We start from the raw sequence: 56,746 nt of genomic DNA, 5'->3' as shown, positions 1-56,746 counted from the left end.
TGGAGATGGCCGGCGCGCAGGGGTTCCGCTCGGTCAGCATGCGGGCCCTCGCCGCCGAACTCGGCGTGACCGTCAGGGCCTTGTACAACTACGTCGAGGATCGCCAGGACGTCGTCGACCTCGCCCTCGGCCTCATGCTGGACTCCTGGAACCCGCCTCCGCTCTCCCCCGCGGCCTGGGAGGAGTCCGTCGCCGGCTACGCGCGGTCGCTGCGCGAGGTGTACCGGCGCTGGCCGCGCGCCCTGCTGGTCTCCCTCGACGAGGACGCGCCCCCCTCGTCGGTGCACCCCAACCGGCTGCGCAACCTGGACCGCTTCCTCCAGCTCCTGGACGGGCTCGGCCTCGACCTGCCGGCCGCGCTGGAGGTGCACCGCCACCTCTCCCTGCTCGTGCTCTCCTTCGTCCTGCTGGTCGACCACCCGGCCGCGCACACCACGACGAGCGCGAGCACGCTCGTCCCCGACGCCTGGCTGACGGCCCATGCCGACCTCGACGTCCCGACCCTGCGCCGGGCCGCCGCGCTCCCCGTGCCCCCGCCGGACGCCCAGTTCGACCAGCTCGTCTCCGCCGTCGTCGCCCAGATCCGCGGTCGACTGGACACCGTCTAGGGGCTTTTGCCCCGCTCGACGGGCACCAGCGGCTGGTCGACGGTGTCATCCCCTTGGTCCGTACCGCCCGTGGGCTGGAAGACTGCGTCGGTCATCAGCAGCACAGGGTGCGAAGAAGGGGATCAGGATGAGCACGTACGGCCGCAGGATGCAGCGCACGGTCACGGCGACGGTGCTCGCGGCGGCCCTCGCCGTGACCACGGCGGCCTGCGGGGACGACTCCGGCGACGGGCCCGGCGGCACGTCCGGGGGCGAGAAGGCCGACATCGGGCTGTCGACCGCGCTCGGCGGCGTCCCCCTGGACCAGGCCGGCGAGACGCTCACGTACTGGAACGTCCCCGAGGCGCGCCGCCTCGTCGAACAGGACCGGAAGCTGTACGAGCCGCTGGCCGGGTTCGGCATATCCGAGGTGGTGGAGGCGGGCTACAAGGGCGAGGCGGCGCGCGAGGCGGTCGGGTTCGACGAGACGACGGTGGACACCTCCGTGCTCGTCGGATCGGACGCCACCCGGCTGACCGGCCGTTTCGACGTCGCCGCCGTGACCGGGGCGATGAAGGAACGCGGCTGGACCGAGACGAAGGTCGACGGCGCACCGCTGCTCAGCGCCGAGGGCGCGCGGGTCACCGTGTCCGCCGACGTCCGCTCCTCCTCGGGCAAGGACGAGGGGCCGCTCCTGCCGCTGTCCGCGCCCAAGGACTCCGTGGCGACCGACCCGGCGCACCGGGCGGCGGTCGACTGCCTCGGCGACGACGCCTACCTCGCGACGTTCTACGGCAAGGACCGGCCGCGCCAGCTGCCGGGGCTCACGCTCTTCGCCATCGGTGCCCGCGCCGCGGAGGACGGCACGTCCAAGGAGCGTCTGTGCGCCGTCACCCAGTCCGCGGATGCGGCCAGCGCCGTGGCGGACGCCCTGCGTCCCAAGACGGCGGCGGGGGAACGGTTCGCCGGGGCGCGCGTCGACGTCGGTGAGGGCGCCGCCCCCGTGGTGCGGATGGAGTGGGCGAACACCGCCGAGGTCGGCCTGCGGCCCGGGGACCAGAACAGGACGGGACAGCTGCCGCAACTCCTGTGGGGACGCCGCTGATTCAGCGGCGGCGCGGGGCGGCGACCTGGGGGACGGGACACCCGGACCAGCGCCGTCGCCCACGCCGGCGGCGGAAGCAGTGGACCTTGACTTCCACGATGAGGAAACTAGTATCCACTCACACCGCTCGCTGCACGTCCCACGCGCCTCCCGCCGAAGGAAGTGACCGCCCGTGTCCGCATCAGCGCCGTCCCCGCTCGCCGTCGTCGACGCCGCCCCGCTGGACCGTCAGGAGGAGGTGCTGAGCGAGGCCGCGCTCGCGTTCGTCGCCGAGCTGCACCGGCGGTTCACGCCGCGCCGGGACGAGTTGCTCGCCCGGCGCGCCGAGCGCCGGGCCGAGATCGCCCGGACCGCCACGCTCGACTTCCTGCCCCAGACCGCGGCGATCCGCGCGGACGACTCCTGGCGGGTAGCGCCCGCGCCCGCGGCGCTGGAGGACCGCCGCGTGGAGATCACCGGCCCCACGGACCGGAAGATGACCGTCAACGCCCTGAACTCGGGCGCCCGGGTGTGGCTCGCGGACTTCGAGGACGCCTCCGCGCCCACCTGGGAGAACGTGGTCCTCGGACAGCTCAACATCATGGACGCGTACGCCCGCCGGATCGACTTCACGGACGACCGCTCCGGCAAGTCGTACGCCCTGAAGCCCGCCGAGGAGCTGGCGACGGTCGTGATGCGACCGCGCGGCTGGCATCTGAGCGAGCGCCATCTGCGCGCCGCCGACGGCAGCGCGGTGCCCGGTGCCCTCGTCGACTTCGGCCTGTACTTCCTCCACAACGCCGAGCGCCTGATCGCCCTCGGCAAGGGCCCGTACTTCTACCTGCCGAAGACGGAGTCGCATCTGGAGGCCCGGCTGTGGAACGACGTCTTCGTCTTCGCCCAGGAGTACGTCGGCATCCCGCAGGGCACCGTCCGGGCCACCGTCCTCATCGAGACGATCACCGCCGCGTACGAGATGGACGAGATCCTCTACGAGCTGCGCGACCACGCGTCCGGGCTCAACGCCGGCCGCTGGGACTACCTCTTCTCCCTCGTGAAGAACTTCCGTGACGGCGGCCCCAAGTTCGTGCTGCCCGACCGCAACGCGGTGACGATGACGGCGCCCTTCATGCGCGCGTACACCGAACTGCTCGTCCGCACCTGCCACCGCCGCGGCGCCCACGCCATCGGCGGCATGGCGGCCTTCATCCCCTCCCGGCGCGACCCGGAGGTCAACGAGGTCGCCTTCGAGAAGGTGAAGGCGGACAAGGACCGCGAGGCGGCGGACGGCTTCGACGGCTCCTGGGTCGCCCACCCCGACCTGGTGCCGATCGCCATGGCCTCCTTCGATGCCGTCCTCGGCACCCGGCCGCACCAGAAGGACCGGCTGCGCGAGGACGTGTCGGTCGCGGCGGGCGACCTCATCGCCGTCGACTCGCTGGCCGCCCGCCCGACGTACGAGGGGCTGCGCAACGCCGTCCAGGTCGGCATCCGCTACATCGAGGCGTGGCTACGGGGCCTGGGTGCCGTCGCCATCTTCAACCTGATGGAGGACGCGGCCACGGCCGAGATCTCCCGCTCGCAGATCTGGCAGTGGATCAACGCGGGCGTGGTCTTCGAGAACGGCGAGCGCGCCACCCGCGAGCTGGCCCGCCAGGTCGCCGCCGAAGAACTCGCCGCGCTCCGAACCGAGTTGGGCGAAGAGGCGTTCGCCGCCGGTCGCTGGCAGCAGGCGCACGACCTGTTGTTGCAGGTGGCGCTGGACGAGAGGTACGAGGACTTCCTGACCCTGCCCGCGTACGAGCAACTCACCGGCTGACGACCCGGCAGGGGCGACGGCCCGTCGCCCCTGCCGGGGGCGGCGGGCTGTCATCATGAGGCGCATGGAGTCGAAGGCGGGAGCGTCGGCGGCCGTCGTCGGCGGCAGCATCGGCGGTTGTGCCGCGGCGCTGGCGCTGCACCGGGCGGGGTACGGATCCGTCACCGTCCACGAGCGCACCAACGGCGACCTCGCGGACCGCGGCGTCGGCATCGGCGTCCACGACGCCCGGTACGCGGAGTTGGAGGCGGCGGGCTTCCTGGACGCCTCGATGGCGTGCGTGCCGCTCGTCGAACGCCAGTGGTACGTCCGCGACGGCACGGCCCCGGGCCTGGGGCGACGGATCAGGACCGACGCCTTCCCCTTCCGCACGTACGCCTGGGGGCCGCTGTGGCGGGAGTTACGGGCCCGCGTCCCTGATGCGGTCGCCTTCCACCAGGGCAGCACCGTCCTGAGCGTCGAGGACTCCCCCGCCGGCGCCGAGGTCCGCACCGCGGCCGGCACCGTCCGGCACGACCTGGTGATCGGCGCCGACGGCTACCGTTCGACGGTGCGGGGCGCGGTGTGCCCGCAGGCGCGCCCCGGCTACGCCGGATATCTGGCCTGGCGCGGAGCGTACCCGGAGGAGCGGCTGCCCGACGGGGAGCGCTGGCAGCGGGACGCGGCGGCGTACGTGGTGTTCCCCGGCGGGCACGTGGTGGTCTACCGGATCCCCGACGGCGCGGGCGGCCACCGGGTCAACTGGGTGCTGTACACCGCACCGCCGCCCGGTCTCGACCTCCCGCTCGCCACACCGACCAGCCTGCCGCCCGGCACCCTCAGCACCGCCCTGCGCACCCGTCTCGCCGAACTGACGCACGATCACCTTCCGCCGTTCTGGGGTCGGTTGATCGATGTGACCGCGCCGGACGAACTCTTCGTCCAGCCGATGTACGACGTCACGGCCGAGCCGGGCGTCGTCGGCCGTCTGGCGCTGCTGGGCGACGCCGCCACCATCGCCCGACCGCACACCGGGGCCGGCGCGGTCAAGGCGCTCCAGGACGCGGCGCTGCTGGAGGCCGCGCTGCGCGGTGCGTCCGACCCCGCAGCCGCCCTCGCCCGCTACGACGCCTCCCGGGCCGCCCTGGGCCGCACGATGGTCGACCTGGGGCGCCGGCTCGGCGACGCCCTGGTGACCTCGGCCCCCGACTGGCCCTCCCTCGACGGGCCCGCCCTGGCGCAGTGGTGGCACCGGGCGGACTCCGCGGGCGCCTTCGGCGGGCGTCGGCTGCCGGACTGACGGCCGTCGCGAACCCGCGGTGGCGGTGCCTCCGTGCGCCGGGCGGTCACCCGGACGGTCCGGGTCGTCACTCTCGCGCCACGCGGGGGGTGCGGGGACGGGGCGGCGCGAAAACGCTGAGGAGCGACAGCCGTTTCCCACCCCGAGAATCGAGAAACGATCATGGCTGCGTCCCCCTCCCCCGCCGCTTCCCCGCCCCTGGCGCCGCGCCGCTCCCGCCGCCGTGGCATATCCCGGGCGGGCGCCGTCGCGCTGGCACTGTCCACCACGGTGCTGACCGCCGCACCGGCGCTCGCGAGCACCGCCGCCGTCGGCGCCGACAAGGGCGGCGGGAAGGGCGGCGGGAAGGGCGGCGGGAAGGGCGACAAGCCGACGGTCGTCCTGGTGCACGGGGCGTTCGCGGACGCGTCCGGCTGGAACGCGGTCGCCGAACGGCTGCTGAACGACGGGTACGAGGTGCTGGCGCCGGCGAACCCGCTGCGCAGCCTGACCTCGGACGCCGCGTACGTCGCGAGCGTCCTCAAGAGCGTGGACGGCCCGATCGTGCTCGCGGGCCACTCCTACGGCGGCGCGGTGATCGGCAGCGCGGCGGCGGGGAACCCGAACGTCAGGGCGCTGGTGTACGTCTCGGCGTTCATGCCGGACAAGGGCGAGACGCTGGGGGCGCTCTCGACGAAGTTCCAGGGCAGCGAGTTGCAGCCGGCGCTGAACCCGGTCCCGTTCTCGGACGGGAAGACCGAGGGCTCGGACCTGTACATCAAGACGGACACGTTCCACGACGTCTTCGCGGCGGACCTGCCGCGCTCGCAGACGCGGCTGATGGCGGTCGAGCAACGGCCCATCGCGGCGGCCTGCTTCGAGGAGGCCGCGCCCGGGGCGGCGTGGCGGACGGTCCCGTCGTGGTTCGTGGTCTCCCAGCACGACAAGGCGATCGCTCCCGACCTGGAACGCTTCCAGGCCGAGCGGGCGAAGTCGACGACGGTCGAGGTCGACTCGTCGCACGTGTCGATGATGTCGCACCCGGAGGTCGTCGCCGAGCAGATCCGCGCGGCGGCCAAGGCCACCTCGACCGGCTCGCCGAAGAGCGCGGCGCTGGCCGGGACGGGCTCGGGCGCGCTGGCGCTCGTCGGCGTCGGCGGACTGGCCGGCGCGGTGGTGCTCACCGGCGGCGTCCTGCTGACGGCGACCCACCGGCAGCGCTCCGCACGCCGGTAGGCCGTGGGCCCCTTCGCGGGTGGTGGCCCGTCAGCGGGTCACCACCGTGCGCTGGGCGGAGAAGTCGCCCCACTTGCCGTCGGGCAGCTTCGCCCGGAGCTTGACGCTGTAGCGGGTGCCGGGCGGGTCGCTGATCGTCATGGTGTACGAGGCGCGCCCCGCGGGCGGTTCGGCGCCCCACACGATCGTGGTGGCCATCTTGCCGTTGAGGTACAGCTCGTGGGACTTGACGGCCCCGTCCGCCTTCGGCGGCAGCCAGTTCAGCTCGATGTTCCCCTTGGTGGCGGTGGCCACCAGGTCGGTGGGGGCGGTGTTCGGGCCGGCGCCGGGCGCGGCCGGGGTCGTCAGGTCGACGGCGTTGCTGTCGGGCGAGGAGTTCTCCGCCGCGTCCCGGGCGCGGACGGTGAAGGTGTAGACCGTGCCGGGCCGCAGGTGGGGGATGCGGGCGGTGGTCTCGGTGCCGGCGACGCTGTGGATGCGGGTGTCCTCCTGGTACACGTCGTACGAGGTCACCCCGGCGTCGTCGGTGGCGGGCCGCCAGGTGAGGGTGACCGCGCGCTCCCCGTCGACGGTGCCGCGCAGCCCGGCCGGCGTGGTGGGGGCCTTCTTGTCCTCGGGCTTGGCGGCGGGCGTGGTGACGGAGACGGCGGTGCTGGGCTGGGAGACGTTGCCGGCGGCGTCGCGGGCGCGGACGGTGAAGCCGTACGCGGTGCCGGGCTTCAGCCCCTCCACGTCGACCATCGTCGTGCTGCCGGGCAGGGACTTGACCTTGCGGTCCTGCTGATGGACCTCGTAGCCGGTGACGGCCGCGTCGTCGGTGGCCGGCTTCCACATCACGTGGACGGAGGTGGCGCTGCCGGCCTGTGCGGTGACGCCGGCGGGCGTGGTGGGGGGTTCGGTGTCCTTCTTCCCCTTCCCGTCGTCGCCGCCGCAGGCGGTGAGGGTCACGGGGAGGAGGACCGCCGCGCAGGCCAGCGCGACGAGGGTGGGGGGACGGTGCACGATCAAGCCTCCGTTGAGGGGGAAACGGCGACGGTGGGGGGAGGTGACGCAGTAATGGTCCAGACCAATACGCGTCCAATATGGCTGTCGAAGGGCTTCCGCGACAAGCCCCCTGGACGAATCGCGGCCAGCCTCACACCCCGGCGAAACGATCAATCATCCATCGCACACCTGGAAGAACCGCAGTTGCTCGACGGGAGGTTGAGCCGGTGCGGAGCAACACCGCCCGAGCCGCGCCCCTGCCTGCACCACCGGTCGCGGGCGGCGATCGATGAGTTCCAGCCGCGCCGACGGTCCCCTTTCCCATGGACGACCAGCAGGACACTCACGGAGCGAACGACATGACCGACCCCGACGACGCGCCCCCGCCCGACTTCCGCCCCACGGCCGAGGCCGTCGCCCGGCTGCTCCCCGGCGTGACGGACGAACAGCTGGCGGCGCCCACCCCCTGCCCCGACTACGCGGTGCGCGAGCTGCTGGGGCACCTGGTCATGCTGACCGTCGCCTTCCGGGACGCCGCGCGCAAGGAACTCGGCGCGACGACGGACACCGATCCCAACAGCGCCCGGCCCCTCCTCGACCCCGACTGGCGGGCCGTGCTGCCGCGCCGGCTCGACGAGCTCGCCGAGGCGTGGTCGCAGCCGGCGGCGTGGGAGGGCACGACCCGGGCCGGCGGCGTCACCCTGCCCGCGCCCGTCGCCGGCACGGTGGCCCTGAACGAACTCGTCGTCCATGGCTGGGACCTCGCCCGCGCCACCGGTCAGTCGTACGACCCGCCCGAGGACGCGCTGCGCGTGTCGTACGGACTACTGGCGGCCACCGGTGCGGACGATCCGATGCGGGGCGTCATCTTCGGCCCGATCGTGCCCGTCCCCACCGGAGCTCCCCTGCTGGACCGGGTCGTCGGCCTCAGCGGCCGTCAGCCGGGCTGGCCCCGCTGAGCAGCCGGGCCGCCCGCTCCCGCAGGCGCTCGTCGACCGCGACCAGCTGCCGCTCCCGGCGGGTGGCCCATATCCGCAGGTCCCGCTCGGCCAGCGCGGCGAGCCGGGCGGTGTCCTCGGCCGTCCGCGCCCCGCGCCCCAGGACCTCCAGGGCATCCAGCGCCGTCGCCGCGTCCACGCCCTTCTCGACGCAGGTCAGCGTCAGCGCGGCGGCGTCCGCCGGAGCGGCGCCGATCGCGTGCAGCGCGAGGACCGCGGCGGGGACGTACCGCAGCTCGGTGAGACAGGACGTCAGGGCCGGGACCAACGGGCCGGCCGCCGCGCCCATGTCGGCCGCGGCCCGGGCACAGCGGCGTACGGACGCGACCATGAACTCCCGGTCCCGGGCCTCCGAGAGGACCCCGCCCAGGATGGTCAGCGGCTCCTGCGGCTGGCCCGTCAGCCGCCACAGGGCGAGCGCCACCGCGGCGTCCACGTCCAGCTCGTGCGCGACGCGGTGCGTGCCGGCGGGGGTCAGGGCGGACCGGAGGTACGGCACGAGGGCGGCGCCCGCACCGCCCAAGCGGCCCGCTGTCTCGATGACGGCCAGCTCGCGCGGCTCGGCGCCGACGGCCAGCGCGTCCCGGAGCGCGGCGATCAGCAGCGCGCTCTCACCGGTGAGCCCGTACAGCGCCTCGGCCGCCGCGTACCGGTCGTCCACCGGCCCTGCGGTGGCAGCGGCGCGCAGCAACTCGGCCGTCTCCACGCGCCGTTCGGGCGGACAGACCGCGGCGAGCGCACCGGCGAACAGCGCCGGCGACCGGCCGAAGAGGACCGTCAGCTCCGGCAGCGCCGCGGACGCCTGCGGGCCCCAGGCCGTCAGCAGCGAGGTGAGCCTGCGCCGCGGGTCCTCGCCCCGGACCGCGCCGGACGCCTCCACCGCCTCCGCGCTCGCGGTCAGCTCGATGCGGATCGCGTTCAGCAACTCGGGGGCGTACGGCAGGGGTACGACCCGGGCGATCGCGCCGACGGCCCCGGACCGGGCGCCCAGGTCCCGCGCGAGGAGCCGGGCGGCCTGCTCGGGCGCGAGCCGGGCCAGGACCTCAAGCGCCCGGTCCGCCAACTCGCCCCCGCCGTCGGCCAGCACGCCCAGCGCGGGCGCGCCCGCGGCGGCGTGGGCGCCCATCTTCTCCAGGACGGGCAGCACGGAAGCGGTGTGCGGGAAGGAGGGGTCCGTGAGCAGGGGGACCACCACCGGCGCGAGCCGCGGGGGCGCGCCGCGGGAGATCAGGCACGCGTGCTCGGCGGCCCACAGCGCCTCAGCCCGCGCCTCGGGGTCGGACAGTGCGAGCGCGGCCTCCACCAGGGCGTACGCAGCCTCCCGGTCGGCGGCCGAGTCCCGCAGCAGCAGCGCGTCGACGACGTGGTGGAGCGGTTCGCTGCGGTCCTCGTCGAAGCGGCCGGAGACCAGCGGATCGGCGGGCAGCAGCGACAGCAGGGTCTCCTGGTGCACCGCGTCGAACGGCAGCCCCGCGTCCACGCACGCCATCACGGCCACCAGCCGCACCTCGCCCGGGACGTCGGCCGCGAGCGCGCCGCGCGCCAGCGTCGTCGCGTCGGCCGGGTCCACGTGTGCCAGGGCCGCCAGCACCTCGGCGCGCACCCCCGCCGCCTTCTCCTGCGCCCACCGCTCGTGCAGCACCGCCAGCACCGAGGCGTCCCCCGTCCGCCCCGCGGCCCACACCGCGGCCCGGCGCTCCTCCTCGTCCGCCGCCCCGCACAGCGGCAGCACCAGCGGCAACTGCGCCGCGACGGCGCCCCGGCACGCCCCGGGCTGCGGCACGCCGCACTCGTCGGCGCTCTCGGCTATGGCGCCGAGCAGGACGAGCAGATCGGCGGTGCACACCCCGCCGGCGGCGAGCCGGGCGAGGAACGGCACGGCGGCTGCGGTCGCCTCGTACACCGTCCCCTGGTGGACGATGCTCCCCCACAACTCGCCGAGCGCCTCGGACGCCTCGTCCTCGTCCCCCACGAGCCCGCGCAGCATCGCGGGCACGTCGCCCGCTTCCCCGTAGGCGTGCTCCAGATCCCCCCAGCACACGCCGTCCAGCTCCGCGAGAACCCCGTCATGATCCATACGTGGAGCATGCCACGGGGGTCTGACACCGACCCCCGCGGACCGTCCCCGACGCAGGGTCCGAACGGCCCTCCTAGGATGGCCCGATGCCGCAGCACGACGATCTCAAGCCGTACTGGAACACCAACGTCGCCCGGCACCCCGGCATCCTCCGCGCGGTCCCCGCGGGCTGCGACGAAGCGCTGGACGTCGGCTGCGGGGACGGGCTGCTGGCGCGGAAGCTGACCGCGCGGTCCCGTCGGGTCACCGGGATCGACGCGTCACCGCCCATGGTCGACCGCGCCCGCGAACTCTGGCCGGGCCGTGCGGACCTGACCTTCCTCGCGGGTGACGTCCTCACCGCGGACCTGCCCGTCGGCGGGTACGACTTCGTCTGCTCGGTGTCCACGGTCCACCACATGGACTTCACCGCGGCGCTGGTGCGCCTGCGCGAACTCCTGGGGCCCGGCGGCACGTTGGTGGTGGTCGGCCTGGCCCGGGAGACGAGCCCGACGGAGTGGGCGGCGTTCCTCGCCGCCGCGCCCGTGGTCAGGGTCACCAAGGTGGTGCGCCGCGCCGGCGGTCCGCAGGGCATGCCGGCGACCGATCCGCAGATGGGCTACGGGCAGGTGCGGGCGGAAGCGCGGCGGCTGCTGCCCGGGGTGCGCTACCGCCGGCACGTGCTCCGCCGCTACTCGCTGACGTGGACGAAGCCGGTGTGACGACCGCTTCCGCCTCGACCGGCGTCGGCGGGCCCGTCCTGCGCGGCGGGCCGTCGGCCCCAGTGGTTGAAGGCGAGGTTCAGCACGATCGCCACGATGCAGCCGGTCGAGATGCCGGAGTCCAGGACGACCAACAGGTCCTCGGGGAAGGCGTGGTAGAAGTCGGGCGCGGCGATCGGGATCGTGCCGATGCCCACCGCCGCGGCCACGATCAGCGCGTTCTCGCCCTTCTCCAGCGCCGCCAACGCCAGGGTCTGGATGCCGCTCGCGGCGACCGTGCCGAACAGCGCGACGCCCGCGCCGCCGAGGACCGGCAGCGGCACGAGGGCGATGACGGAGGCGGCGACGGGGAAGAGGCCGAGCAGGACGAGGATGCCGCCGGCCGCGGCGACCACGAAGCGGCTGCGGACCTTCGTCATCGCCACCAGCCCGACGTTCTGGGCGAAGGCGCTCGCCATGAAGCCGTTGAAGAGGGGGCTCAGGGCGCTGCCGAGGGTGTCGGCGCGCAGCCCGCCCTCGATGGTGCGCTCGTCGGCCGGCTTGTCGACGATCCTGCCGAGGGCGAGCATGTCGGCCGTGGACTCGGTCATGCAGACCAGCATCACGATGCACATGGAGAGGATCGCGGCGATCTCGAACTGGGGCGCGCCGAAGTGGAAGGGCGTGGGGAAGCCGACGACGTCCGCGTCCGCGACGGCGTCGAAGCCGGTCATGCCGAGGGGGACGGCGACGAGGGTGCCGACGACCAGCCCGAGCAGGATGGCTATCTGTTGGAGGAAGCCGCGCAGCAGTTTGCGCAGCGCCAGCACGACGGCGAGCGTCAGGGCGGCCAGGCCGACGTTGCGCATCGAGCCGTAGTCGTCGGCGGCGGCGTCCCCGCCCTGCGCCCAGCGGAAGGCGACGGGCAGCAGGGAGAGCCCGATCAGGGTGATGACGGTGCCGGTGACGACGGGCGGGAGGAAGCGCACCAGCTTGCAGAAGTACGGGGTGAGCAGGAAGCCGACGAGTCCGGCGACGAGGACCGCGCCGAAGATGACGGCGATGCCTTCGGTGCCGCGGTCCTTGCCGATGGCGATCATCGGGGTGACCCCGGCGAAGGAGACGCCGTTGACGAACGGCAGCCGGGCGCCGATCTTCCAGACGCCGAGGGTCTGGAGGAGGGTGGCGATGCCGGCGGTGAACAGGCTCGCGCCCATGAGGAAGGCGGTGTCGTGGGCGCTGAGGCCGACGGCGGGGCCCACGATCATGGGCGGGGCTACCACGCCCGCGTACATCGCGGCGACGTGCTGGAGTCCGCTGGTGAAGAGCTTGGCGGGCGGGAGGGTCCGGTCGACGGGATGCTTGCCCGACCCGTCGACGGCGGAGGCTGCGGAGGTGCTGGGCTCTGGGGGGTCGCTGGTGTCGCTGTGCGGCGTGGGGTTGGCGGCCACGGCGGTTCCTCCGGTCGGTTGCACGTCGGCACGGACGTGGGTGTCAGGGAGGTGGTGCGAAGTGGAGCGACACTGGTGCGGCAGTGCGGTGGTGGTGGGGAGCGGTCCTCCTGAGGGGTGAGGTCGTACGCGACGCGGGGAGTCCGTCGCCGCTGCCGGAAGAGGCGCACCGCACCCGTGGCACCGACGGCCGGGGTGCGCCTCCTCACGGCAGTGGCCGCCGCGGTCCCGGGACCGGTCCCGCGACGCCGTCCGAGGGCCGTCCCCCTCGGTGGGCCTCCCCCGCCCCGATCGGTGTCAGCGGCGGGCGATCTCGGCGAGGCGCCGTGCCTCGGCCCGCGCGGTGCGCGCGACGGCGTCCTCGTCGACGGCGGTGAGCCGCCCGTCCTCGACGACGACGGCGCCGCCGACGAGCGAGAGGGTGACGGGCGCGGGTGCGCCGAGGACCAGTGCGGCCACCGGGTCGGCGATGGTGGAGTGGGCCAGGGTGTCCATCCGCCACAGCACCAGGTCGGCGAGCTTGCCGACCTCCAGGGATCCGAGCTGCGTCTGGCGGCCGAGCACGCGGGCGCCGCCGTACGTGCCGAGCCGTAGCGCCTGACGGGCGGTCAGGGCGGCCTCGCGGTGCGCGCCGAGCCGGTTGACCAGCAGGGCGTTGCGCAGTTCGGTGTGCAGTTCGCCGGACTCGTTGGAGGCGGTGCCGTCCACGCCGAGACCGACCGGGACGCCGGCGGCCAGCAGGTCGGGGACGCGCGCGATGCCGGCGCCGAGCCGGGCGTTGGAGGAGGGGCAGTGGGCGACGCCGGTCCCGGTGCGGGCGAAGGCGGCGATGTCCGCGTCGTTCATGTGGACGCAGTGGGCCATCCACACGTCGTCGCCGAGCCAGCCGGTGGAAGCGAAGTAGTCGGTGGGCCCGAGGCCGAAGCGCTCCTTGCAGAACTGCTCCTCCTCCACCGTCTCCGAGCCGTGGGTGTGCAGCCGCACGCCCTTGCGGCGGGCGAGTTCGGCGCCCTGCCGCAGCAGTTCGGTGGAGACGGAGAAGGGCGAGCAGGGCGCCACCGCGATCTGGGTCATGGCCGCGAAGGACGCGTCGTGGTGGGCGTCGACGGCCGCTTCGGTGGCGGCGAGGGCGGCGTCGAGCGCTTCGACGGCGAAGTCCGGGGGCAGTCCGCCGGCGGACTGCCCCCGGTCCATGGACCCGCGGGCCAGGGTGAAGCGGACGCCGGTCTCCCGGGCCGCGCCCACGATCGCCCCGGTCAGGTCGCCGCAGCCCCTGGGGTACACGTAGTGGTGGTCCACGGCGGTGGTGACGCCGCCGCGCGCCATCATCGCGAGGGAGCCCTGTGCGGCGGCGCGCACCATCGGCTCGTCGATCCGGGCCCAGACGGGGTAGAGCGCCACCAGCCAGTCGAAGAGGTGGTGGTCGGTGGCGAGGCCTCGGGTGAGCCACTGGTAGAAGTGGTGGTGGGTGTTGACCAGGCCGGGGGTGGCGAGGTGGCCGGTGGCGTCGATCCGTCGGACGACGTCGGCGAGCCCTTCCAGCGCCGGGCCCGCGCCGACGGATTCGATCCGGTCGCCGGCGACGACGAGGTGCCCCGAGGCGTGTTCGGTGTCGTGGGCGTCCACCGTCGCGATGGCGCAGTTCTCGATGACGGTGCGCGAAGGCGCCATGGTTCCTCGATTCTCGACGGATCCCTGCGTTCTGCTGCTCGGCGTTCGTGCTGGTGCCGGCCCGTTCAGAGGTTGGTGAGGTCGACCGGGATCTCCGGCTGCGCCCCGTCCCGCAGGACGGTGGCCTCGATCAGGCCGTAGGGCCGGTCGGCCGCGAAGTACACTTCGTTGTCGTTCTTGAGCCCGAAGGGTTCGAGGTCCACCAGGAAGTGGTGGTTGTTCGGCAGCGAGAAGCGGATCTCGTCGATCTCGCTGCGGCCGTCGATCACCCGGGACCCCATCTGGTAGAGGGTCTGTTGGAGGGAGAGCGAGTACGTCTCGGCGAAGGCGTGCAGCAGGTGGGTGCGCACCTGCTCGTAGGACCGCTCCCAGTCCGGCGCGGGCTGCTCGTCGTCGGTCCAGTTGAAGCGCCAGCGGGCCCGGACGTCGGTCGCCAGTATCCGGTCGTACGCCTCCTTCAAGGTGGTGTACCCGTCCTTCACGTACCCCCAGAACTCGGAGTCCGTCGAGTTCAGCACGGTGAGGTCCTTGAGCCCGGAGATCACCTGCCAGCGCTCGCCGTCGTGGCTGACCTGGCTGAGCCGGGTCTCCCCGCCCTTGCGGACGAAGGAGTGCTTCGCCGTGGCGGCGGCGCCGCTGCGCCGGGAGTCCGTCGCGGCGCTGCTCTCGATGCGCTCCCAGGCGTACTCCTCGATCCTGATGCGGGCGCGGTGGATGGCCGGCTGCGAGGTCACGAAGTGCCGGGCGAGGTGGATGCCGAACTGCTCGGCGGAGTCGACGCCGTGTTCCTTGGCGAAGGCGAACACCGTGTTCTTGGTGGTGTCGGTCGGCAGGACGTTGGCGTTGGAGCCGGAGTAGTGGACTTCGTCCAGGTCGCCGCTGAGCGAGACGGAGACGTTGAGGTCCTTGATGTGGTGGGTCGCGCCGTCCCGCACGATCCGCACCACGCGGATTCCCGCTTTGCCGTACTGGTTCTGGCCGAGAATCGTGGGCATCGACCTAGCTCCCTCGGTATACGGAGTAGCCGAACGGGTTGAGCAGCAGCGGTACGTGGAAGTGTTCGCCGCCGACGACGGCGAAGGCGACCGTCACCTCGGGGAAGAACGCTCCGTCCGCACCGCCTTGCCGGGTCAGGAGGTACTCCTCGGTCCGGAAGTCGAGGCGTACGTGGGTGGTGCCCGCCGGTGGCGCCGGGAGGTCCTTGCAGCGGCCGTCCGCGTCGGTGGTGGAGCCGCCGAGGGCCGTCCAGGCGCCGGCGGGCCCGGTGCGGGTCGACAGGTGGACGGCGACGCCCGCGGCGGGGCGGCCGACGCTGGTGTCCAGGACGTGGGTGGACACCGACGCGGTGGATTCCGTGCTCATGGGCATGACTTCCTCTGCGTTGACCTGCGTTGGCCTGCGCCGACCCGGTGCCGTGGAGGTCACGCCCGTCGTGCGGGCGGTACGAGCCGGGCCAGCCGGATGCGATTGATCTTGCCCAGCTCGGTGCGGACGATCGCGCGCTCCTGCTCCGGCGTGTTGCCGAGCCGGGCGCGCAGGGCGTCGCGCAGTTGCTCCCCGGTCCGGCCGGTGGCGCAGATGAGGAAGACGTGCCCGAACCTCTCCTGGTACGCGAGGTTCAGCTCCAGCACGTCGTTCTTGAGGTCGTCGGACGCCCCGGACATTCCGCGCTGTTCGCTCGCGGAGAGCGGGTCCCCGGTCTTCGGCCGGCCGATCGGGGGGTGGCCTGCCATGGCCTCGGCCAGGTCCGTCGGGGTCAGTTCGGCGACGGCCGAGTCGCTGGCGGCGAAGAGGGCGTCGACGGTGGCGTACGGGCGGTGGGTGAGGAGCCGGGCGCTCCAGGCGGTGCTGGCGCAGACCTCGTGGAGCTCGGCGCTCGCGGCCCGCTCGGGCAGTGCGTTGAAGCGGGCGAGGGCGGTGGGGGCGGCGCGGGGCGTGGTCGGATCTCCCCGTACTCCCGGAAGGCGCGGTGAACTCGGCGGCACGGGAACCTCCGTGGCTGCTTTCGCGGTGCGTCGAAGGGCTGCGCATAGCTAACGCGCCCAACGACAGCCCCGTCAACACTTTGTTGAAAATAAGCAGCCGGTCTACTCGCCCTTCGCGGCTTTCTCCCTGTTCAGGTAGTTGTAGACGGTGAAGCGGCTGACACCGAGAGCACCGGCCACGGTCTCCACCCCGTGCCGTACGGAGAACGCGCCCCGCGCTTCCAGGTTCCGCACCACCGACTGCTTCGCCTTGCGGTCCAACGCGGCCAACGGCATGCCGTGGCTGCGTTCCAGCGCGGCGAGGATGCGGTCCAGCGAATCGGCGAGCTGCGGCAGCCGTACCGCGAGGACGTCCTGCCCCTCCCAGGCGAGGACGACGTCCTCCGGGCCGGCGCGGTCGGGACGGAGGATCTCTCCGCCCATCGCGTCGACCAGCGGCCGGACGGCACGGGCGAGCGGGTGCCCGGCCCCGACGTCGCCCCCGGCGGGCACGGGCTCGATCGAGGCGCGGTCGCGAGCGGTCACTCGCCTCCCTCCGCGACCACGTTGAGCTGGAGCGAGATCCGGGTCGCGCCGGCCCCGAGCGAATCGCGCAACAGCGCGTCGACGGCGGCGAGCACGGCGTCGGCGCGGCCCTCCGCGGTGTTGCCGAAGGGCCCCACGTCCACCGCGTCCAGGTCGGCGGCCCGGATCACTTCCCGCGCGACGACGGCATGTGCCGGCGCCTCGTCGAGGTCGAACGGCTCGGTAGTGAACTCCACTCTCAATCGCACGGGCCCAACCTAACGCGGTGCGGGGTGCGGAGGTGTGCGTGCTGGACAAGTCCCCGGGCCCGCGGGTGGGATGGTCGCGCCGAAGCGCCGCGGGGTGTCCGGGCGCACCGTGCGTCGTCGCGCACCACCGCGCTCTCCCACGGCGGGGCGAAGTGCGCAACGATGTCCTCGGCAAGACACGACGGAGCGTGACGGGAGAGTTCGATGGCCGACGCGGTGAGCGTGCGCTGCCCGTCCTGTCTGCGGGAGCACCAGTTCGCGGCGCCCGTGTTCCCGTGCCCCTGCGGCGCGCCCGTGTCGCCGCCGCTGGCGCGCACGGTGCCGCCCGATCCGCTGCTGCGGCGGACCTGGCGGGAGGACTGGGTGAGCGTGCGCTGTCCGGAGTGCGCTCGGGTGGACGACTGGCCGCAGCCCGAACTGGGCTGTCCCTGCGGCACGTTGCTGCGCATGCCCGTACGGCCCGTGGACGCCCACGAGGAGGAGCCGGCCGGTCCGCCGGAGTCGCACGCCCCGCCGCCGCCGACGTGGCCCGCCGTGCCGCCCGCGGTCCCGCCGTCCGGGCACGTCCCGCTGCCGCGGACCGCGGCGACGCCGCGCCCCGGGTTCCGTCCGCTGACCATCCGCACGGCGCGGGACGCGGTGAACGCCGCCGCCCTGTACCTGACGTGGCTGGGCTTCCGCGACGTGGTGCAGCAGGTCGTCCACCGGCCCGATGCCCGCGGCCACCGCGAGGGCGCCGGGTCCTCCGGTGTCGACTTGCGGGGGCCGGGCGTCTTCGCCCAGGTCGAGCCGTCCGTCCGGCGGGCGACGCTGCGCGAGGTGGAGTGCCTGTGGCTCAACGGCCTGAGTTCCGCCGTCACCACGGTGTACTTCTCCCTCGCCGGGTACTCCGACGAAGCCCGCGCCCGCGCGGACCGGTTGGGGATCCCGCTGTTCGTCCTGGACCTGACGGGCACGCCCCAGCCGGTGAACCAGGCGGCGGCGGACCTGGTGGCCTCGGGCGCGCCCGCGGACACGTTCTAGGGAGCGGCTCAGTCGGGGGTGTAGCGCTCGCGCAGTTCCACCTTGCGGACCTTGCCGCTGACCGTCATCGGGAAGTCGGCCAGGATCTCCAGCCGGCGCGGGATCTTGTAGTGGGCGAGCCGTTCGCGGCAGTAGGCGGTGACGGAGTCGAGGGTGGGCGGGTCGGCGGGGTCCCGCGGGATGACGCAGGCCAGGATCTCCTCGCCGTACCGCTCGTCGGGGACCCCGACGACCTGCACGTCCGCGATCTTGGGGTGCCCGTGGAGGAACTCCTCGACCTCCCGCGGATAGACGTTCTCACCGCCCCGGATGATCACGTCCTTGATGCGTCCCACGATCTGCACGCAGCCGTCGGAGCGCATCACCGCGAGGTCGCCGGTGTGCATCCACCGTCCGGAGTCGATGACTTCGGCGGTCCGCTCCGGCTCGCCCCAGTACCCCAGCATCACGCTGTAGCCGCGGGTGCACAGCTCGCCGGCCCGGCCGCGCGGCAGGGTCACCCCGGTGACCGGGTCGGTGACCTTCACTTCGACGTGCGGCAGGACCCGGCCCACCGTGCCGGTGCGCAGCTCCAGGTCGTCCTCGCGGCGGGTCTGGGTGGAGACGGGGGAGGTCTCGGTCATGCCGTAGCAGATGGAGACCTCGGCCATGTGCATCTCGGTGACCACGCGGCGCATCACCTCGACCGGGCAGGGCGAGCCGGCCATGATGCCGGTGCGCAGGGAGGAGAGGTCGTACGCGGTGAAGCGGGGGTGGTTCAGCTCGGCGATGAACATCGTCGGCACGCCGTACAGGGAGGTGCAGCGCTCCTCGGCGACGGCGCGCAGGGTGGCCTCGGCGTCGAAGGTGCGGGACGGGATGACCATGCAGGCACCGTGGGAGGTGGCGGCGAGATTGCCCATCACCATCCCGAAGCAGTGGTAGAACGGCACGGCTATGCATATCCGGTCCCGTTCGGTGTAGTTGAGGGTCTCGCCCACGAAGTAGCCGTTGTTCAGGATGTTGTGGTGGGAGAGGGTGGCGCCCTTGGGGGAGCCGGTGGTGCCGGAGGTGTACTGGATGTTGACGGGGTCGTCGCAGGACAGCTCCTCCTCGCGGGCCGTGACCGCTTCGGCGGGCACGCCGTCGGCGGCGGCCAGCAGGTCGTCCCAGGAGGCGTGTTCGACGTAGCACACCCGGCGCAGCTCCGGGCAGGACGGGTGGACCTGTTCGACCATGGCGCGGTAGTCGCTGGACCTGTGCCGCTCGGTGGCGCACAGCACGGTGATGCCGGCCTTGCGCAGCACGTACTCCACCTCGTGCGCGCGGTAGGCGGGGTTGACGTTGACCATGATGGCGCCGATGCGGGCGGTGGCGTACTGCACCAGGACCCACTCGGGGCAGTTGACCGCCCAGATGCCCACGCGGTCGCCCTTGGCGACGCCGACGCCGATGAAGGCGCGCGCCAGGCGTTCGACGGCGGCGGCGAACTCGGCGTACGTCCAGCGCGCGCCGGACTCCACGTCGACCAGCGCCTCGCGGTCGGGGTGGGCGGCGACCGCGCGGGCCAGGTTCTCGCCGATGGTGTCGCCGAGGAGTCCGCGGGGGTCGGTGCCGTGCTCGTAGGAGGCCGCCGGGGTGGGCGCGGTCGTCGGCTCGGTGGTCGGCGCGGTCGTCATCGCAGGTCCCCCTCGTCGTACTCGGTGCTGCCGGTGCCGTTCGCGGTGCGCTCGCGCAGTTCGATCCGGCGGATCTTGCCGGAGACCGTCTTCGGCAGCTCCGCGAACTCGATGCGCCGGATGCGCTTGTACGGGGAGAGGACCGAGCGGGAGTGGTCGAAGAGCAGCTTCGCGGTGTCCGGGCCGGCCTCCCAGCCGTCGGCGAGGACGACGTACGCCTTCGGCACGGCGAGCCGCACCGGGTCCGGGGAGGGGACGACGGCCGCTTCGGCGACGGCCTCGTGCTCCAGCAGCGCGCTCTCCAGCTCGAAGGGGGAGATCTTGTAGTCGGACGCCTTGAAGACGTCGTCGGAGCGGCCGATGTAGGTGATGTAGCCGTCGACGTCGCGGGTGCCGATGTCCCCGGTGCGGTAGTAGCCGCCGGCCATCGCCGCGGCCGTGCGCTGCTCGTCGCCGTGGTAGCCGGCCATCAGTCCCACCGGGCTGGTGGAGAGGTCCAGCGCGATCTCGCCCTCCTGCGCCCCGGGGCGGCCCGTCACCGGGTCGAGCAGTTCCACCACGTATCCGGGGCTGGGACGGCCCATGGAGCCCGCCTTCAGCAGTTGCTCCGGGCTGTTGGAGACCTGGACCGCGGTCTCCGTCTGGCCGAAGCCGTCCCGGATGGTGACGCCCCATTCGCGCCGTACGGTCTCGATCACCTCGGGGTTCAGCGGCTCGCCGGCGGCGACGGCCTCGCGCGGCGGGCTCTGCAACAGGCCGAGGTCGGCCTGGATCAGCATCCGCCACACCGTGGGCGGCGCGCAGAAGCTGGTGACGCCGGCGCGGTCCATCTCGGCCATCAGCCGGGCCGGGTCGAAGCGGGCGTAGTTGTGGACGAAGACGGTCGCCTCGGCGTTCCACGGTGCGAACAGGTTCGACCAGGCGTGCTTGGCCCACCCCGGCGAGGAGATGTTCAGATGGACGTCGCCGGGCTTGAGGCCGATCCAGTACATCGTCGCCAGATGACCGACGGGGTACGAGGTGTGGGTGTGCTCCACGAGTTTGGGGTGGGCGGTGGTGCCGGAGGTGAAGTAGAGCATCAGGGGGTCGTCCGAACGGGTAGGGCCGTCCGGCTGGAAGTCCGGCGCGCCCTCGGCGTGCGCCGCGTCGTACGGGAGCCAGCCCTCGACCGGCGCGCCGACCGCGATCCGGGTGTAGTCGCCGGGTACGTCAGCGAACTTGGGGGCGTCCACGGAGCGTACGAGGACGTGCGTAGCCCGACCCCGCTCGACGCGGTCCCGCAGGTCGACGGGGCCGAGCAGCGGCGTGGCGGGGATGACGACGGCGCGCAGCTTCATCGCGGCGAGCGCGGTCTCCCACAACTCGTACTGGTTTCCCAGCATCACCACCATGCGGTCCCCGGCGCGCACCCCTTGCGCGCGCAGCCAGTTCGCCACCCGGTTGGAGCGTTCGGACAGTTCGGCGAAGGTCAGCAGGGTGTCGGTGCCGTCCTCGTCGACGATGTGGAGGGCGGGGCGGTCGTTGCCCGCCGCGATCTGGTCGAACCAGTCCAGCGCCCAGTTGAAGTGCGCGGGACGCGGCCAGGCGAAGCCGTCGTACGCGCTCTGGTAGTCGTCCCGGTGCCGCAGCAGGAAGTCCCGGGCCTCCCGGAACTCCTGTGTCACGCCGCTTGTCACCATGTGACCTCCTCCTTGCCGCACCACTCAGTAGCATCGTGTAATCAGTGATGTAGGTCTCACCACCCCCGATCGGGGGGGTGGTCGGGCAGGGACGAGCCACGAGGAAAGCAGGGCCATGTCCGATTCGGCCGAGGTGGCGGAGATGCAGGCGGCGTTGGTGCGGCTGCGCAGGAACACCGGGGTGTCCGTGGTGTTCGGCGGTTTGCTGCACGATCCGCATCGATTGCGCATCGCGCAGGTCAGCGGGGCGCGCACCAGCGCCCTCCAGGGCCTCGGCATTTCGGCGGGCAACGGTCTGGGCGGCAAGTCGATCGCGCTCTCCCGGCCCTGCGGCGTGACGGACTACCGCAAGGCGCGCCACATCAGCCACGAGTACGACGCGGCGGTGACGGCGGAGGGGCTGTGTTCGGTGCTGGCGGTGCCGGTCGTGGTGCGCCGCCGGGTCCGCGGGGTGCTGTACGGCGCGATGCGGCAGCCGGTTCCGCTCGGTGACCGGATCTTCGACGCGGCGGTGGCCGCGGCGCGCGACGTGGAGCAGGCGCTGGTGGTCCGGGACGAGGTGCGACAGTTGCTGACGAAGGTGCGGGTGCCCGACGTGGACTCGGTGTCGTGGGAGAAGGTGCGCGAGGCGTACGGCGAACTGCGGGCGCTCGCCCCGCTCGTCGGGGACCCGGCGCTGCGCGAGACGATCCTGTCGGTGTGCACGAGGCTGTCGGCGGCGGGGGTGCAGGCCGACCAGCCGGCCGTGGCGCTGACGCCGCGCGAGGTGGACGTGCTGGCGTGCGTGGCGTCCGGTGCGACGAACGCGGCGACGGCGCAGCGGCTGGGGCTGCGACACGAGACGGTGAAAGGTTACTTGCGCGACGCCATGCGGAAACTGGGCGCGCACACCCGGCTGGAGGCCGTGGTGGCGGCCCGCCGGGCGGGCGTGCTGCCGTAGGGGCGCTGCGATCGGTGGTGCGCGGGGCGCAGGAGCGTACGGGCGTACGGGCGCCGCGGGGGACGGCGTGACCTCTTGATCGGCGGCGCGCCGGCGGCTGTCATGGGCGGATGGTGTCACTCGACAAGGTCCTCGCGTTCACCGCCGTGTCCCTCCTCGTCATCGCGATCCCCGGCCCCTCGGTGCTCTTCGTGATCGGCCGGGCCCTGACCCACGGCCGCCGCACCGCGATGGCCACCGTGGTCGGCAACATCCTCGGCTCGTACCTGCTGGTCGTCGCGGTCGCCTTCGGCGTGGGCTCGCTGATCGAGCGGTCCGCCACCGCCTTCACCGTGGTGAAGCTGGCGGGCGCCGGCTATCTGGTCCACCTGGGCGTGCAGGCGTTCCGGCACCGCAGGGAGCTGACGGTGTCCGCAGTGGACGCGCAGGGCGCGCAGGTACGGCGCGGCGACGTGCGGACGGTCGTGGAGGGCGTCGTCGTCGGGGCGACGAACCCGAAGGGCATCGTCTTCTTCGCGGCGGTGCTGCCGCAGTTCGTCGACCACTCCGCGGGTAGCGTCCCCTGGCAGATGCTGCTGCTCGGGCTGGTCCCGATCGGCATCGGGATGGTCACGGACACGCTGTGGGGCCTGGGCGCGGCGGCGGCCCGCGGCTGGTTCGCCCGCTCGGAGCGGCGGCTGTCGATGGTGGGCGGCGCGGGCGGGGTGGCGATGATCGGCCTCGGGTTCACGGTCGCGACGACGGGCCGCGCGGACTGAGCGGCGCACCGTGGGAAGTCCGTGCCCCGGTGCGCGCCGGGAACGAACGCGCGCTCCGCCGAGCGGCGCCCGTCCGCCAAGAGCGCGTCAAAGACCGGGCCCGGAAGATCAGCGCTGCGTCATGGAACGTCCGTCTCCTCCCTCCTCGGGCATAGCTTCGAACGAGCCCCACGCCCCGTCCAGGGAGGACCGACCATGAGCACGCTCACCCGTGAGGACACCGACGCCGCCGACCCCCACGAACACGGCCCGGCAGGGCTGCTGTACGTGCCGGTTCGGCTCGGCTCTGCCGGTGGGCACCACCTGCGCTTCATGCGCACCCCGCTCGGGGTGCGCACCGCGGTCGCCTTCACCAGCCCCCGGCGGTTGACCGACGCGCTCGGGGCGGACGCGCGCTGGATCCGGCTCGCGGAGCCGGCGCTGCGCACCCTCGCCGCGCCCCTCGGGGTGACCGCGCTGACCGTCGACCCGCAGCTCACCGCGCCGGCTCCGACCGTGCGGCGGGCCCCGGCCGCCGTGGCGCAGCCGTGCGCGCGCCGCGGCTGGGACCCGGACGCCGTGGGCGTGCTGCGGTTGACCGGTGCCGCCGCCGCGGTCTGGTCGGCGGTGACCGCGGTGCACGCCTTCATCGACTGACGCCCCTCCCCATCGCCCTTCCCCCCTTTCGTCTCCTCGTGGAGGTGTACGCATGACGGCGGTACCCGCTGTTCCGGTCCCGGTGTCGATCCCCGCGCTCGCCACGCCGTCGGTGTGGCCGGCGTCCGCCGTGCTCGCGCCCGACGGGGACGTGGCGGTGGCCGGAGTGCCCCTGATGGACGTCGCCGAGCGGTACGGCACCCCGGCCTACGTGCTCGACGAGGGCGAGGTCCGCGCCCGCGCCCGGGCGTGGCGGCGGGCCCTGCCGGACGCCGACGTGGTGTACGCGGCCAAGGCGTTCCTGAGCCGGGCGGTGGTGGACTGGATCGCCGAGGAGGGCCTGGGCCTCGGGGTGTGTTCGGCGGTCGAGTTGGAGTTGGCGGCGTCCCGCGGCTTCCCGGCGGACCGGATCGTGCTGCACGGCGACGCCAAGTCGCCGCAGGACCTGGCGACCGCGCTACGGCTGGGAGTCGGCCGCGTCGTCATCGAGTCGCCGTGCGAGATCGCCCGGCTGGCCTCCCGCGTTCCGGGGCCGGAAGCCCAGCAGGTGATGGTGCGGGTGTCCCCCGGCGCTGCCGCGGGCGGGCACCGCGCTCTGCGCGGCGGTGGCGAGGGGCGGCCGTTCGGGATGTCCGTCGCGACGGGTGACGCCGAGGACGCCGTGGCCCGGATCCTGGGCCAGCCGCGGCTGCAACTCGTCGGCGTGCACACCTTCCTGGGCTCCCAGATCACCGCTCCGGAGCCGTACGTACGGGGGGTGCGCCGCGTCGTGGCGTTCCTGGCGCGGATCCGCGAGCGCTTCGGCGTGACCCTGCCCGAGGTGGACCTCGGCGGCGGGTTCGCGGTGGCGTACCTTCCGGGCGACCCGGCGCCGACGCCCGCCGCGTACGGCCGGCGCATCCAGGACGCGCTGGTGCGCTGCTGCGCGGAGTTCGACCTGCCGGTGCCGCGGCTGACGGTGGAGCCGGGCCGTTCCGTCGTGGGCCCGGCCGGGGTGGCGCTCTACCGCGTCCTGGCGGTGTGGCGCTCCGCTGGCGGGTGCACCTTCGTCGCCGTCGACGGCGGGGTGGGCGACAATCCGCGGCCCGCGCTGTACGGGGCGCGGTACTCGGTGCGGCTGATCGGCCGTGCCTCCGCGGCCCCGACGCGCGCGACCACGGTGGTCGGTCGGCACTGCGAGGCGGGCGACGTGCTCGCGGAGGGCGCCGAACTGCCGGAGGACGTACGCCCGGGTGACGTCCTCGCGGTCCCGGCGTCGGGCGCGTACCACGTGTCGATGGCGTCGGGGTACGACATGACGGGCCGCCCTCCCGTGGTCGCCGTGTCCGGGGCGCGGTCGCGGCTGCTGGTGCGCCGGGAGGGCTTCGACGACCACCGCGCCCGTGACGTCGGCCTGTGATCCCACGGCGCCGCGGGCCACGCGGCGCGCAGGGCGCGGCCCGCACGGTCAGTGCCGTCGGTGCGTCAGGAGCCTTCGTCGAAGCGGACGTCGTGCGACGCGGTCGGGGCCAGGGCCGTGAGGGTGCGCTCCGCCTCCGCGGCCAGCTCCGCGCGCTGTGCCGCGGTGGGCGTGCGGAACGGGTGCACGGTGAGGGTCGCCGCCCGCTGCTCCTCCGTCAGCCGCCAGGTCCCCGCGAGGAAGCCGTCGAGGAGGAAGACGGGGAAGGACTGGTTGCCCTGCCAGGTCCGTGCGGCGTGCGCCGGGTCGAGGAGGACGCGCCGCCGGTCGGCGTGGGACAGCAGCAGGTTGTCGTACTCGGGCAGGAAGCGGGGCGGCGCCGGGACGTCCTCGGCGGGGCGCGGGGCGTCGGGAAGGTCGAACAGCTCGGTGCCGCGTTCGTCGCGGAAGACGAGGAGCCGGGGCCGCAGCCGTAGGAAGGCGTCGCGCATCCGGGTCAGCCCCGACCACGTCTGCATGTCCTTGACGGACGCCGGGCCGAAGGCGGCCAGATAGCGCAGGACGGCGTCGTCGGCGGTGGCCGCGGGGCCGGCGGCACGGCCGAACCACCGCTCGACGGTGGTGAGTCGGACCCGTCCGCTGCGGCCCCACAGTCCGCGCGGGGTGACCTGCACCAGCGGCAGGGCGCAGCGGGCGGCGACGGAGAGCGACGCGGGGTCGGCGTGCGGCCAGTGGACCAGGAGGGCTTCCCGCAGCTCCTTCATCGTCCGGGGCTCCTCCTCGACCAGCTCGCGGGCGATCGTCGCCAACCGCTCGACGTCGACGCCGTCGAGGCCGCCCCGGGCCTGGAAGATCCGCAACTCGCGGTCGGGGCCGCCCGATTGGAAGAGGGGGCGCAGGGCGAGACAGTCGTCCGCGGTGTGCGTGTGGATGGTGGAGCGCATGGTGACCATCCGGGCGACCGTGCGCTCGGCCATCAGCGACGACAGCTCCTCGGGGTCGAAGGCCGCGAGCCGGGCGGCGAGGGCGACGTACGGCGGCTTGACGTTCTGCGCCTGGAGGCCGACCAGCTGGCGTACGGCTCCCTCGACGGAGACCTCGGTACGGGGCGCGCTCCGCAGCAGGAGCTGACGGGCGAGCGTGGCCCGGTTCAGGGCGCGGTCGCTGAGGACGGGAGGCGTCGTCGTGGTGGCCATGCGCCCACGCTAGCGAGCCTTGCGGACAGCAACGGTCCGCGATGTCCGAAGCCGTGTGGCGCGGAGGGGTCCCGGGGTGTTCCCCCGAGAACGTGGGCACCGAGTACTGACGCCGCCCACGGCTGCGGGCCCGCGGCCGCGCCATCACCGCGTCCCGGCGCACCGGCGCCGTGATCCGTGCATGATCGGGAGCATGACGTCCACACCGTTCGATCCGCGCACGCTGCTCACGGGCAGCCGACTCGGCGTCCTCGCCACCATCAAGGCGGACGGCCGTCCGCAGCTCTCCCCCGTCCAGCCCTACTACGACCCGGAGGCCGACCTCATCCACGTCTCCACCCGCGCCGGCCTGGTCAAGACGGTCAATCTGCTCCGTGACCCGCGGGCCACGCTGGAGGTGACCGCGCCCGACGGCATGTCGTGGGCGACCGCCGAGGGCGTCGCGACGATCACCGGCCCCGGCACGGACCCCGAGGGCCCGGAGGTCGAGGCGCTGGTGGCGTACTACCGCGCCGCCGCCGGCGAGCACCCCGACTGGGCGGAGTACCGCTCGGTGATGGTCTCCGACCGCCGGGTGCTGATCACGATGACGGTCGACCACGTCTACGGTGCCGCGATCGGCTGACCGGGCCGAAGTCCGGTGCAAGGGCGGGCACGGCGGCCGGGCGCGGCGGCCGTGCCCGCCGGATCTCACGCCGCGGGCACGGTGTCCGTGAACGTCGTGCCCGCCGTGCGGTACGCCGTGACGCGCTCGGCGATCTGCGCGGAGGTCAGGACCTCGTCCTTCACGTGCAGCACGTAGTCCACGTGCTGTTCGTACGTGCGGGGCTCGGTGCTCGGCTGCCCGGCGAGGCCCGTCAGCCACTGGTTGAAGGCGATCAGCACGGGGCGTTCGGGCAGGAACGCGGCGTCGTGGGTGGCGAAGGGCCGGCCGTCCACGTAGTAGCGCACGGCGGTGTCGTCGATGGTGAGGACCAGGTCGCGCCAGCCGCCGTAGCCGGCGCGGTCGGCGGTGTGCCGGTTGACGACCTGCCCGGTGTTCGGGTCGTACGTCTCCCAGGACGTGGCGAAGAGCGTGTTGCCCGTCTCGCCCCAGCCGCCGTTGGGCAGGTACTCGAAGTCGTACTCGGCGTAGTCGTCGGCCATCGGCGCCTTGAGGTCGTTGATGGCGAAGAAGGTCTGGATGACGTGATCGCCGTCGGGGCCGTGCACGGGTGCGTCGCTGAACTTCACCCGGGCCGCGTAGGTGCCGTTGCGGAACTTCGTCGCGGAGGTGGATATCTCGGCCTGCCGGGTGCTGGCGGCGCTCCCCGCGGTCTCGGTGCGCAGCGTCATCACCGAGGCGCCGTCCGCGGTGCCGAACGAGACGTTCCCGGGCGTCCACGTCGCACCGGGCACGCCCGGGCCGCCGGGCCAGCTGCGCACGCTCCAACCGTGGGCGGCGAGCGCGGGATCGCCGGACCCGGTGTAGGCGAAGTCGTCGAAGAGGGCGCGGGCGGGCGGGTCGACGGGCCCGCCGCCCGGCGCCGCGCCCCACACGGTGGTGCCGGCGTGGTGGGCGGTGACCTTGGTCCAGTCGGCGTACGCGGTCCGCTCGGCACCGAAGGAGTGGTCGTCGGACTGCTTCAGGGACTGCCAGTCGGCGCGGTGGAAGCGCAGCCGGATCTCCCCAGTCTCGGCGCCGGGGGCCAGGGAGCCGGCGCCGGCCGTGAAGCCGATCTCCAGATAGCGGTCGGCGGTCGCGGTCGGCGTCGGCACGGCGGCGAAGGTGCCCGTGACGTTGGCACAGCCCCGCACCGCCCAGTCGCAGGCGAAGCGGTGGGCCGCGCCCGGAGCGTCGGCGCTGAAGTAGTAACGGAGCTTCACATCGGCCAACCGGACGGGCGCCCCGCCGGTGTTGCGCACCGTGAGCTGGGGCGCGGCCTGCTGGGACGTGGCCGCGGTGGCGGTGGTGCGGTACTGCACGGCGAGTCGTGCGTCAGCGGCGCCGTTCGCACTCGCGGGCAGCGCCGCGAGCCCGAGGGAGGCAAGGGCCGTCGCGAGCACGCCGACGGCGGCGGTGCGCAGTCGGCGGTGGGGGGATCTTCGCATCTGCTGTCTCTCCTGTGTGGGCCCCGGTTCGGGACCCGGTGGGGGTGGCGCGGTGATCACCGGACGGTGATCGCGCAGAACCTACAGAAGGACAGGTGGGGCGGGTAGAGGGCCGAAGAACGCGACGGTCCGTCAGAATCGTTGCGTGGCAGGGGATGACGAGCCGAAGTGGCAACTCGGCGTCGGGGCGGGTGGCTGCCGGTCGCTCCGGGGGGGGTTGACGCACCCCCGACGTGCACCCCGATGCTCCCTCACGTCCCAGAACGTGAGCGGACGACGACACAGAGGTGCCCCTGACATGAATCCCACCAGAACCGGCCGACCGGGCCCGTCCCGCAGCCGCCGCGTCGCGCTGCTGGCCACCGGCGCGACGGCCCTCGCTGCGCTCCTCGCGCCGAACGCCAGCGCCACGGCCGCGCCCACCGGCCCCAAGCAGGGCGCTCGTTCGTCGACCGCGGCCCATCCGGGGCCGATCCTCGACGTGCAGCAGGCCGCCCGTGCGCAGGTCGACGAGTGCTTCACGTCCATCGGCGGGCCGAGCCCGCAGCCGAAGGACGGCGCCTGCCCGTCCGGCTCGCAGCCGAAGATCAACGGTGCGTACGTGTGGAGCGCGGCCCGCTCCGGCGACTACGCGTACTTCGGCACGCTGTCCAACGTGACCTGCAACGCCTCCTCCACCTACTCCGGCGACACCACGCCGTACCTGGTGAGGAACGCGGACGTGTGCGAGTTCGACAAGGGTGCGAACGCAGGGAACCTGGGCGAGATCTACGGCGACGCGCGCACCCCGCAGGTGCTGCGTGTCAATGCCGACACCCAGAAGGTGGAGGACCTGACCCCCGCCTCCGATCCGCTGCTCAAGCGCACCGTCGGGCTGCGGGGCGCCGCCGCGCACAACGACGTGGTCTTCCTCTTCGGCCAGTCGGTGAACGAGGGCCAGACCGTGGGCCAGGGCCTGTCGATGTTCGCCTTCGAGGGCAGCACCGGGAAGTTCCTCGGCTCCAAGGCGTACACGGACCTGGTCAGCGCCCGCGGCGGTGTGGTGGCCGCGGACGGCAACCTGTACCTGGCGGGCCGGGCGCCCGGCGTCAACGGCGGCCGGGTGCTGCGGTGGACCGGCGACAAGGAGGCCCCGTTCTCCTTCGAGGTCGTCGCCCAGTTGGCCAACGACCCCGGCTACCTCACCACCTTCAAGGACCGGCTCGTCGCCTCCGGTTGGGGCACCCAGGTGCCCGGCGAGCGCGGCGCGGTCAGCGGCGGCCCCGCGAAGGTCTGGATGAGCCCGCCGATCCCCTCGGCCGGACTCACCTTCGACGGCGCGGCGGCCTGGCAGCCGATCTTCTCGTGGGACGAGTACGACCCGGACCCGGTGCTCAGCAAGGGCGTCGCGTGGGGCGCGCTCGCCGAGTGGCGCGGCGAACTGTACGTCGGCAGCTACAACCAGGCGGCGGTCGGCGCGGTCCAGACGATGTGGCAGGCGTACGGGCAGCCCAAGGGCGACGTGCTGCGCAAGCGGGACATGCTCTCCGCCAGCCGCCCCACCACCGTCTTCCGGATCAGCGACCCGGGCACGCCCGAGCAGCGCACCACCCTGCTGTACGGGGAGGAGAAACTGCCGGTCTACAACCCGAACACCAAGCGCTGGACCGCCAAGCCCAACCTGCTCGGCCAGAAACCGACGTTCGGCCCCTCCGGCTTCAACGGCAACGTCGGCAACGCGTACGCCTGGACCTTCACGGTCTTCCAGGACCGGCTGTACATGGCCACGTTCGACAGCACCGGGCTGATCACCCCGGGCGCGCACTTCACCGCGGTCAACAACGGGCTGTCGCAGACGACGAAGAGAAGCCTGGAGTCGGTGGTCGGCCCGTCCCTGAAGGCGACGCTCGGCGGCGGTGACGTCTGGCGCATGGACGACCCGGGCAAGCCTGCGGTGGCGGAGACGCTCAACGGCTTCGGCAACCGCTCGCAGCACGGCGTGCGCGTGTTCCTGCCCTTCGAGGACAAGGGCCTGCTGTACGCGGGCATGGCGTCGTCGTGGAACTTGCGGGCGACGGCAAAGGACCGGGGCGGCTGGGAACTGAACCGTCTGGTGCGGGGTGAGGGTCGGGGCCGGCTGGACGCGTCCCTCCCGAAGGACGCCCGCGAAGCCGCGCGCGGCGCGGGAGTGGCGGCGCCCTAGGACCTCGCACAGTTCCGCCCCCTGTGCCCTGCGGACACGGGGGACCCCAGCGCCCCCGCCGTTTCCCTCCCGGGAACATCGGTCTCCGCGGCCCGGTGGGTGACTGGTCGCGCAGTTCCCCGCGCCCCTGATTGCCCACGCCCTTCGGGCGTGGGGCGTACCGACCGGGTGGGACCCGCAGACGACCACCAGGAGGAGCGAGACAGGGGCGCGGGGAACTGCGCGACAAGCCCACCACCGGGGTGCGGGGGCCGACGGGACCGCTTGGGCAACGGCGCGTGCGTCACATGGCGTTGGAGCGTCCTAGGCTCATGACCTCCCCGGAGGGGCATCGTGGGCGTCGCGGCCACGGTTCACCAGGCGGGTGACCTGTTGGCGGGAGCGGCCCGACATGCGGGCCAGTTCGGACAGCGTCAGGCCGCCGTCGTCCACCGCCGCCCGATAGCCCTCCACCCGCGCATGCGTCAACGCTCCGTTCAGTGCCCGGAACGCCGCAGAGAACTCCGCCCACGCCTCCCTGGTCGCGCCCCCGCCCAGCACCACCGGCGGTGGACCGGGGCGGCGCAGGGCCCGCAGCTCCACCAGGGAGTGCTCGACCTGCTCCAGCGCACCGCGGAAGTCGGCGCACGCCGCCAGCGCGGTGTCGATCACCCGGTAGAACTCGGCGAGTTCGTCGTACGGAACACCCGACGTCGCTCCCGCCTCCGCCTCCACAGCCGTACCGCTCCGCCCCTGCACCCGCATCACGGCTCCCTCCCCGACGGTGCGTCGATTCAGCACAAGTGAATCTGAAACATCCTCTCCAGGGAAGAGATGAACCGCTCTTCCCCTGTTCCACCCGCATCCATGGACCACGACGTTATTCGTCCCTCACCTAAGGGACGTCACGAACGCGGAGGTGACCCGTGCACGGACCGAACCAACCGAACCAACCGAACCGCCCGCGGCCGAACCGACGGACCGCACCGGGTCGCCGTCGCGGCGTCGTCGGCGTCCTGAGCGCCCTCGGGGTGTTGGGCGCGCTGCTCGCCGTGGTCGCGGCGGCCACCGTCTTCGCTCCCGTCGAACCCGCCGCGGCACAGGCCGCCGCCCGCAAGGTCCCCGCCACCGTTGACGGCCCGCCGCTCACCACCCCGCCCGATCGGCTCGCCGCCGCCCTCGACTGCCCGTCCGACTTCCCGCGCTCGCAGCGCGAACCGGTCCTCCTCGTCCACGGCACCGGGGTGGACGCCCGGCTCAACTGGGGCTGGAACTACGCGCCCGCACTGCGCGCGCAGGGGTACGACGTGTGCACCGTGGACCTGCCCGCCCGCTCGACGGGCGACATCCAGGAGTCCGCCGAGTACGTCGTCCACGCCGTCGCCGCACTGCACGCCGCCACCGGCCGCAAGGCCGACGTCGTCGCGCACAGCCAGGGCGGGCTCCAGGTCCGCTGGGGGCTGACCTGGTGGCCGGGGCTGCGGGCCGCGGTCGACGACGTCGTCAGCCTCGGCACCCCCGAGCACGGCGCCGCGGCCGGCGATCTGCTGTGCGCGCTGCCCTGTGCCGCCGCGGCGCACCAGATGAAGCGCGGCTCCGCCTTCCTCACCGCGCTGAACTCGGGCGACCAGACCCCCGGCGACGTCTCGTACACCTCGATCTTCACCCGGGACGACCTGGTCGTGACGCCGTACCGGACCGCGGTCAAGGAAGGGGCGCGCAACATCGGGATCCAGGAGGTGTGCGGCATCCGGCTGGTGACCCACATCGGCCTGGTGTACGACTCGGTGGCGTTCCGGCTGGTACTGGACGCGCTGGGCCGGCCCGGGCCGGCCGATCCGAAGCGGCTGCCGGCGGGGGCGTGCTCCGGCGATCCGTACGTCCCCGGGGTCGACGCGGGCGACGTCGTGCACGCGACGACCGTGGTGGCGCCCGCGGCGGCCACGGCCCTCGCCACCGCGCCCAAGAAGCTCCGGGAGCCAGCGCTGCGCCCGTACGCCTCGCCCCGGCCCTGACCGACGACGCACGGCCCTGCGCACAGGCCCGGCACAGCCGGCCCACAGCGCCGTGCCGGCCGACGGAAGAACTCCACCCCAACCGTAGACAGTAACGTTAGCGTGAATTAACTTCATCTTTATGGGGTACTTCACGCGCCCCCTTGATCCGCGCTTGACGGCCGGCCGCATCCCCTCGCCGCTGCGCGCATGACAACAGAACGAGCTACTGGCTGTTCACTAGACGCCTTTCGTCCCGCCTCCATCGCCAGTCACCAGGAGAACTCGTGACCCATGCCTGGCCCTCGCACCTCCCGTCATCCCTCGACATCCCCCGGGTCGGCGTCGACGCGATCCTGGCCGGCGCCGCCCGCGCCTACCCCCGGCGCGTCGCCCTGCGGGACGGCGCCGAGTCACTGACGTACGAAGAGCTGCGCGAGGCCGCGCTGCGGGTGGCCGGCGCCCTGCGCTCCCGCGGCTTCGAGCCGGGCGACGTCGCGGCGCTGCACATGCCGAACACGCTGTGGTACGTCGTGGCGTACTACGGGGCGCTCTGCGCCGGCCTCACGGTCGCCCCGATCAATCCGGCGCAGCCCGCCGAGGCGCTGCGCGGCCAGCTCGACGACTGCGGGGCCACCGCGGTCTTCACCCACCCCGCCGCCGTCCGCACCGCGGAGGCCGTCGCGGCGCTGGACCGGGCGCGGCTGGTGGTGCACGTGCCGTCGACCGCCGCGGGCCCGGCCCCGGCCGACAGCGCGCTGCCGGACACCTGGCCGGCGCTGGCCGACCTGCTGACCGGTCCGCCGCTGGAGGGCTACCGGCCCGACCCGGAGCTGGTGGCCCACCTCCAGCTCACGGGCGGCACCACGGGACGGACCAAGGCCGTGCGCGTCCTGCACCGCAACCTCGTCGCCAACGTCCTCCAGGCCGCCTGCTGGCGCTCCTTCTCGCGGCCGGAGCTGGACGAGGACGGCGGGCTGCACGCCCGGCGCTCCCCCGACGCGCCGGACCTCGGCCTCGTCCCGGGCGCGTGCGTGAACCTGACCGTGGCACCGCTCTTCCACGGTCTGGGTCTGGTGGGCCACAACGGCAACACGCTCATGGGCGCCACCTGTGTCATCTCCGGCGGCGGCTTCAATGCCGACGCGTTCGTCGGGGACATCGAGACGCACGGCGTCACCCACCTCGCCGGCTCCCCCGCCATGTACTACGCCATGCTCGCCAGCCCCGAGCTGGACCGGCGCGACCTGTCGTCGCTGCGCCTGGTCACCTCGGGCGCGGCCCCCATCGACAGCAAGGCGCTGGCGCGGCTGCGCGCCGTCCTGCCGCAGGCCGAGGTGACCGAGGGCTACGGGCTGAGCGAAGCCACGATGGGCGTGACGATCACCCCGCCGGGCACCCCTGCGCGCGACGGCTCCGTGGGGCGCGCGCTGCCGCTCACCACCGTCGAGATCCGCGCGGAGGACGGGGTGGGCGTCCGCCCGGTCGGTGAGGCGGGCGAGGTGTGGGTGCGCGGCCCGCAGATCACGGACGGGTACCAGGGCGAGCCGGAGCTGACGGCCGAACAGTTCGTCGACGGCTGGCTGCGCACCGGCGACGTGGGACGGCTGGACGGCGACGGCTTCCTCTTCCTGGTCGGCAGGGCGAAGGACATGCTGATCTACAAGGGCTACAACGTCTATCCGCAGCCGCTGGAGGACGTCCTGTGCTCCCACCCGGACGTGGCGCAGGCGTCCGTCGTCGGACGGCACGAGCCGGTCGTCGGCGAGGTCCCGGTCGCGTTCGTCGTCGCCCAGCCCGCCGCCCGGGAGCGGGCCGAGCGCGACGGAACGTTCCTGGACGAACTCATGGCGCACGTCGCCGCGCGCGTCGCGCCGTACCAGAAGATCCGCGAGGTGCACCTGGTCGACGCGCTGCCGCTGACGCCCACCGGCAAGGTCCTCAAGTCCGAGCTGCGCCAGCGCCTGCGGCACCACCCGGACGCCTGACGCGTCCCGCCCGACGCAACCCGGCGCCGCGCCCCCGCCGTCGTACCACCGCACCCCCGTGCACCACCGAGCACCACCGAGCAACAACGAGGAGCCCGTATGTCCGCGCAGACCGGAGTCGTCTCGTACCAGGAGCTGTTCATCGGCGGTCGTTGGACCGCGCCCGCGGGCAGCGACGTCATCGACGTCGTCTCCCCCGTGACGGAGGAGGTCGTCGGCCGGGTGCCGCACGCCACCGCCGCCGACGTGGACGCGGCGGTGGCGGCGGCCCGCGCGGCCTTCGACCACGGCCCCTGGCCCCGTACCCCGCTGGCCGAGCGGATCGCGGTCGTCACCCGCATCAAGGACCTGATCGCCGAGCGGCACCGGGAGTTGGCGGAGCTGATCACCCTGCAGAACGGCTCGCCGCTCGCGTTCTCCGTGCGCGGACAGGCCCTGTCCGCGGTCGGCGCGTTCGGCGCGGCGCTCGCCGTGGCCGCCGGCTTCCGGCCGGAGGAGGAGCGCACCGGCGTGGCCGGACCGGTCCTGGTGCGCCGGGAGCCGGTGGGCGTGGTGGCCGCGGTGACCCCGTGGAACGTGCCGCAGATGACGATCGCCGCGAAACTGGCGCCCGCCCTCATCACCGGCTGCTGCGTGGTGCTCAAGCCGTCGCCGGAGACCCCGTTGGACGCCAACTGGCTGGCCGACGTGTGCGTCGAGGCCGGGCTGCCCGAGGGCGTGCTGTCGGTGCTGCCCGGCGGCCGGGACACCGGCGCGCACCTGGTGGGCCACCCGGACGTCGACAAGGTCGCCTTCACCGGGTCGGTGGCCGCCGGGAAGGCCATCATGGCCGCAGCGGCGGGCAACTTGACCCGCGTCTCGCTGGAGCTCGGCGGCAAGTCCGCGGCGATCCTGCTGGACGACGCCGACCTCGCGACCGCCGTGCCCGCGATCGTCGCCGGCACCTGCGGCGCCAACAGCGGTCAGGCGTGCGTCGCGCTCACCCGCGTCCTGGTCCCCGACACGCGCTACGACGAGGTCGCGACCGCGCTGACCCGGGCCTTCGCCGCCCTCGCGGTCGGCGACCCGACCGACCCCGCCACCGTCGTCGGCCCCCTGGTCACCCGGGCCCAGCAGCAGCGGAACCTGGAGTACGTGCGCATCGGCCGCGAGGAGGGCGCCACGGTGCTCACCGGCGGCGGGGTGCCCGAGGGGCTGACCCGCGGGTGGTACGTCGAGCCCACCCTGCTCGGCGACGTCACCAACGACATGCGGGTGGCGCGCGAGGAGATCTTCGGCCCCGTCGTCTGTCTGATCCGGTACGGGTCGCAGGACGAGGCCGTCGAGATCGCCAACGACTCCGACTTCGGCCTGTCGGGCGCGGTGTTCTCCGCCGACGCGGAGCGGGCGGGCGCCGTGGCCCGCCGCATCCGCACCGGCACGATCACCGTCAACGGCTTCCGGCTCGACCTCGCCGCGCCCTTCGGCGGCTTCAAGCACTCCGGCATCGGCCGCGAGTTCGGCCCCGAGGGCCTGGAGTCGTACGTCGAGTACCAGACCCTGAACCTGCCGCGCCCCGCGGCGGACTAGGGCCTCTCGTTCGGATCTTGCTGGGCTCGCGTGCTCCGGCACCATTCCTCCTGGGCCTTCGGCCCGGGAGGTACCCCCACGCCGCGTTGTCGTCGGTCGTCAACGGCCCCCTGTGCCCCGCGGACACGGGGGACCACAGCGCCCCTGTTTCGCTCCTCCTGGTAGCCGTCTGCGGGTCCCGCCCAGTCCGCCCTACGCCCGAAGGGCGTGGGCAGTGAGGGGCGCGGGGAACTGCGCGACCAGCCAGGGACGACCCGCAGAGACCAAAGGTCCCAGGGACTACGGCGGGTAGGTCAGGTGGCGCTGGGGCCCTCCGTGTCCGCAGGACACAGGGGGCGGAACTGCGCGAGCAACCAGCGACGGCCCGCAGACGCCTCACCGCACACCCGTTTCGGCGACACCCCGCACGCCAAGGCAACGGAGCTTTCCCGACACGACCCAGGCCCGACGACCCCGGGCCGACCACCCGCAATCCAGCACGCACCAGGAGACGTTCATGCACGCAGCCATCCTTCACGCCACCGGCGACGAGAACCTGGACGTCGCCGAGGTGGCGTCCGCCTCCTTCGGGCCCGGGCGGGTCCGGGTGAAGATGCACCGCGCCGGACTGTGCCACTCGGACCTGTCCGCCATGAGCGGGGTGCTCGCCCACCCCGCCCCCTTCGTCCCCGGCCACGAGGGCGCCGGCGAGGTCGTCGAAGTCGGGGAGGGCGTCACCCACGTCGCGCCCGGGGACCGGGTCATCGTCTGCTGGATGCCGCCGTGCGACGTCTGCGCGGTCTGCGCGACCGGCGACACCCATCTGTGCCGCAGCGGCTTCGGCAACCTCGCCACCCCCAACTTCCGCCACGGCGAGCGGGCGCTGCCCGGGATGATGGGCGCCGGCACCTTCGCCGAGGAGGTCGTCATAGCCGGGTACGCGGCCGTGCCCGTCCCCGACGACGTGCCGTACGACATCGCCGCCCTCATCGGCTGCGGGGTGACCACCGGCATCGGCGCCGCGCTGAACACCGCACGGGTCCGGCCCGGCTCCTCCGTCGTGGTGATCGGCCTCGGCGGGGTGGGCGTGAGCATCCTCCAGGGCGCGAAGGTCGCCGGCGCCGCGCGGATCCTCGCCGTCGACCCGACGCCCAACCGCCGTCGGATGGCGCTGGAGTTCGGCGCCACCGAAGCGGTCTCCCCCGACGAGCTCGCGGATGCCGCGAAGCGGTCGAACGGGGGCATCGGCTTCGACTACGCCTTCGAGGCCGTCGGCAGGGCCGGCACGCTGCGCGCCGCGTACGACGCGACCCGCCCGGGCGGCACGGTCTGCCTCGTCGGGGCGGGCGGCCGGAGCGATCTGACCGACCTCAACCTGGCCGAACTCGTGATGAACGAGAAGAAGGTGCTGCCGTCCTTCTACGGCGGCGATGACGTCCGCCGTACGTACGCCACCATCATCGACCTGTGGCGCGCGGGCCGGATCGACCTGGAGTCGATGATCACCCACCACGTGCCGTTGAGCGGGATCAACGAGGCCATCCGCCAGATGCACACCGGTGAGGCGCTGCGCACCGTCATCGACATCGCCTGATCCGTCCCCCCTTCCACCGCCTTCCGTCACCACCTGCCCAGGAGAGGTCCCATGGGCGCGCCGTGATCGTCGACGCGGTACGCACCGCCGTCGGCAAACGAGGCGGCTCCCTGTCCACCCTGCACTCGGCGTCCCTGTCGGCCGCCGTCCTCACCGCGCTCGTCGAGCGGACCGGGCTCGACCCGGCGAGGGCGAAGGCGCTGAAGCGGGCCGGACTCGCCCTCGACGACATCGGCGCATACGAGATCAACGAGGCGTTCGCATCGGTGCCGGCGGCCTGGCTGCGCGAGACGGGCGCCGACTACGCACGGCTCAACCCCAACGGCGGTGCCATGGCCCCGGAGCCACCCCATCGGCGGCTCCGGGGCTCGGCTGATGACCACCCTCGTCCACCACATGCGGGACAACGGCATCCGTTACGACCTCCAGTCCATGTGCGAGGCGGGCGGAATGGCGAAAGCGACGGTCCTGGAACTGCTCTGACGCGTGCGAACGGCTCGGCCCCCGCTCTCTCGTCGTCGAGAGCGGGGGCCGAGCCGTGGCCCCGGCGCAGTTGGACGGCCAGCGCCGCGTCATCGAGTCGTACGCCCCGGAACTCCGCGAAAGGTGGGCAAGGTTGCGCTCCCGGGTGTCTTTGGACGGAGCCGCTATACCCTGCGGAAGCGTTGGTCCCCACCGGGCAGCAGGCAAGTACCGGCGGCAGCGAAACAGGGGCGCGGGGAACTGCGCGAACAGCCCAGCCGGGCCGCAGGCGCCATCACCGCGCAACCAGCGCGGCGCCACCGCGCCCGCCGAAGCAACCGCACCGGCGGAAGGGGCGGCTCGCTCAGACGCGCGCGCCGTCGACCACCAGGCACTGGCCGGAGACGTAGTTGGTCTCCTGGAGACACAGGGCGTACACCGCGCCCGCGGCCTCCTCGGGGGTGCCGGGGCGGCCCAGGGGGATCGTCCTGGCCGCGCTGGCGGCCCGCTCCGGGTTGATGCCCACCTTGATCTCCCGGCCGTCGATGGTCAGAGTGGCGCCGTCCGCGGCGGTGACCTCGGTCATCCGGGTCAGGATGAAGCCGAACGCGACCGCGTTGACGTTCACCTTGTAGCGGCCCCACTCCTTGGCGAGCGTCTTCGTCAGACCGATCATCCCGGCCTTGGCGGCGGCGTAGTTGGCCTGGCCGAGGTTGCCGTAGAAGCCGGAGGTGGAGGAGATGTTGACGACCTTGCGGTGGTGGTCGACTGGGTTGGCGCGGAAGTAGGGCAGGGCGGCCCGCAGGATCTTGAAGGACGCGGTGAGGTGCACGTCCAGGACGGTGTGCCACTGTTCGTCGGTCATCTTCTGGATGACGGTGTCCCAGGTGTAGCCGGCGTTGTTCACGACGACGTCGAGCCCGCCGAAGGTGTCCGTGGCGGTGGCGACGAAGCGCTCGGCGAAGCCCTCGTCGGTGACCGAGCCGACGCAGGCCGCGGCGCGGCCCCCGGCGGCGACGACGTCCTCGACGGTCTGGTGGGCGGGCGCGGCGTCGAGGTCGTTGACGACGACCGCGGCGCCTTCGGAGGCGAGCTTGAGGGCGATCTCCCGCCCGATGCCCCGGCCGGAGCCGGAGACGATGGCGACCTTGCCGTCCATGGTTCCCATGGGTCTACTTCCTCGGTCGTGCTGAAGGTCAGCGGGTGGTCGTGCTCGGGCCGAGGGCCAGGGCGTCGACGGCCGCGGCGTCGAGACCGAGTTCCTCCAGCACCTCGCGCGTGTGGGCGCCGATGACGGGCGCCGGCCGCGGCCGGTCGGCGGGGGTGGCGGCGAAGCGCGGCGCGGGCGCCGGCTGGAGCAGCCCGTCCTCGGTGTAGTACGTGCCCCGGGCCGCGTTGTGGGGGTGGTGCGCCGCCTCGGTGAGGCCGTACACGGGGGTGACGCAGGACTCGGTGCCGTCGAAGGCCGCCGTCCACTCGTCCCGGGTGCGGGTGGCGAAGACCTCGGCCATCCGCTGCGCCATCCGCGGCCAGTTGGCGCGGTCGTGCTGTCGGGCGAAGAGCGGGTCGTCACCGAGGCCGAGGACGTCCAGCAGGACGGCGTGGAACTGGGGCTCGACGCTGCCGACGGCCATGTGGCCGCCGTCGGACGTGCGGTAGGCGCGGTAGAAGGGGGCGCCGCCGTCGAAGAGGTTGGCGCCGCGGGCGTCCGTCCAGCGCCCGACGCCCAGCAGCCCGTGGATGAGGGCGAGTTGGATCGCGGTGCCGTCGGTCATGGCGGCGTCGACGACCTGTCCGACGCCGGTGCGCTGGGCGTGCACGAGGGCGGTGGTGATGCCGAGGGCGAGCAGCATGCCCCCGCCGCCCATGTCGCCCACGAGGTTCAGCGGCACCGGGGGGACTTCGCCGTCGTCGCCGAGGGCACCCAGCGCGCCGGCGACGGCGATGTAGTTGATGTCGTGGCCCGGCGCCTGGGCGAGCGGCCCGTCCTGGCCCCAGCCGGTCATCCGCCCGTACACCAGCCGGGGGTTGCGGGCCAGGCACTCCTTCGGGCCGAGGCCCAGCCGTTCGGTGACGCCGGGGCGGAAGCCCTCGATGAGGGCGTCCGCGGTGTCGACGAGTCGGCGGGCGGCCTCGACGCCGGCCGGGTCCTTCACGTCGAGGACGACCGAGCGGCGTCCGCGGTGCAGCACCGGGTGGCGCGAGGGCGTGCCGGCTTCGGCGGGCCGGTCGACCCGGATGACCTCGGCGCCCTGGTCGGCGAGGAGCATCCCGGCGAACGGGCCGGGTCCGATGCCGCCGAGTTCGACGACCCGGATCCCGGCCAGCGGGCCGCGCGCGGCGGCCCCGGCTCGTTCCGTCACAGTCCGAGGTCCTTCGCGATGATGGTCTTCATGACCTCGCTGGTGCCGCCGTAGATCCGGGAGACCCGGGTGTCGGCGTACAGCCGGGCGATCGGGTACTCCAGCATGTAGCCGTAACCGCCGTGCAGTTGCAGGCACTTGTCGATGACGCGGCCGGCTACCTCGGTGCCGAAGAGCTTGATCTTGGCGGCGTCGGCGGCGGTCAGCTCCCCCGCGTCGTCGAGTTCGACGCCCTGGTCCACCATCGCCTGGAGGGCCGCGACCTCGGTGGCGCACTCGGCGAGGACGAACTTGGTGTTCTGGAAGGACGCCACGGCGGTGCCGAAGACCTGCCGCTGCTGGGTGTACTCCTTGGCGAACTGGATCGCGGCGGTCGCGGTGGCGCAGGCGCCGACGCCGATCTGGAGGCGTTCGCGGGCGAGGTTGCGGCCCAGGTAGGAGAAGCCCCGGTCCTGCTCGCCGAGGAGGTTCTCGACGGGGACGCGGACGTCGGTGAAGGACAGTTCGTTGGTGTCGGAGGAGCGCAGGCCGATCTTCTCCAGCTTGCGGCCGAACTCGAAGCCCTCGCTGTCGGTGGCGACCACCAGCAGGCTCAGGCCGAAGCGGCGGTCGTCGGCGCGGGCCGGCGAGGTGCGCGCCACGACCACGCACAACTCCGAGTTGCGGGCGCCGGTGATGAAGGTCTTCGCGCCGTTGAGGACGTAGTGGGTGCCGTCGGCGGAGAGCTTGGCGGTGGTGCGGATGCCCGCCAGGTCGGAGCCGGTGCCGGGCTCCGTCATCGCGATGCACAGCATCGTGTCGCCGGTGGCGATCGAGGGGAACCAGCGCTTCTTCTGCTCGTCGCTCGCGTGGTTGAGCAGATACGGCAGGACGATGCCGGTGGAGACGCCGAAGTGGCCGAAGGAGACCGCGGCCCTGGCGCTCTCCTCGGTGATGACCGCCTGGTACTTGTAGCTGGTCGCGCCGCTGCCGCCGTACTCCTCGGGGACGTCGAAGCCCATCACGCCGAGGGCGCCCAGCTTGCGGAACAGGTCGCGGTCGACGAGGTTGTCCCGCTCCCACTGCTCGAAGTGCGGCTTCACCTCCTTGGTGATGAAGTCGGCGATCATGGAGCGGAAGTCCTCGTGCTCCTGGCTGTAGATACTGCGCTTCATGGCGGGTCCCTGGGTTCGACGAAGGGGCTGGGGATGCGGCGGAGCGGGTACGGACGTCAGCGGGATCCGCCGTCGACCGTGAGGACCTGGGCGTTGATGTAGTTCGACTCGGGGGTGCACAGCAGGTAGACGGCGCCGGCGGCCTCGGTGGGGGTGCCGGGGCGGCCGAAGGGGTTGGTGCGGGCGACGGCCGCGGCGATCTGCGGGGAGACCCCGACCTTGATGCGTCGGCCCTCGATCTCCACGAACGCGTCGTCGGTGGCGGTGGCCTCGGTCATCCGGGTCAGGATGAAGCCGTACGCGACGGCATTGACGTTGACCTTGTAGCGGCCCCACTCCTTGGCGAGCGTCTTCGTCAGACCGATGATCCCGGCCTTGGCGGCGGAGTAGTTGGCCTGCCCCGGGTTGCCGTAGAGCCCGGACACCGACGCGATGTTGACGACCTTGCGGTGGTGGTCGACGGGGTTGTTGCGGAGGTAGGGCTGGGCCGCGCGCAGGATGCGGAAGGGGGCCTTCAAGTGGACGTCGAGGATGGCGTCCCACTGCTCGTCCGTCATCTTCTGGATGACGGTGTCCCAGGTGTACCCGGCGTTGTTCACGATGACGTCGAGCCCGCCGAAGGTGTCCGTGGCGGTGGTAACGAAGCGCTCGGCGAAGTCCGCGTCGACGACGGAGCCGACGCAGGTCACCGCACGGCCGCCGGCGGCCTCGATGTCCTTGGCCGTCTCCTCGGCGGGCGCGGCGTCGAGGTCGTTGACGACGACCGCGGCGCCTTCGGAGGCGAGCTTGAGGGCGATCTCCCGGCCGATGCCCCGGCCGGAGCCGGAGACGATGGCGACCTTGCCGTCCATGGTTCCCATGGTGCTGTCTCTTCTCTTCAGATCGGTTCGGAGTCGGGGGGTCACGCGGTCGCGGGGTCGAGCGCGATCACGGCGCCGCCGCGGAGCGTGACCGTGCCGTCGGGGAGGGCCACCGTCAGATCGAGGTGGGCGGCGCCGTCCTCGACGCGGGTGACGGTCCCGGTGCAGGTGGGGGTGGCGCGCACGGGCGTGATCGCGGTGAAGCGCACCTCGTACGAGCGGATGCGCTCCTGCGGGACGGCGTCGGTGAGCAGCCGTCCCAGATAGGCCATGGAGAGCATGCCGTGGGCGAAGACGTCGTCGATGCCGACCGCGCGGGCGGCGTCGATGTCGATGTGCACCGGGTTGTGGTCGCCGGACGCGCCCGCGTACAGGGCGAGCACGGTGCGGGTGACCTCGGGTGCGACGAGGGTGAAGGTGTCCCCGGTCTTCATGCCGCTCGTCATGCCGCCGCCTCCGTGGCCTTGTTGGACTTGGTGGAGCCGGTGGAGCCGCCGCGGACGACGATGGTGCCGGTGAGGGTGGCGACGGGGGCGCCGTCGCGGGTGACGCGGGTGGTGCGCACGACGAACTCCAGCGCGCCGCCCTTCTTCGCGTACACGTCGGTGACCTCCGTGCTGAAGGTGAGCCGGTCGCCCGCGTACGCCATGGCGTGGTACGCGAAGGACTGGCCGCCGTGGAGGATCGTGCGCGGGTCGACGCCGAGGTCGGCGAGCAGGTCGCCGCGGTGCGGGTTCTCCATCTCCAGGCAGAAGAAGAACGTCGGCGGGACGGGCAGGTCGCGGTGGCCGGCGGCGTCGGCCGCCGCGGCGTCGAGGTAGCCGGGGTCGGTCTGCCCGGTGGCGAGGGCGAAGAAGCGCAGCCGGCCCCGCTCCACCTCCACGGTGTGGTCGGGGGTGCGGGTGCCGATGACGGCACGGTCGATGGGCATCGGTTACGAGACCTTCTCGAAGAGGGTGACGACTCCGGCGGTGCCGAGTCCGAGGTTGTGCTGGAGGCCGAGGGTGACGCCCTCGACCTGCCGGGCGCCTGCCTCGCCGCGCAGCTGCCAGGTGATCTCGGCGGTCTGGGCGAGTCCGGTGGCGCCGAGCGGATGGCCCTTGGAGAGCAGGCCGCCGGAGGGGTTGGTGACCACGCGTCCGCCGTAGGTGTTGTCGCCGTCGAGGATGAACCGCTCGGCGTCGCCCTCGTCGCACAGGCCGAGCGCTTCGTAGCTGAGGACCTCGTTGACGGTGAAGCAGTCGTGCAGCTCGACGACCGCGACGTCCCGGGGGTCGACGCCGGCCTTCTCGTACACCTCGGTGGCGGCGGCGCGGGTGACGTCGGCGCCGACGAGCGAGATGGCGCTCTTGGCGTCGAAGAGTCCGGCGGCGTCCGACTGGAGTGCCTGGGCGGCGATGGCGACCTTCGGTGCGATGCCGTGGGCGCGGGCGAACTCCTCGGAGCAGACGATCGCGGCGGCGGCGCCGCAGGTGGGCGGGCAGCACTGGAGCCGGGTCAGCGGGCCGGCGATCCGCGGGGAGTCCAGCACGTCCCGCTCGCTGACGGGGTCGCGGAAGACGGCGTACGGATTGGCCGCGGCGTGCCGGCGGGCCTTGACGGCGACCTTGGCGAAGGTCTCCGCGCGCATGCCGTACTTCGACCGGTACTCCTCGCCGGCGGCGGCGAAGTACTGCGGGGTCATGGGCAGTTCGGGGTCGACGTCGTACACCTCGCGCAGCGCGGCGGCGAAGTCGGTGAGCGGGACGGGGCGGTCGGTCCACTTGGCGCCGAGGGCGCCGGGCGGCATCTGCTCGAAGCCGACGGCGAGCGCGCACTCGGTCGCGCCGCTCTCGACGGCCTGGCGGGCGAGCCACAGCGCGGAGGAGCCGGATGCGCAGTTGTTGTTGACGTTGAGCACGGGCACGCGCGTCATCCCGAAGCGGTAGACCACCCGCTGTCCGCAGGTGGAGTCGCCGTAGACGTATCCCGCGTAGACCTGCTGGACCGCGGCGTAGTCGAGTCCGGAGTCGCGGAGCGCCATGTCGACGGCGCCGGCCCCCATCTCGTCGTACGTACGGGCCGCGCTGGGTTTTGCGAACGGGACCATGCCCACTCCGGCCACGAGCGCTCGCCGACTCATGTCACCCTCCCTTGCTTCGGTTATCGCATCTTCACTTTCTTGGCCGTCTTGGCTTGTGTCAAGGGGTTCTCTTGCTAGATAAATGGTTTTTCCACAGTCACCGCAAGGCTCGGTGACCGAGCCCGGGCCGGCGACCCCGTCAGGGATTCAAAGAAAGTTCAACGAGCGACCCGGGCGGGGGCCCGGCGCCGGCCCGGATCCTTCGGACGCAAGAGTGGGGGCGCACCCCCGGGGCGCCGGTACGGCGAACGCGAACGGGTGCGCCCTACGTTAGGGATTGTTCACTTTCGGGCGAGGGGGCCAGCGGCAGAGCCGCGCAAGAACGAAGGGGCACAAAGCAACCTGCGGGCGAGAGCAGCCGGAAGGGACGACTCCACTTGGTGAGTCTTTGATCACAACGGCCGGGTGGTTGCGGTACCTTGTGCGAAACGAACGACGTCGCCGACCCGGGCAAGTGGCCCGCCCCCGGGGCGGCCCACAGCGAGGGACGGACCACGATGCCCACCGAAGCCGCCAAGCGCACGGGCACCCGTAGGCCCCCGGACCGCAAGGCGCGGATCGTCGACGCGGCGCACGAACTCTTCCGCGATCGCGGCTACCACAACATCGCGGTGGCGGACGTGGCCGCCGCCGTCGGCATCACGGCCCCCGCGCTGTACCGGCACTTCCGCGGCAAGCCCGACCTGCTGGCGCACGTGGTGGACCGCACCCTCGACACGATGACGGCGTCCGTGGCCGCGGCGGACGACCTCGACGACTACCTCGCCACCGTCACGGCGCAGACCATCGACCGCCGCGGGACGGCGGTCATCTGGCAGCGGGAGGCGCGCAACCTGCCGGCGGAGCACCGCGAGCGGGCCCGGCACACCCTGATCGAGATCGCGGGTCAGCTCGCCGCGCTGATCGGTTCCCGCCGCCCGGAGCTGTCCCCCGCCGACCGGACCCTGCTCGCCTGGTCCCTGCTGTCGGTGTACGGCTCCATCTCCTGGCACCGCACCTCGCTGCCGCGCCGCCGCTTCGAGGACGTGCTGCGACGGCTGGCGTCCGCCGTGGCGTACTGCGAGCTGGGCACCGCCGACGCCGCACCCGGCGCGGCGCCCGAGGAGCGTGCGCCCGGCGCGTACGCCGCCCTCGCGGTGTCCCGGCGCGAGGAGATCCTCACGACCGCCCTGCGCCTCTTCGACGAGCGGGGCTTCCAGTCGGTGAGCACGGACGACATCGGGGAGGCGGCGGGCGCCTCCGGGCCCAGCATCTACAAGCACTTCCCCACCAAGACGGACCTGCTCGTGGCGGGCATCCTGCGCGGCGGCGAGGGCCGCCGGGCGGGTACGGCACGGGCACTGGAGGCCCCGGGGACCCCGCGCGAGACCCTGCACCGGCTGCTGCGGGCGTACATCGACTTCGCCCTGGAGCACGCCCATCTGATCGGGCTACTCCTCGGCGAGCTGGACCAGCTCCCGGAGAAGGAGCGGCGCTCGGCGCGCCAGGGCCAGCGGGAGTACCTGGAGCTGTGGGGCCGGCTCTACCAGGAGCTGCGGCCGGAGGCGGACGCCGCCGAGGCGCGGATCGTCGTCAGCGCCGTACTGACGGTCGTCGACAACGCGGTGCGCACCGGCCGGCTCGGCGGCCGACCCGACCTCACCGAGCGCCTCGCCGAGATCGGCAGCGCGCTGCTGGACGCGCCACCGGCCGAGCGGTAGGGGCGCGGCCCGGGCCGGGCGGGGGTCCCGCGACCCGGCGCAGCGGTGATCCGCGTCACACGCCGACCGCCGGCCTGCGTGGCCGACCGCCCGGCCCGGGGGTGTTGGCAGCGCCGTCCGGGACAGGAGACTTAGGTCACCCTTCCTTGTCCGGGCGGGCCTCTGGTACAGCTGGGAGGAACACCCCCACACCGGAAGCAATGCCATGAAAGCCACGGACGACCAGAACCGCGACGAGGCCCCCGGCCTCGTGCCCTTCGCGATCGACCTGACCTTCGAGGAGGCCCGCCGTCGGGCCGAGGTCGTCGCCGCGCTGGGCCCGGACTGGGACCCCGTGGCCGCGCTGCGCGACGAGGAGGAGGCGTACGCACGGCTGTACGCGAACCTCGACGCCGAGCAGCGCCGGACCTACGACATGCTGGTGGCGGCCGGGGTGCTGCGGAACGAGGGGCCGGGCCGTGCGGCTGCCCATTGACCCGCAGGCGGACGACGCGCGGCGGGCCTGGGTGGCCTGCCCCGCCTGTGACGACGCCCGTTCCTGCACGACCTGCGCCCAGCGTCGCAACTGCCGGGACCACTGGCGCTACCTGATCGCCAACAAGGGACCCGTCGTCCACCTCCAGTGCCCGAACTGCACCCATCTGTGGACGCTGGACACCCGGCCCGGCCGGGCCCGTCGCCCGGATGGGGACGGCGCGCCGCGCGAGCACCGCCCGGAGCCGGACACCGCCGCCTGATCGGCCGGCGTCGGCCCAGGTCACACCGTACTAACAGCTCACGCAATAATGCGATTTGTGAGCGAACTTCCTCTTCCCCTCCCTGCCGAGCACATACCCGCGGGCACCGCGGCCTGGCGGTCCGCGGACGCCGCGCGCTGGTCGGCCGCCGCCCCGCGACGCTGGGCGCACCCGATGGGGGCGGTCCTCGCGCTGGCCGTCGGCATGGTGTGGTTCGTCGCGTCCGCTCCGGAGGAGGCGTGCACGACGGCCCAGCCGTGTGCCAGTTCGTGGCCGAGCCTCACCCTGTCGGTGCTGGCGCTGCTGTGCCCGTACTGGGTCTGGCGCCAGCCGCTCCTGGCCCTCGCCGGCCTGTCCACGCTCACCGCGGCCGTTCTGATCGAGGCGGGCTTCGCCCCGTCCGACCTCGGCACCGGGGCACTCGCGCTGCTCGGCGCGCTCGGCTTCGCCATGGTGACGATGGTCCACCGGATCGGCGCCGCCCGGCGCCAACGGACGCTCGCCGAAGCGGCTGCCGGTGACGTACGGCAGCAACTCCCTCACGGCTCGGGGGACTTCAAGCGCGGTCGACTCTCCCTCGTCGTCGGGGTGCTGTTGCTCGCGGTGTCGACGTTCGCCCTCTGGCGCGCCCTGGACGTGGTGTCCGGTCACGAGGACCGGGCCGCGGGCGCGACCCGGGTGAGCGCCGAGGTCATCGAGGTCGACGCCGACGAGGACGACACGTCGACGCTGGTCGTCGAGGCCCGGGACGACCAGCGCCGGCACACCCTCGACACGGTCTTCCCCGAGGACTATCCCGTGGGGACCACCGTGGACCTCGTCGTCGACGGCGACTGGGTCCGGCTGGTCGCGGAGCCGTACGACATCTTCGACTGGGAGCTGCTGCTGGTGCTGAGCGCGGTCCCCGGCCTCGCGTTCCTCGTCAACGGGGTGACCGGCCACCTCAGGGCCCGCTCGCTCAACGGCCGCGCGCTGCCCGCGCTCCGGGTCCTGGTGCACGACGGCGAGGAGGACGCCCGTACGTACGTGTACGCGGCCGACGACCGCGCCGCCGAACGCCCGCTCCTCACCTTCCACTCGCTGTACGTCACCGAGGCGGGCCACCAGCCGGACGACGGCATCGACCAGGTCTTCGAGGAGGTCGTCGAAGCCCAGGAGGACGAGCAGGAACGGTTCGACGCCTTGCTGGCGTGCGGCAAGAACCCGCCGCTGCGGGAGGCGGTGCTCCTCGGCGCACCGTACTCCGGTGCCGAAGTCGCCTTCCTCGCCCCGGAGCCGACGGGCACGGAGCAGGTCGACGTCGAACGCAGCGTCACCCCCGTGCGGCCGTACGGCCCGCGGCTCGTGGACCCCGCGGCCTTCGCCGGGACCCGGCTGCGGGGCACGGCGAGGACGCCCGAGCAGCAGTCCGCCCGTCGGCGACCGCGCCGCCGCCCGGTGCGCGAGGTCGCCGACGGGATGCGACCGACCGCCGCCCCCCGCAGTTGGACGGCCGACGGCGGCTCGCGCGGCGTCGGCGTGTTCCTGCTGCTCGCCCAGGGCCTGACCCTCGCACAGGTCCTGGACGGCGACTGGTCCTGGCACAAGGTGCTGGCGCTGTTCGCGCTGTCCTTCTTCACGACCATCGTGGCCACGGCGCTCAACTGGCGCCTGACCGCGGACCGCGGCGGGGTGTGGGTGCGGGGCGGCTGGCGCGTGCGCCATGTGCGCTGGGAGCGGATCGCCGGCGTCCGGCACGCCCACGACACCATCGAGATCAGCATCTCGGGGAGCCACGACGAGATCGAGCTGATGCCGGTCAGCGCCGGCTGGTTCCAGCGGCGCCTGGGCAAGGGCTCCGCCGCGACGGAGGCCAGCGAGGCGCTGCGGGCGATGCTGCACTACCCGGAGCTGCGCCCGACCGAGGACGCCGAGTCCCGCGACCAGGGCACACCGCTCGGCCCGGTCCTCGCGGGCTTCACCCTCCTCTGGGCCGCCGTGGTCCTGCTGCTCTGACCGCGGCCCGACGGCAGGCGACACCCCCGGCCTGTCGATCGTGTCGACTCGATGAACGGACAGAGGAGGCGCGGCCGGTGCAACTAGCATCGCGGCGAAGGGCGTTCCCCCTCTGCCGGGAGGCTGTTGTGTCCCCTGCCATCGACCGCCGTGACCTGCTGAAGCTGCTGGCCGCCGCTCCCCTGGCCGCACCCGTCGCCACCGCCGCCACCGCATCGGCCGCGCCCGTCGCCCGGGCGGCGCCGGGCATCGTCAAACCGCTGCCGCCCGAGGTGTTCACCCTGCGCGGCACCAACGCCGAGACCCGTACGGAAGCGTTCCGCGGCACCGGGCTGCTCACCCCCGCCGACCGCTTCTTCGTCCGCAACCACACCTCCACTCCCCGGCTGAGCGAGGGCGACTGGAAGCTGACGGTGTGGGGCAGCGGGCTGCGGGGGCGCCGCTCCGTCGAGTTCGACTACGCACGGCTGCGCTCGCTTCCGTCCGTCACCCGTACCGCCGTCGTCGAGTGCGCGGGCAACGGCCGCAGCTACTTCGCCACGCAGCAGGGCGAGCCGGTCAGCGGCACCCCGTGGACGCTGGGGGCGATCGGCGCGGCCCGCTGGCGCGGGGTGCGGCTGCGGGACGTGCTGGAGCGGGCGGGCGCGTCGCCGTCCGCGGTCGCCGTGATGCCCCGCGGCCTGGACGACGAGTTCGTCACCGACGGCGTCAGCCTGGGGCGGGTGCGCCGCCCGCTGCCGCTGGCGAAGGCGGTGGACGACGTGATCCTCGCGTACGAGATGAACGGCGAGCCGCTGCCGTACGACCACGGCTTCCCGGTGCGGGTCGTCGTGCCGTCGTGGATAGGGATCGCCTCGGTGAAGTGGGTCGGCGACATCGAGGTCAGCGAGACGCCGCTGGACTCGCCGTGGACCACCCGCTTCTACCGGCTCTTCGGCGCGGGCCACCCGCCCGAGGGGTCCGCGCCGCTGACCCGTCAGACGCTGAAGAGCGCCTTCGAGCTGGCGCCGGGCGCGCAGCTCCCCGCCGGTCGGGAGCACCTGCTCACCGGCCGCGCCTGGTCGGCAGCCGCTCCGGTGCGACGGGTCGAGGTGAGCATGGACGGCGGGGCGCACTGGAGCACGGCACGGCTGTGCGACGTGCCGCGCCCCGACGGTTGGGTGCGGTGGGCCCTGCCCTGGCGACCCGAGGACACCGGGCCCGTCCACCTGCTGTCACGGACGACCGACCAGGCCGGGAACACCCAGCCCGCGCGGACCGCCCACAACACCCAGGGCTACCTCTTCGACGCCGTCGTCCGGCACCCGGTGACCGTCATCTGAGGACCCCGGCCAGCAGGGCGCCGGAGGCCGCAGGCCGCGCTTGACTTTCGAGCGGCTTGAACCCGCACCATCACGGTCATGAACGACACCGACGACCACTCCGACGACGGCCGTGACGACGAGCTGATGGGCATCGGGGCCTTCGCCCGGCTGGTGGGCCTCGCGCCCAGCGCCCTGCGGTTCTACGACGACTGCGGGGTGCTGCGGCCCGCGCACGTGGACGCGGTGACGGGGTACCGCTCCTACGCGCCCCGCCAGGAAGCCCGCGCGGTGCTGGTGCGGCGGCTGCGGGAGGCCGGGCTGCCGCTCACGGACGCGACCGTGGTCCTCGACGGGGACCGGCAGCGGGCCCGGGAGGTCCTGGCGGACCACGCGCACCGGGTCCGCCGGACCGCGGCGGCGGCGCACGCCACGCTCGCGGACGTCCTGGGCACGCTGACCGCGACGACGGCTGCGACGGCACGGGCGGTGGTCGGCGGCGCGGAATGGGCGAGCGCTCTGCGCCAGGTCGCGCCCGCGGTCGCCCCGGCCCCCGCACGCCGCGAGTTCCCCGTACTCGGACGCGTCCTGGTCGAACTCGACGGACAGGAGGTGCGCGTGGTGGCCACGGACCGCTACCGGCTCGCGGTGCGCGAGCTGCGCGCCGTTTCTGTTGAGGGTGGTGGGGCCCGGCTGACGCTGGAGGCCGGGGTGGTGCCGGAGGTCGCCGCCTGGGCGCTGCGGCAGCCGGGGGTCGTGATCGAGGCATGCGCCGACGCAGCCGGCGGCCGGCTGTCCGGCGAGGACGGCAGCAGCTGGCCGCTGCGGTCCGCAGACGCCGAGGAGGGGACGTATCCGGACTATGGAGCGGTCCTCTCGGGTCTGCCGACGGTGCGACAGCGGATCGTGGTCGACCGGAGCGCCCTGCGCGCCGCCGTCGCCGACGGCGCCCGCCCGACGGGCCCGCTCCGGCTCACGGCCACGGACCGACGGTTGACGATCGCGTCCGTCGCCGAGCGCGGGGCGGCGCCGACCGAACTGTCTGCCATCGCCCCCGGTGTGACGATCCCGTTCGCGATGGACCCGGACGTCCTCCTGCCGGCCCTGGAGGCGAGCGTGGGCCCCGACGTGCTGCTGGAGGTCGCCGACGCGACGCAGCCCGTCGTGATCCGCTCCGCCGACCAGGGCAGCTTCACCACCCTCGCGATGCCCGTCCGCCTGACCACCGACACCGACACCGACACCGACACCAGCACCAGCACCAGCACCAGCACCAGCACCAGCACCGAACACTGACCGAGAACCGAAAGGCCAGCACCATGGATCCCCAGCACCCCGTCGTCGCGCTGTGCGCCGAAGGCATGCGCGCCGAGGCGGCCGGCGCCGCCGAGCAGGCGCACGACCTGTTCCGCCGGGCGTGGGAGACGGCCGAGGCCGCCGACCCCGTCGACGACCACGCCGCCTGCATCGCCGCGCACTACCTCGCCCGGCACCAGCCGACGCCCCGCGACGCGCTGCACTGGAACCTGGTCTGCCTGGAGCGGGCGGACCGGGTCGGCGACGAGCGCGTGAGCGGCTTCTATCCGTCGCTGCACCTGAACCTCGGCGCCGCGTACCGCGAACTCGACGAACCGGACCGGGCCCGGGAGCACTTCGCCCGCGCCGCCGAACGCCTCGACGACCTGCCCTGCGCTTGTCGGGGGCCGTACGCGCAGTGGATCCGCATCGCGGTCGCCGAGGGCCTGCGCTGGTCGGGTGCGGTACGCGAACGGCCGGCCGAGCCGCTGGTGGCGCAGCTGCTCGCCGGGTTCTGCGCCCGCGGCGACCTCAAGGCGCTCGGGCTCGTCCTGCCCGCGTACCTGACGGACCTCGGCGGCGAGGACGACCGCGTCCGGCTGGTGACCGCGCTGCACCAGGTGCACGCCTCGCGTTGGCTGCCGGCCGACGCGTCGGACGACGTCGGCCGGGTCGTCGCCGCGCTGGGAGCTCCTTGACGCGCCCCGTCAGTCCGCGGGCATCAGCCGGGTCACCTTGCCCTGCGGGGTGGCGTCCAGATAGCCGGACTGGCGGTACTCGTTCGACAGGTAGACCGCCATGCCCAGCTTCCGGTCGGAGACGGTGTTCGGCTCCCTGACGACCAGGTACCGGGTGGTCGGGTCCTGGACGTTCAGATCGCGCTTCGCCTTGGCCATCAGGGCGGGGACCGCGTCCCAGTTGAAGGCGCCGACGTCGAAGGGCTTGTTGCCGGTGAACAGGACGCCCTTGATCGGCAGCTGGGAGACGCCCTCGTTGAGGCGGTACATGTACGTGTCGTACTTGGTGTCGCTGCCTTTGACCATGGTCTGCACGACCACGTACTCCGGGTAGACGGTGAAGCGCCCCATCCGCTTGGTGTCGGTGACCGCCGACAGTTCCTTGACGGCCAGCCGGATGCCTTCGGGCGTCAGAAGGTCCTTCACCTCGCCCTTCTCGGTGCCCTTCCCCTGGTCCGTGCCCTTGCCCGCGGTGGCGCCGGACGCCTTCGCGCCGGGGCTCGGCGGGGCGGTGGTGCCTGTGCCGACCGATCCGGGTGAGTCCTTCCTGTCGTCCTGGCCGTTCGGGATCAGGAGCCAGACGAGGGAGCCGATCAGCGCCGTGGACAGCAGCGAGGAGCCGATCATGAGGCGGCGGCCGAGGCGCGAGGGGGGACTCGGCTGCGGCACGGGGTCGGCCAGCGGGCCGGTGGGGCCCTGCCCGGGCACGGGGGTGGGCGCGGGCGTGGGCGCGCCGAAGCCTTCCGCCGTGCCCGGCGGTGCGAGTTGGTACGACGTGGCGTCGGCGGACGGCGCCCCGGTGACGGCGGCCGGGCTCGCGGCGGCAACGGCGTCTGCGGCGCCGGGCGCCAAGCCCCCCGACGTGGACGCCGGCACCGCGCCCGTCCCCGAGGCCGCCTCGGCGAGCATCCGGTCCAGGGCGTCCGGTCCCGGCCGCGCCGCCGGGTCCTTCACCAGCGCTGCTTGGAGCACCCCGGTCAGCGGGCCCGCCTGCTGCGGCGGCGGCAACTGCTCGTTGAGGACGGCCGCGAGGGTCGCCAGCGTCGTGGCCCGCCGCAGCGGATGGCGGCCCTCGACCGCGACGTACAGCATCATCGCCAGCGACCACAGGTCGGACTCGGGGCCGCCGTCCTCCCCGGTGATGCGCTCGGGGGCCATGTAGTCCGGGGTGCCGATGATGGACCCGGTGGCCGTGAGGACCGTGGACTCGCGGATGGCGGCGATGCCGAAGTCGGTGAGGACGGGGCGGCCGTCGGGACGCAGCAGGACGTTCGCCGGCTTGACGTCGCGGTGCTGGATGCCCGCGGCGTGCGCGGCGCTCAGGGCCGCCAGGACCTCGCGGCCGAGGAGGGCGGCCTCGACGGGCTCCATGGGGCCGCGGGCGAGCCGGTCCGCGAGCGAACCGCCCGTGACCAGCTCCATCACCAGCCAGGGGTAGGTGTCCACGCCGCCGTCGACGACGTGGTGGATGGTGACGACGTTGGGGTGGTCGACGCGGGCGAGCGCCCGGGCCTCGCGCAGCACCCGGGCGCGCAGGGAGCGCGCCGCCTCCGGGTCGAACTCGGCCAGCGCCGGGTCCGGCGGCCGGACCTCCTTCAGCGCCACGGCCCGGTCGAGCAGCAGGTCCCTGGCCCGCCACACCATCCCCATGCCGCCGCCGCCGAGGCGCGCCTCCAGCTCGAACCGCTCGTCGATGACGCGTCTTGCCGCGTTCCCGTTGTCCCCGCCGCTCATGGCCGGGAGCTTACGAGATGGGACCGACACCGCGTCACCCGGTCCGTGCGGTCCGTGCGGGGCGTGCCGTGGGTCAGGACCCGGGTGGGTCGAAGTGCTTCAGGACGGTGGTCATCAGCCGGCGCTGGAAGGGCATGTCGCTGGTGGAGCCGCAGATGAAGACGACGTGGACGTCGCTGTCGTCCGCGGTGAAGGCCCGCTCGATGCAGGTGCGCATTTCGTCGGAGGTGGACCGCTGGAACTGGTAGGTCAGCTCGGCCGCGTCGTCGCTCGGGTTCTCCTCGCCGCTCGTCACGTACCCCAGTTCCACCTGGCGGTAGCCGGATTGGCCGGTGAGGACGTTGTCGGATTTGGTCACCAGGTCGAGAGGGGTGTCGCTGCTGGTCGAGTGGTCCATGACCATCAGCACCCCGTCGCCCTGCGGATCGGTGTAGTAGATGCTGCTGGAGTCGGTGTTGCGCTGCCACCCGTCGGGGACGGCGAGCGTGTAACCGTCGGCCTGGGTGACCGTGTAGTCCGTGCGGTCCAGGCCCTCGGACGGGTCGCCCGATCCGTTCGCGCCGTCGGACGCGGAGGCCGAGGCCCCCGGGCGCGCGCCGGCGGAGCCGTCGTCCTCGACGGCGTACCAGATTGTGGTGGCGACGGCGGCCACGGCTGCCATCGAGGCGACCACGACGGCGGCGGTGCGACCCCGCCGCCGTCGGCGGGTGGCGGGCGGCGGGCCAGGGACCACCTCCCCGTCGGGGCCGATCTTGACCGTGGGGAGCGCGGAGGCAGTGGCGGAGGGGTCCCACTGCGGTGGGAGCAGCGGGAAGGGGGGCGGCGGGGCGGTGTACGGCACCGGCTCCTCGTCCCGTTCCCACCGCTGGGCCCGCGCGTCCCAGCGCGCCGTGCCGTCGTCGTTCACCTCAGCCTCCCAGCAGGGCAGTGACGAGTTCGGCGACGGCGACGCCCGAGCCGAGGGCGCCCACCCACTCGCCGGCCGAGGCGAGCGAGGTGCGCAGCCGCTCCAGCCGGGGCCGGCCGGCTTCGCCGGAGGCGGTGATCTCCTCCTCGGCGGCGACGAGTTCGGCGTCGAGCACTTCCGTGTCGGCGGTGCTGACGAAGCGTGCCAGGTCCGCCCGCAGGGCCCGGACGGCGGCCAGCAGTTCGCGCTGGGCGCCGTCGGGCTCCCCGTGGCTGACGTTGGTGGTGGTCGCGGTGGAGTGCGCGCCGAAGGTCAGCGCGCTGTTCGCCACCGAGCCGATGCGGACGGTCGCGCCCGCGGCGCCGGCGGCGTCCGCCGCCCGGTCGCCCCGCGCGGGGAGGTCGTCAGTCCCAGTCATGGTCTGCCACCAGCTTCCTGCCCTTGCCCTGGGTCTTGCTGAGGTTGGTCACCGTCGCGGTGCTCTGTTCGCCGAAGCCGAAGGCGCTGTGGCTGGCGGAGTCGATGTAGACCCCGCCGCTGACGTGGACGATCTTCTGCTCGAACTCCTCGGTCTGCCAGCCCGCTTCCCGCAGCGCCTGGGACACCCCGTCGGTGATCCGGTCCTGGACGCTCTTCAGGTACCGCGAGACGTCCATCTCCTGGAAGAGGGACACCTTCTCCTTCTGCGGGAGCGAGCCGTCGTTCTTGGAGCCGTGCTCCCGCACGGACAGGGCCGGGCCTTCGGGCAGCCCGTCGCCGTGGCCGCCCGTCATCTGCTCCCACAGTCCGAGCCAGGAGCTGTAGAGGGTGAAGACGGCCGTGCCGACCGACGCGGGGGTGTTGATGACGGCGTAGGCGAGCTTTCCCGCGGTGCTGTTGTACGCGTACCGGTGCGCGTCGCGCTCGGCCTCGCGGAACCGCTCCTTGACCGGGGCGAGCACGTGCGGTGCGACCTCCAGCATCAGCATGCCGCCCTGGGTGTGGACCCGGACGAAGACGGTGACGACCACGTCCTCCTCCCAGCCGCCGACCCGCACGCGCAGGAAGTGCCGGCGGGCCTCGCCGCCCTCCTCGACGGCGTCGGCCAGGTGCTCCGCCGCCAGTTCGGCCTCGTACGGTGCGCCGTCGCGGTCGGGGATGCCTTCGGCAGGCAGGAAGACGCACTCGTCGATGCGGAGTTCCCTCAGCCGGTCCCGGACCGTTTCGACGGTGCCCGCCGAGCCGGGGGCCGGGGTCCGCAGCGCTTCGACGAGCGGTCGGATGCGCTCCAGCACGGCGTGGTTGTCCAACGGCACGGGTTCGCAGTCGGCGCGGGGTCGCAGTTCGACCGCGAGGCTCCACGCCTGGAAGGCGGTGCCGGCGCCGCGGAAGGGGTTGGACGAGTGGTACATCGTCAGCGGCGAGTGCTGTTCCCTGCGGATTTCGGCCATGATCCGCTGGCCGCGCAGGCTGGCGGCGGCTTCGGCCGGGTCACCTGCGACGTCGGGGAAGCGCGGGGTGGACAGCGGGCCCGTGATCACCCGGGCGCTCTGGCCGCGCCGCAGCCCCACCATGAAGATGATCAGTGCGTAGAGGAAGGCGGCCAGCAGCGCGGGGGCCGGGTCCTCGAAGCCGCCGAACCCGTCGAAGGCGGTGAAGTCGGCGAAGGGGTTGAACGTGTCGGACGTCTCGGCGCCGTCGAAGGGCCAGATGCCGTCGGTGACGTCGACGGCATCGGACGACGGTCTGGCATCCGGCGGAAGGGTCCAGCCGTCGGGCGCACCTTTGGTCCTCGGGGCGTCGACGAAGAGCCCGGTGACCCCGCCGACCACCAGCTTCGCCCCCATCACGGCCAGCATCAGCCGGGCGTACCAGCGGGCCAGCAGGACGACGCCCCGGGTCAGCGGGCGCGGCCCGGCGGCGGAGGCGTTGAACCGGCTGACCAGCGCCAGCACGAGGCTGGGCAGCAACAGTAGGAAGAAGTAGCCGTCGGAGAGCGGCACCGCGACCACCCACAGCGCCAGGATCCCCAGCGCCCAGGCCAGTTCGGTGCGCCGGGCCATCAGGGCATGGGCGAGGACGCGCGCCGCGTCGTAGCCGAAGGAGGGCGCGGTGAACCGTTCCTCGTGGA

At 73.3% G+C, this 56,746-nt stretch carries 50 protein-coding genes and 1 pseudogene (2 of these 51 only partly in view); 26 read left to right on the top strand and 25 right to left on the bottom strand.

Features of this window, described 5'->3' with window-relative positions; all coding sequences use genetic code 11:
• From AB0E05_RS19590 to AB0E05_RS19570, 5 genes are all read left to right on the top strand, one after another.
• Positions 1-608, top strand: partial view of a TetR/AcrR family transcriptional regulator gene (locus AB0E05_RS19590; RefSeq protein ID WP_361965024.1) — the 3' portion only. 82 nt of this gene lie to the left of the window's left edge; the window shows 608 of its 690 coding nt (coding positions 83-690); its start codon lies off the left edge, out of view; the stop codon is at positions 606-608.
• Between the two features lie 127 nt (positions 609-735).
• Positions 736-1,692: a hypothetical protein gene (locus AB0E05_RS19585; protein ID WP_361965022.1), complete on the top strand. Its 957-nt coding sequence runs from the start codon at positions 736-738 to the stop codon at positions 1,690-1,692.
• 172 nt (positions 1,693-1,864) lie between these two features.
• Positions 1,865-3,490: a malate synthase A gene (gene aceB / locus AB0E05_RS19580; RefSeq protein ID WP_361965020.1), complete on the top strand. Its 1,626-nt coding sequence runs from the start codon at positions 1,865-1,867 to the stop codon at positions 3,488-3,490.
• A gap of 64 nt (positions 3,491-3,554) precedes the next feature.
• Positions 3,555-4,769, top strand: a complete 1,215-nt coding sequence (locus AB0E05_RS19575; RefSeq protein ID WP_361965018.1) for an FAD-dependent monooxygenase — start codon at positions 3,555-3,557, stop codon at positions 4,767-4,769.
• A gap of 162 nt (positions 4,770-4,931) precedes the next feature.
• Positions 4,932-5,984 carry an alpha/beta hydrolase gene (locus tag AB0E05_RS19570; RefSeq protein ID WP_361965016.1) on the top strand — a complete coding sequence of 351 codons (1,053 nt, stop codon included), beginning with the start codon at positions 4,932-4,934 and terminating at the stop codon, positions 5,982-5,984.
• Positions 5,985-6,014: 30 nt separating this feature from the next.
• Here the strand turns inward: AB0E05_RS19570 and AB0E05_RS19565 are convergent, their stop codons facing one another.
• On the bottom strand, positions 6,015-6,986 hold the full coding sequence (locus tag AB0E05_RS19565) for a fibronectin type III domain-containing protein (RefSeq protein WP_361965014.1): 972 nt from the start codon (positions 6,984-6,986) through the stop codon (positions 6,015-6,017).
• Between the two features lie 341 nt (positions 6,987-7,327).
• On the opposite strand from AB0E05_RS19565, the gene AB0E05_RS19560 reads away from it, so the two are divergent.
• Positions 7,328-7,927: a TIGR03086 family metal-binding protein gene (locus AB0E05_RS19560; protein WP_361965012.1), complete on the top strand. Its 600-nt coding sequence runs from the start codon at positions 7,328-7,330 to the stop codon at positions 7,925-7,927.
• Here AB0E05_RS19560 and AB0E05_RS19555 read toward each other — a convergent pair.
• A complete protein-coding gene (locus tag AB0E05_RS19555) occupies positions 7,896-10,043 on the bottom strand; it encodes a HEAT repeat domain-containing protein (protein ID WP_361965010.1) in 2,148 nt (715 codons plus the stop codon). The genes AB0E05_RS19560 and AB0E05_RS19555 overlap by 32 nt on opposite strands.
• Before the next feature lie 86 nt (positions 10,044-10,129).
• Here AB0E05_RS19555 and AB0E05_RS19550 point away from each other — a divergent pair, with 86 nt between their 5' ends.
• A complete protein-coding gene (locus AB0E05_RS19550; protein ID WP_361965008.1) occupies positions 10,130-10,744 on the top strand; it encodes a class I SAM-dependent methyltransferase in 615 nt (204 codons plus the stop codon).
• Here the strand turns inward: AB0E05_RS19550 and AB0E05_RS19545 are convergent.
• From AB0E05_RS19545 to AB0E05_RS19515, 7 genes are all read right to left on the bottom strand, one after another.
• Positions 10,714-12,174: a nucleobase:cation symporter-2 family protein gene (locus AB0E05_RS19545; protein WP_361965006.1), complete on the bottom strand. Its 1,461-nt coding sequence runs from the start codon at positions 12,172-12,174 to the stop codon at positions 10,714-10,716. The two genes, AB0E05_RS19550 and AB0E05_RS19545, sit on opposite strands and share 31 nt — an antisense overlap.
• A 297-nt stretch (positions 12,175-12,471) precedes the next feature.
• Positions 12,472-13,845: an 8-oxoguanine deaminase gene (locus tag AB0E05_RS19540; protein WP_361965004.1), complete on the bottom strand. Its 1,374-nt coding sequence runs from the start codon at positions 13,843-13,845 to the stop codon at positions 12,472-12,474.
• A 65-nt stretch (positions 13,846-13,910) separates the two neighbouring features.
• The gene (gene pucL / locus AB0E05_RS19535) at positions 13,911-14,840 is read right to left on the bottom strand and encodes a factor-independent urate hydroxylase (protein WP_361965002.1); all 930 of its coding nucleotides are present in this window, start codon (positions 14,838-14,840) and stop codon (positions 13,911-13,913) included.
• A gap of 4 nt (positions 14,841-14,844) precedes the next feature.
• The gene (gene uraH, locus AB0E05_RS19530; RefSeq protein WP_361965000.1) at positions 14,845-15,207 is read right to left on the bottom strand and encodes a hydroxyisourate hydrolase; all 363 of its coding nucleotides are present in this window, start codon (positions 15,205-15,207) and stop codon (positions 14,845-14,847) included.
• A 59-nt stretch (positions 15,208-15,266) separates the two neighbouring features.
• Complete coding sequence (gene uraD / locus AB0E05_RS19525) at positions 15,267-15,740, bottom strand: 2-oxo-4-hydroxy-4-carboxy-5-ureidoimidazoline decarboxylase (protein ID WP_361965122.1); 474 nt, start codon at positions 15,738-15,740, stop codon at positions 15,267-15,269.
• Positions 15,741-15,932: 192 nt separating this feature from the next.
• Entirely contained in the window at positions 15,933-16,253 is a 321-nt protein-coding gene (locus AB0E05_RS19520; protein ID WP_361965119.1) for a helix-turn-helix domain-containing protein, read from the bottom strand.
• Positions 16,254-16,351: 98 nt separating this feature from the next.
• Positions 16,352-16,603: a hypothetical protein gene (locus tag AB0E05_RS19515; protein ID WP_361964998.1), complete on the bottom strand. Its 252-nt coding sequence runs from the start codon at positions 16,601-16,603 to the stop codon at positions 16,352-16,354.
• A 204-nt stretch (positions 16,604-16,807) separates the two neighbouring features.
• Here AB0E05_RS19515 and AB0E05_RS19510 point away from each other — a divergent pair, with 204 nt between their 5' ends.
• Positions 16,808-17,626: a hypothetical protein gene (locus tag AB0E05_RS19510; RefSeq protein ID WP_361964996.1), complete on the top strand. Its 819-nt coding sequence runs from the start codon at positions 16,808-16,810 to the stop codon at positions 17,624-17,626.
• A gap of 8 nt (positions 17,627-17,634) precedes the next feature.
• On the opposite strand, the gene AB0E05_RS19505 is transcribed toward AB0E05_RS19510, so the two are convergent.
• Together AB0E05_RS19505 and AB0E05_RS19500 are read right to left on the bottom strand one after the other, a co-directional pair.
• Positions 17,635-19,284 (bottom strand): AMP-binding protein, encoded by a 1,650-nt coding sequence (locus AB0E05_RS19505; protein ID WP_361964994.1) that lies wholly within the window; start codon positions 19,282-19,284, stop codon positions 17,635-17,637.
• Positions 19,281-20,963, bottom strand: coding sequence for an AMP-binding protein (locus AB0E05_RS19500; protein ID WP_361964992.1), 1,683 nt, complete (start codon positions 20,961-20,963; stop codon positions 19,281-19,283). Before AB0E05_RS19500 ends, AB0E05_RS19505 begins: the two co-directional genes overlap by 4 nt.
• Positions 20,964-21,078: 115 nt before the next feature.
• Between AB0E05_RS19500 and AB0E05_RS19495 the strand changes: the two genes are divergently transcribed.
• The 4 genes from AB0E05_RS19495 (at position 21,079) to lysA (ending at position 24,696) form a co-directional block, all read left to right on the top strand.
• A complete protein-coding gene (locus AB0E05_RS19495; RefSeq protein ID WP_361964990.1) occupies positions 21,079-21,903 on the top strand; it encodes a helix-turn-helix transcriptional regulator in 825 nt (274 codons plus the stop codon).
• Between the two features lie 110 nt (positions 21,904-22,013).
• Positions 22,014-22,661: a LysE family translocator gene (locus AB0E05_RS19490; protein WP_361964988.1), complete on the top strand. Its 648-nt coding sequence runs from the start codon at positions 22,014-22,016 to the stop codon at positions 22,659-22,661.
• A gap of 195 nt (positions 22,662-22,856) precedes the next feature.
• The gene (locus tag AB0E05_RS19485; protein WP_361964986.1) at positions 22,857-23,297 is read left to right on the top strand and encodes an SAV_915 family protein; all 441 of its coding nucleotides are present in this window, start codon (positions 22,857-22,859) and stop codon (positions 23,295-23,297) included.
• A gap of 52 nt (positions 23,298-23,349) precedes the next feature.
• Positions 23,350-24,696, top strand: a complete 1,347-nt coding sequence (lysA, locus tag AB0E05_RS19480; protein ID WP_361964984.1) for a diaminopimelate decarboxylase — start codon at positions 23,350-23,352, stop codon at positions 24,694-24,696.
• Positions 24,697-24,761: 65 nt separating this feature from the next.
• On the opposite strand, the gene AB0E05_RS19475 is transcribed toward lysA, so the two are convergent.
• Positions 24,762-25,892 carry a winged helix DNA-binding domain-containing protein gene (locus AB0E05_RS19475; RefSeq protein WP_361964982.1) on the bottom strand — a complete coding sequence of 377 codons (1,131 nt, stop codon included), beginning with the start codon at positions 25,890-25,892 and terminating at the stop codon, positions 24,762-24,764.
• A gap of 193 nt (positions 25,893-26,085) precedes the next feature.
• On the opposite strand from AB0E05_RS19475, the gene AB0E05_RS19470 reads away from it, so the two are divergent.
• Entirely contained in the window at positions 26,086-26,517 is a 432-nt protein-coding gene (locus AB0E05_RS19470; protein ID WP_361964980.1) for a PPOX class F420-dependent oxidoreductase, read from the top strand.
• A gap of 65 nt (positions 26,518-26,582) precedes the next feature.
• Here the strand turns inward: AB0E05_RS19470 and AB0E05_RS19465 are convergent, their stop codons facing one another.
• Entirely contained in the window at positions 26,583-27,983 is a 1,401-nt protein-coding gene (locus AB0E05_RS19465) for a cellulose binding domain-containing protein (RefSeq protein ID WP_361964978.1), read from the bottom strand.
• Between the two features lie 298 nt (positions 27,984-28,281).
• Here AB0E05_RS19465 and AB0E05_RS19460 point away from each other — a divergent pair, with 298 nt between their 5' ends.
• Positions 28,282-30,165 carry a hypothetical protein gene (locus AB0E05_RS19460; protein ID WP_361964976.1) on the top strand — a complete coding sequence of 628 codons (1,884 nt, stop codon included), beginning with the start codon at positions 28,282-28,284 and terminating at the stop codon, positions 30,163-30,165.
• A gap of 309 nt (positions 30,166-30,474) precedes the next feature.
• On the opposite strand, the gene AB0E05_RS19455 is transcribed toward AB0E05_RS19460, so the two are convergent.
• Entirely contained in the window at positions 30,475-30,945 is a 471-nt protein-coding gene (locus AB0E05_RS19455) for a hypothetical protein (RefSeq protein WP_361964974.1), read from the bottom strand.
• Positions 30,946-31,070: 125 nt separating this feature from the next.
• Between AB0E05_RS19455 and AB0E05_RS19450 the strand changes: the two genes are divergently transcribed.
• From AB0E05_RS19450 to AB0E05_RS19430, 5 genes and pseudogenes are all read left to right on the top strand, one after another.
• Entirely contained in the window at positions 31,071-32,159 is a 1,089-nt protein-coding gene (locus AB0E05_RS19450) for a hypothetical protein (protein ID WP_361964972.1), read from the top strand.
• Between the two features lie 266 nt (positions 32,160-32,425).
• Entirely contained in the window at positions 32,426-34,126 is a 1,701-nt protein-coding gene (locus tag AB0E05_RS19445) for a class I adenylate-forming enzyme family protein (protein WP_361964970.1), read from the top strand.
• A gap of 99 nt (positions 34,127-34,225) precedes the next feature.
• Entirely contained in the window at positions 34,226-35,695 is a 1,470-nt protein-coding gene (locus AB0E05_RS19440; protein ID WP_361964968.1) for an aldehyde dehydrogenase, read from the top strand.
• Positions 35,696-36,191: 496 nt separating this feature from the next.
• Complete coding sequence (locus tag AB0E05_RS19435; protein WP_361964966.1) at positions 36,192-37,268, top strand: zinc-binding dehydrogenase; 1,077 nt, start codon at positions 36,192-36,194, stop codon at positions 37,266-37,268.
• A 110-nt stretch (positions 37,269-37,378) separates the two neighbouring features.
• Positions 37,379-37,751, top strand: a pseudogene (locus tag AB0E05_RS19430) (acetyl-CoA C-acetyltransferase); the annotation flags it as partial.
• 343 nt (positions 37,752-38,094) lie between these two features.
• Here AB0E05_RS19430 and AB0E05_RS19425 read toward each other — a convergent pair.
• From AB0E05_RS19425 to AB0E05_RS19395, 7 genes are read right to left on the bottom strand one after another with little or no spacing between them, the layout of a single operon-like run.
• Complete coding sequence (locus tag AB0E05_RS19425) at positions 38,095-38,898, bottom strand: SDR family oxidoreductase (RefSeq protein ID WP_361964964.1); 804 nt, start codon at positions 38,896-38,898, stop codon at positions 38,095-38,097.
• 28 nt (positions 38,899-38,926) lie between these two features.
• The gene (locus AB0E05_RS19420; protein ID WP_361964962.1) at positions 38,927-40,093 is read right to left on the bottom strand and encodes a CaiB/BaiF CoA-transferase family protein; all 1,167 of its coding nucleotides are present in this window, start codon (positions 40,091-40,093) and stop codon (positions 38,927-38,929) included.
• A complete protein-coding gene (locus AB0E05_RS19415) occupies positions 40,090-41,247 on the bottom strand; it encodes an acyl-CoA dehydrogenase family protein (RefSeq protein WP_361964960.1) in 1,158 nt (385 codons plus the stop codon). The genes AB0E05_RS19420 and AB0E05_RS19415 overlap by 4 nt, the downstream gene beginning before the upstream one ends.
• A gap of 56 nt (positions 41,248-41,303) precedes the next feature.
• Positions 41,304-42,107, bottom strand: a complete 804-nt coding sequence (locus tag AB0E05_RS19410) for an SDR family oxidoreductase (RefSeq protein ID WP_361964958.1) — start codon at positions 42,105-42,107, stop codon at positions 41,304-41,306.
• Between the two features lie 41 nt (positions 42,108-42,148).
• Positions 42,149-42,553, bottom strand: coding sequence for a MaoC/PaaZ C-terminal domain-containing protein (locus AB0E05_RS19405; protein ID WP_361964956.1), 405 nt, complete (start codon positions 42,551-42,553; stop codon positions 42,149-42,151).
• The gene (locus AB0E05_RS19400; protein WP_361964954.1) at positions 42,550-43,038 is read right to left on the bottom strand and encodes a MaoC family dehydratase N-terminal domain-containing protein; all 489 of its coding nucleotides are present in this window, start codon (positions 43,036-43,038) and stop codon (positions 42,550-42,552) included. The genes AB0E05_RS19405 and AB0E05_RS19400 overlap by 4 nt, the downstream gene beginning before the upstream one ends.
• A gap of 3 nt (positions 43,039-43,041) precedes the next feature.
• Positions 43,042-44,229 (bottom strand): lipid-transfer protein, encoded by a 1,188-nt coding sequence (locus tag AB0E05_RS19395; RefSeq protein ID WP_361964952.1) that lies wholly within the window; start codon positions 44,227-44,229, stop codon positions 43,042-43,044.
• Positions 44,230-44,648: 419 nt separating this feature from the next.
• On the opposite strand from AB0E05_RS19395, the gene AB0E05_RS19390 reads away from it, so the two are divergent.
• From AB0E05_RS19390 to AB0E05_RS19360, 7 genes are all read left to right on the top strand, one after another.
• Complete coding sequence (locus AB0E05_RS19390) at positions 44,649-45,929, top strand: TetR family transcriptional regulator (RefSeq protein WP_361964950.1); 1,281 nt, start codon at positions 44,649-44,651, stop codon at positions 45,927-45,929.
• Between the two features lie 205 nt (positions 45,930-46,134).
• Positions 46,135-46,404 carry a DUF6400 family protein gene (locus tag AB0E05_RS19385; protein ID WP_361964948.1) on the top strand — a complete coding sequence of 90 codons (270 nt, stop codon included), beginning with the start codon at positions 46,135-46,137 and terminating at the stop codon, positions 46,402-46,404.
• Positions 46,388-46,666, top strand: coding sequence for a hypothetical protein (locus AB0E05_RS19380; protein ID WP_361964946.1), 279 nt, complete (start codon positions 46,388-46,390; stop codon positions 46,664-46,666). The genes AB0E05_RS19385 and AB0E05_RS19380 overlap by 17 nt, the downstream gene beginning before the upstream one ends.
• A gap of 48 nt (positions 46,667-46,714) precedes the next feature.
• Positions 46,715-48,661 carry a hypothetical protein gene (locus AB0E05_RS19375; RefSeq protein WP_361964944.1) on the top strand — a complete coding sequence of 649 codons (1,947 nt, stop codon included), beginning with the start codon at positions 46,715-46,717 and terminating at the stop codon, positions 48,659-48,661.
• Between the two features lie 128 nt (positions 48,662-48,789).
• A complete protein-coding gene (locus AB0E05_RS19370; protein WP_361964942.1) occupies positions 48,790-49,983 on the top strand; it encodes a sulfite oxidase in 1,194 nt (397 codons plus the stop codon).
• A gap of 78 nt (positions 49,984-50,061) precedes the next feature.
• A complete protein-coding gene (locus AB0E05_RS19365) occupies positions 50,062-51,258 on the top strand; it encodes a MerR family transcriptional regulator (RefSeq protein WP_361964940.1) in 1,197 nt (398 codons plus the stop codon).
• 23 nt (positions 51,259-51,281) lie between these two features.
• Positions 51,282-51,956, top strand: a complete 675-nt coding sequence (locus tag AB0E05_RS19360; RefSeq protein ID WP_361964938.1) for a hypothetical protein — start codon at positions 51,282-51,284, stop codon at positions 51,954-51,956.
• A 9-nt stretch (positions 51,957-51,965) separates the two neighbouring features.
• On the opposite strand, the gene AB0E05_RS19355 is transcribed toward AB0E05_RS19360, so the two are convergent.
• The 4 genes from AB0E05_RS19355 to AB0E05_RS19340 form a co-directional block, all read right to left on the bottom strand.
• Positions 51,966-53,729 (bottom strand): serine/threonine-protein kinase, encoded by a 1,764-nt coding sequence (locus AB0E05_RS19355; protein WP_361964936.1) that lies wholly within the window; start codon positions 53,727-53,729, stop codon positions 51,966-51,968.
• Between the two features lie 73 nt (positions 53,730-53,802).
• Positions 53,803-54,636, bottom strand: a complete 834-nt coding sequence (locus tag AB0E05_RS19350) for a hypothetical protein (RefSeq protein WP_361964934.1) — start codon at positions 54,634-54,636, stop codon at positions 53,803-53,805.
• 1 nt (position 54,637) lies between these two features.
• Positions 54,638-55,054 carry a hypothetical protein gene (locus tag AB0E05_RS19345; RefSeq protein WP_361964932.1) on the bottom strand — a complete coding sequence of 139 codons (417 nt, stop codon included), beginning with the start codon at positions 55,052-55,054 and terminating at the stop codon, positions 54,638-54,640.
• Positions 55,041-56,746, bottom strand: the 3' portion of a protein-coding gene (locus tag AB0E05_RS19340; protein WP_361964930.1) for a hypothetical protein. It continues 175 nt past the right edge of the window; only the last 1,706 of its 1,881 coding nucleotides appear in the window; its start codon lies beyond the right edge, outside the window; it ends in the stop codon at positions 55,041-55,043. Before AB0E05_RS19340 ends, AB0E05_RS19345 begins: the two co-directional genes overlap by 14 nt.

This window comes from Streptomyces sp. NPDC048057 (assembly GCF_040653095.1).
Classification (GTDB): Bacteria; Actinomycetota; Actinomycetes; order Streptomycetales; family Streptomycetaceae; genus Streptomyces.
The sequence above is the reverse complement of the archived record's forward strand: the minus strand, read 5'-3'. Positions and strand labels throughout refer to the sequence as shown.

Excerpts from the sequence above, each read along its gene's own strand:
- AB0E05_RS19585 (WP_361965022.1), top strand. The coding sequence starts at position 736 with ATGAGCACGTACGGCCGCAGGATGCAGCGCACGGTCACGGCGACGGTG.
- AB0E05_RS19575 (WP_361965018.1), top strand. The coding sequence starts at position 3,555 with ATGGAGTCGAAGGCGGGAGCGTCGGCGGCCGTCGTCGGCGGCAGCATC.
- AB0E05_RS19570 (WP_361965016.1), top strand. The coding sequence starts at position 4,932 with ATGGCTGCGTCCCCCTCCCCCGCCGCTTCCCCGCCCCTGGCGCCGCGC.
- AB0E05_RS19560 (WP_361965012.1), top strand. The coding sequence starts at position 7,328 with ATGACCGACCCCGACGACGCGCCCCCGCCCGACTTCCGCCCCACGGCC.
- AB0E05_RS19555 (WP_361965010.1), bottom strand. The coding sequence starts at position 10,043 with ATGGATCATGACGGGGTTCTCGCGGAGCTGGACGGCGTGTGCTGGGGG.
- AB0E05_RS19550 (WP_361965008.1), top strand. The coding sequence starts at position 10,130 with ATGCCGCAGCACGACGATCTCAAGCCGTACTGGAACACCAACGTCGCC.
- AB0E05_RS19540 (WP_361965004.1), bottom strand. The coding sequence starts at position 13,845 with ATGGCGCCTTCGCGCACCGTCATCGAGAACTGCGCCATCGCGACGGTG.
- pucL (WP_361965002.1), bottom strand. The coding sequence starts at position 14,840 with ATGCCCACGATTCTCGGCCAGAACCAGTACGGCAAAGCGGGAATCCGC.
- uraH (WP_361965000.1), bottom strand. The coding sequence starts at position 15,207 with ATGAGCACGGAATCCACCGCGTCGGTGTCCACCCACGTCCTGGACACC.
- AB0E05_RS19520 (WP_361965119.1), bottom strand. The coding sequence starts at position 16,253 with ATGGGCGGAGAGATCCTCCGTCCCGACCGCGCCGGCCCGGAGGACGTC.
- AB0E05_RS19510 (WP_361964996.1), top strand. The coding sequence starts at position 16,808 with ATGGCCGACGCGGTGAGCGTGCGCTGCCCGTCCTGTCTGCGGGAGCAC.
- AB0E05_RS19505 (WP_361964994.1), bottom strand. The coding sequence starts at position 19,284 with ATGACGACCGCGCCGACCACCGAGCCGACGACCGCGCCCACCCCGGCG.
- AB0E05_RS19500 (WP_361964992.1), bottom strand. The coding sequence starts at position 20,963 with ATGGTGACAAGCGGCGTGACACAGGAGTTCCGGGAGGCCCGGGACTTC.
- AB0E05_RS19495 (WP_361964990.1), top strand. The coding sequence starts at position 21,079 with ATGTCCGATTCGGCCGAGGTGGCGGAGATGCAGGCGGCGTTGGTGCGG.
- AB0E05_RS19490 (WP_361964988.1), top strand. The coding sequence starts at position 22,014 with ATGGTGTCACTCGACAAGGTCCTCGCGTTCACCGCCGTGTCCCTCCTC.
- AB0E05_RS19485 (WP_361964986.1), top strand. The coding sequence starts at position 22,857 with ATGAGCACGCTCACCCGTGAGGACACCGACGCCGCCGACCCCCACGAA.
- lysA (WP_361964984.1), top strand. The coding sequence starts at position 23,350 with ATGACGGCGGTACCCGCTGTTCCGGTCCCGGTGTCGATCCCCGCGCTC.
- AB0E05_RS19475 (WP_361964982.1), bottom strand. The coding sequence starts at position 25,892 with ATGGCCACCACGACGACGCCTCCCGTCCTCAGCGACCGCGCCCTGAAC.
- AB0E05_RS19470 (WP_361964980.1), top strand. The coding sequence starts at position 26,086 with ATGACGTCCACACCGTTCGATCCGCGCACGCTGCTCACGGGCAGCCGA.
- AB0E05_RS19465 (WP_361964978.1), bottom strand. The coding sequence starts at position 27,983 with ATGCGAAGATCCCCCCACCGCCGACTGCGCACCGCCGCCGTCGGCGTG.
- AB0E05_RS19460 (WP_361964976.1), top strand. The coding sequence starts at position 28,282 with ATGAATCCCACCAGAACCGGCCGACCGGGCCCGTCCCGCAGCCGCCGC.
- AB0E05_RS19440 (WP_361964968.1), top strand. The coding sequence starts at position 34,226 with ATGTCCGCGCAGACCGGAGTCGTCTCGTACCAGGAGCTGTTCATCGGC.
- AB0E05_RS19435 (WP_361964966.1), top strand. The coding sequence starts at position 36,192 with ATGCACGCAGCCATCCTTCACGCCACCGGCGACGAGAACCTGGACGTC.
- AB0E05_RS19425 (WP_361964964.1), bottom strand. The coding sequence starts at position 38,898 with ATGGGAACCATGGACGGCAAGGTCGCCATCGTCTCCGGCTCCGGCCGG.
- AB0E05_RS19415 (WP_361964960.1), bottom strand. The coding sequence starts at position 41,247 with ATGAAGCGCAGTATCTACAGCCAGGAGCACGAGGACTTCCGCTCCATG.
- AB0E05_RS19410 (WP_361964958.1), bottom strand. The coding sequence starts at position 42,107 with ATGGGAACCATGGACGGCAAGGTCGCCATCGTCTCCGGCTCCGGCCGG.
- AB0E05_RS19405 (WP_361964956.1), bottom strand. The coding sequence starts at position 42,553 with ATGACGAGCGGCATGAAGACCGGGGACACCTTCACCCTCGTCGCACCC.
- AB0E05_RS19400 (WP_361964954.1), bottom strand. The coding sequence starts at position 43,038 with ATGCCCATCGACCGTGCCGTCATCGGCACCCGCACCCCCGACCACACC.
- AB0E05_RS19395 (WP_361964952.1), bottom strand. The coding sequence starts at position 44,229 with ATGAGTCGGCGAGCGCTCGTGGCCGGAGTGGGCATGGTCCCGTTCGCA.
- AB0E05_RS19385 (WP_361964948.1), top strand. The coding sequence starts at position 46,135 with ATGAAAGCCACGGACGACCAGAACCGCGACGAGGCCCCCGGCCTCGTG.
- AB0E05_RS19375 (WP_361964944.1), top strand. The coding sequence starts at position 46,715 with ATGCGATTTGTGAGCGAACTTCCTCTTCCCCTCCCTGCCGAGCACATA.
- AB0E05_RS19365 (WP_361964940.1), top strand. The coding sequence starts at position 50,062 with ATGAACGACACCGACGACCACTCCGACGACGGCCGTGACGACGAGCTG.
- AB0E05_RS19360 (WP_361964938.1), top strand. The coding sequence starts at position 51,282 with ATGGATCCCCAGCACCCCGTCGTCGCGCTGTGCGCCGAAGGCATGCGC.
- AB0E05_RS19355 (WP_361964936.1), bottom strand. The coding sequence starts at position 53,729 with ATGAGCGGCGGGGACAACGGGAACGCGGCAAGACGCGTCATCGACGAG.
- AB0E05_RS19345 (WP_361964932.1), bottom strand. The coding sequence starts at position 55,054 with ATGACTGGGACTGACGACCTCCCCGCGCGGGGCGACCGGGCGGCGGAC.